The organism is Serratia sp. KG1D (genome assembly GCF_037150675.1).
In the GTDB taxonomy this organism is placed as follows: Bacteria; Pseudomonadota; Gammaproteobacteria; order Enterobacterales; family Enterobacteriaceae; genus Serratia; species Serratia nematodiphila.
Map to the genome: position 1 here is coordinate 1,872,819 of NZ_JBAGIH010000001.1, position 57,111 is coordinate 1,929,929.

A 57,111-nucleotide genomic window follows, 5' to 3' on the forward strand; every position below is an offset into this window, starting at 1 on the left:
CCGCGTGCGCGCCTTCACCAACTACCTGCCGGGCTTCAACATCCCGATGCTGCCGCGCGATCTGTCGGACAACCTGTGCTCGCTGCGCCCTAACGAGCGCCGCCAGGTGCTGGCCTGCCGCGTAACCATCGCCGCCGACGGCGCGCTGGGCGACGATATTCAGTTCTTCGCCGCCGAGATCGAATCCAAAGCCAAACTGGTGTACGACGAAGTTTCCGACTGGCTGGAAGGCATTGCCGGCTGGCAGCCGCCGAGCGACGCCATCGCGCAACAGATCACCCTGCTGAAACGCGTTTGCGACGCGCGTAACGCCTGGCGCCACCAGCATGCGCTGGTATTCAAAGATCGCCCGGACTACCGCTTCGTGCTGGGTGAAAAAGGCGACGTGCTGGAGATCGTCACCGAGCAGCGCCGCAGCGCCAACCGCATCGTTGAAGAGTGCATGATCGCCGCCAACGTCTGCGCCGCCATCGTGCTGCGCGATCGCCTGGGCTTCGGCGTGTACAACGTGCACACCGGTTTCGATCCCGCGCTGGTTGAACAAGCGGTCACCGTATTGCAGGCTAACGGCGTGGAAGCCGAAGCCGAAAAACTGCTGACCCTTGAGGGCTTCTGCGAACTGCGCCGCCATCTGGATGCGCAGCCGACTCAGTTCCTTGACAGTCGTATCCGTCGCTTCCAAACCTTCGCGGAGATCAGCACCACGCCGGGGCCGCACTTCGGTCTGGGGCTGGAGGCTTACGCCACCTGGACATCGCCGATCCGTAAATACGGCGACATGGTCAACCATCGCCTGCTGAAGGCAATCATCAACCAGCAATCGGCCGAAAAACCGCAGGATGACGTAACGGTGCAGCTGGCGGAACGCCGCCGCCTGAACCGCATGGCGGAACGCGACGTCGGCGACTGGCTGTACGCCCGCTTCCTGCAGGACAAGGCCGGTACCGATACCCGCTTCAACGCCGAGATTATCGACGTGACACGCGGCGGCCTGCGTGTGCGCCTGCTGGACAACGGCGCGGTTGCCTTCATCCCGGCGCCGTTCATTCATGCGGTGCGTGACGAGATGCAATGCAGCCAGGAAACCGGCACCGTGCAGATCAAAGGTGAAGTGGTTTACCGCCAGAGCGACACCTTGCAGGTCACCATCGCTGAAGTGCGCATGGAAACCCGCAGCGTAATCGCCCGCCCTGCGGCCTGAACGCCAACCTGAAGCGGCCGCAACGCAAAACGCCGACGGTGAGAACCGCCGGCGTTTTTATCGCCCCGCGTCTGCTAGCGCAGCGGATCGCCGCCGGTTTCACGCAACAGCGGCAGCGCGGCCAGCGAGATCAGCGTCGCCAACATCAGATAGCCGGCGGGCGCCAGCAGCGAACCGCTGAGCGCGATCGACTGTGAAGCGATGTATTGGGCAAAGCCGCCGAAAATTGCGACGCCAAGGCTATAAACCAACGCAAACCCCAACGCGCGAACCCGCTGCGGAAACAGCTCGGAAATCACCAACAGCGTGGGAACAGACCCCAACGTCGTTAGCCCAACCATCAGCGTAACCACGCTCAGCAACACCGCCGGATGCGGCGCCACCGTCAGCAGCCAGAAAACTGGCAACGCCAGCAGCAAAATGGCGATCCGCGCCCAGCGGATCAGCGGCAGACGGCCATAGCGATCGCACCAGCCCCCTACCAGCAAACTGCCGCCGAAAGTGATGATCCCGGCCAGCAGCATCGCGGCATAACCGTAAGTCTGCGCCATGCCCAGATACTTCACCGCAAAGGTACCGAGATAATACATAGAAATGTACGTGGCAACCGTGGCGCCGATGGTCAACATCACGCCGAGCACCACCGCACGCGAGTGCCGGCGCAGCTGCACAGGCGGCTCCTGAGTGCGCGGCATCGGCGGACGGTCGCTTTCCAGCCCGAGGCGCAGCCAGCAACCGAGCGGAGCAAGCGCCACGCCGATAAAGAAAGGAATGCGCCAGCCCCATTCAGCCATCGCGTTCGGTTCGCCCGAAAGCAGCGGCAGCGCGGCGCTCAACCCCAGCGCTGTCACACCGCCAATCACGCTGGCGATGCCCTGCGTCGCCAGTGACCAGCTGGAATAGAAGCCGCGCCGATTGGGCGGCGCCGACTCCACCAGCAACGACATCGACGCCCCCACCTCTCCGCCCGCCGCCACCCCCTGGATAAGGCGCGCCACCACCAGCGTGATGGTTCCCCAATAGCCGGCGCTGGCGTAGGTCGGCGCAAAGCCGATCATCGCCGTACCCAGGCTCATCAGTGAAATCGTCAGGATCATCGCCGGTTTGCGGCCGCGGCGATCGGCATAGGCGCCGATCAAAATACCGCCCAGAGGCCGCATAATAAAACTGACGCCGAACGTGGCGAACGCCAGCAGCAACGCCAGATTAGGATCGCTCGACGGCGGAAAGAACAGCACACTGATATAAATGACGAAGAAGTTATAAATGCCGAAGTCGAAAAATTCCAGCGCATTACCGAAGGAGGCGGCAAATATCACTTTCTTGCCGCCCGTCTTCGACGGCGCGTTTATTTCTGATTGCATCACCGCCGTATTTTCACTCATTATTATCTTCCCTGTTATTATTTTTCTGACTTATTTTAAATACGCTTCCGCCAGCGCGCCCCAATAATGGCTGCCCGCCGCCAGGCATTCATCGTTAAAGTCGTATCCCGGGTTATGCACCATACAGCTTCCTTCACCGTCGCCATTGCCGATAAGCAGATAGCAGCCTCGCGGCTGCGCCTCAAGCATGAAGGTGAAATCTTCGCTGCCCATCAGCGGCTTAGCGCCGTAGTGCGCGCGCGCGGCGCCAAACTGCTGCTGCGCCACCTGATGCGCGAAGCGCGTCATAGCCTCATCGTTAACCAATACCGGAGCGCCGTTGATGTGGTTCACGATTGCCGTGGCGCCGAAGCTTTGCGCCTGCGCCTGAATCAGCGCAGGAATGCGCGTTAACAGCGTTGTTCGCCATTCGCGCCCCAGCGATCGCACGCTGAGCTTCATTTCCGCACTATCAGGGATCACATTGGCCGCCTCACCGGCTTTAATGCTGCCGACGGTGATCACCGCCGCTTCAAGCGGATTGGTATTGCGCGATACGATGCTCTGCAGCGCAATGACAATGTGCGAAGCCACCAGCACCGGATCGACGGTCAAATGCGGCATGGCGCCGTGGCCGCCACGCCCCTGTATCGTGACCACAATCTGATCCGAAGAAGCCATAAAGGGACCGTGCTGGAAAAAGAACTCGCCGGCGGGCAACCCAGGCATATTATGCATGGCGAAAATGGCGTCGCAGGGGAAGCGTTCGAACAGCCCCTGTTCCACCATGCGCGCACCGCCATCCAGCGTCTCTTCCGCCGGCTGGAAAATCACATGCAATGTGCCGTTGAAATTGCGCGTTTGCGCCAGGTAACGCGCAGCGCCAAGCAACATGGTGGTATGCCCGTCGTGGCCGCAGCCATGCATGCGGTTGGCTACGCTGCTGCTCCAGGGTTTGCCGTTGTTTTCCTCTAGCGGCAAGGCGTCCATATCGGCGCGCAGCCCGAGGCTTTTCACGCCGTCACCCACCCGCAACGTCCCCACCACACCAGTGCCCGCCAATCCGCGGTGCACCTCATACCCCCACGAACTCAAATAGTCCGCCACCAAATCGCTGGTACGAAACTCCTCGAAGCCAAGCTCCGGGTGCTGGTGAATATCATGACGAATCGCCGTGAGCTGCGGTAAATACCCTTCAATAACTTTATTTATCATAATTAAATCCCTTTTCTTTCCCTATTATTTATTTAATGAATGAATAAACATGCGGATGAAAATAAAGGTATAACACGATGCGCGCCATTTTATTTCGGCACACCTCTACAGATGAAATAATAAGCCGACAAACGCCGCACCCAGATAAAAAACGGCGATGATTCGCTGCATGCGCAGTAAAAGTGCAGAATGAAAATCTGTTCGGAAATGCGTGGGCGGCAGCCTGCGCCAACGGCGTTTCATCGCCTTGTTTTTACACCAAAACCCCACCTGCTTCACATTTCTCATCCGACCTGCCGCGGTTCAGCGGCAAAACTTCTACTGTTAAAACGTCATTCCTAATAACAACGTCAATTTCTACCTCTGTACGCCAAGGAGTTGTTTCATGAAAAACATCAGGTCCGGACTTATCTGGCTGCTGGTGGCGTTGGTCGGCGCTTTCGCCTTCGCCATGCTGGCGCTCAGCCGCGGCGAACACGTCAACGCCGTCTGGCTGGTGGTCGCCGCCGTCGCCTGCTACAGCATCGCCTACCGCTTCTACAGCCGGTTCATCGCCGACAAGGTCTTTGAACTGGATGACCGCCGTCTAACCCCGGCCGAACGCCATAATGACGGCCTGGACTACGTGCCCACCAACAAATGGGTGCTGTTCGGCCACCACTTCGCCGCCATCGCCGGCGCCGGGCCGCTGGTGGGGCCGATCCTGGCCGCACAAATGGGATTCCTGCCGGGGACCATCTGGATCCTGGTCGGCGTCATGCTGGCCGGCGCGGTGCAGGACTTCCTGGTGTTGTTCATCTCCACCCGCCGCGACGGGCGTTCACTGGGGGAAATGGCTAAACAGGAACTGGGGGCGTTCGCCGGGGTGATTACCATGCTCGGCGCGCTGGGGGTGATGATCATCATCCTGTCGGCGCTGGCGCTGGTGGTGGTGAAGGCGCTGGCCGACAGCCCGTGGGGGCTGTTCACCATCGCCGCCACCATCCCGATCGCGCTGTTCATGGGCGTCTACATGCGTTTTATTCGTCCAGGTAAGATCGCTGAAATCTCGGTAATCGGCTTCGTGCTGATGCTGCTGGCGATCGTTTACGGCGGCAACGTGGCGCAAGATCCCTACTGGGGGCCGTTCTTCACGCTGCATGGCACCACCCTGACCTGGGTGCTGGTGATCTATGGCTTCGTCGCCTCGGTGCTGCCGGTGTGGCTACTGCTGGCGCCGCGCGACTACCTTTCGACCTTTATGAAGATCGGCGTCATCATCGGTCTGGCCATCGGCATCGTCTTCGCCATGCCGGAGATGAAAATGCCGGCGGTTTCGCGCTTTATCGACGGCAGCGGCCCGGTGTTCGCCGGCGCCCTGTTCCCATTCCTGTTCATCACCATCGCCTGCGGCGCCATTTCCGGCTTCCACGCGCTGGTTTCCAGCGGCACCACGCCCAAACTGGTGGAGCGCGAAAGCCACATTCGCTTTATCGGTTACGGCGCCATGCTGATGGAGTCTTTCGTCGCCATCATGGCGCTGATCTGCGCCTCGGTGCTGGATCCGGGCGTTTACTTCGCCATGAACTCGCCGGCGGCGCTGATCGGCACCACGGTGGAAAATGCTTCGCAGGTGATTAACAGCTGGGGCTTTATCGTCACACCGGAAACGCTGGCGCTGATCGCCAAAGAGGTAGGTGAGAACTCCATTCTGTCGCGCGCCGGCGGCGCCCCGACCTTCGCCGTGGGTATGGCGCACATCATCAGCGAGGTGTTCAACAGCCGGGCGATGATGGCGTTCTGGTATCACTTCGCCATTCTGTTCGAAGCGCTGTTCATCCTGACCGCCGTCGACGCCGGTACCCGCGCCTGCCGCTTTATGGTGCAGGATCTGGTGGGCGTGGCGGTGCCGCAGCTGGCCAACAACCGCTCCTGGTTCGGAAACCTGGCGGGCACCACGGTGGCGGTGGCCGGCTGGGGCTTCTTCGTGTATCAGGGGGTGGTCGATCCGCTCGGCGGCATCAATACCCTGTGGCCACTGTTCGGCATCGGCAACCAGATGCTGGCGTCGATGGCGCTGATCCTCGGCACCGTGGTGCTGTTCAAGATGAAAAAGCAGCGCTACGCCTGGGTCACCATTCTGCCGACCGCCTGGCTGTTCGTGACCTCCATGACCGCCGGCTGGCAGAAGATCTTCCATGAGAAACCGAGCATCGGTTTCCTGGCGCAGGCGAAGAAATTCTCTACCGGCATCGAGCAAGGCACGATCATTGCGCCGGCCAAGTCGCTGAAGGACATGGAGACCATCGTGTTCAGCAACCAGATCAACGCCGCGCTGTGCGGGTTCTTTATGCTGGTGGCGGTGACCATGCTGATCGCCGCCTTCTTCGCGATCCGCCGGGCGCTGCGTTCCGAACAACCGACGGCGCACGAGGTCAGCGCCGCGCTTAGGGAAGAGGCCAGCCGCAGCTAAACGAACCGAGCATCAAGCAAGGGCGCCGCGGCGCCCTTTTTACTGGCTTTAGCCTAACAGCGTCGAGCCGAACGCCCCCTGCCAATCCTGTTCGAATTTCTCGACCGCGGCCTGCACCGCCGGCGCGTTCAGGAACTGCTCCGCGACGTCCACCGGTAGCGTGATGGCCTGACAGCCCGCGAGCAAGCACTCCAGCGCCTGGCGCGGCGTTTTGAAGCTGGCGGCCAGCACCTGCGCCGACGGCGCATGCAGGCTCAACAGCTGCTGCAGCTCGTGCACCATTTCGATGCCGTCGCCGCCCTGCGCGTCCACGCGGTTGACATAAGGCGCCACATATTCCGCCCCGGCCAATGCCGCCAACAGCCCTTGCCCGGCGCCGTACACTGCGGTGCCCAGCGTCGGAATGGACATCGTTTTAAGCTTCTTGATCGCCGCCAACCCTTCGGCGGTCGCCGGGATCTTCACTACCAGCCCCGGTACCCGCTGGCTGAGCAGCGCCGCCTCCGCCACCATACGTTCCGCATCGGCCGCCATCACCTGCGCAAACAGCTTGCCGGTGCCGCCGAGGGCGTCGCGCAGCGCGGGCAGCACTTCCCAGATCGGCTTGCCTTCCTTCGCCACGATGCTCGGGTTGGTGGTGACGCCGTGCAGCGGCAGAATGCGCGCCAGGCGTTTTACCGCGGTCACATCGGCGGTATCGAGATAAAGCTCCATCACGGACTCCTGTGTCATGTTCTGTGGGCGGATTCAAACTCTGATCATCATAGGGCAAAAAAACCGCCAACCTTTGATCAAAATCAATTCGACTTTCATTCGAAACACCTTTAATGGCGAAAGATTCAGCAACGCCAAACGGGTGACTCATGTTCTTTAATCTGCAGCGCTACTCGACCCATGACGGCCCCGGCATCCGCAGCGTGGTCTTTTTAAAAGGCTGCCCGCTGAGCTGCCGCTGGTGTCAGAACCCGGAAAGCCGTTCGCGCCACGCAGACCTGCTGTTTGACGAGCGCCTGTGCCTGAGCGGCTGCACGCTGTGCGCCGCGCGCTGCCCACAAGGCCTGCAACGTGACGAGGAGGCATTGACGCTGCGGCGTGAAGTCATCAGCGCAGACGACTACGCAGCCCTGGCCGCCACCTGCCCGACCGGCGCGCTCAGCCTGTGCGGCAGCTCGGTCAACCCCGACGATATCATGGCCGAGGTGATGCGGGATAAGCCTTTCTACCTGCGCAGCGGCGGCGGTTTAACGCTGTCCGGCGGCGAGCCCTTTATGCAGCCGGAGATCGCGGCGGAACTGCTGCGGCGCGGCCGCGAGGCCGGCATCCACACCGCCGTCGAGTCCTGTCTGCACGTGCCGTGGCGTTACATCGCGCCTTCATTGCCGTGGCTGGATCTGCTGCTGGCCGATCTCAAACACACCGACGAAGCGCGCTTCAGAGCCTGGACCGGCGGCTCCGCCCGCCGGGTGATGAACAATTTCCGCCGGCTGGCGGCGCACGGCGTGCCAATGACCGTGCGCGTGCCGCTGATCCCCGATTTCAACGCCGATCGCCGCTCTGTCCGCGCGATCGTCGACTTCACCGCCGACGAGATCGGCGTGTCGGAGATCCACTTTCTGCCGTACCACACGCTGGGCATCAACAAGTACCACCTGCTCGGCGAGCCCTACCGTGCCGCCCGCACGCCGCTGGACGCGCCCGCTCTGCTGGCCTTCGCCGAAGACTATGCCGGCGCCAAAGGCCTGACCGCCATTTTGCGAGGATAACGCCATGACCACGTTGGATTTGACCACCCTCAGCGCCCGCATTCAGGCGCACAAGAACGCGCTGATTCACATCGTCAAACCGCCGGTGTGCACCGAACGCGCGCAGCACTATACCGAAGCCTATCAACAGCATCAGGACAGGCCGCTGCCGGTGCGCCGCGCGCTGGCGCTGGCCAACCACCTGGCGAAACGCAGCATCTGGATCGCCAACGACGAGTTGATCGTCGGCAACCAGGCCAGCGAACTGCGCGCCGCGCCGATCTTCCCGGAATACACCGTCGGCTGGATAGAAAACGAAATAGACCAGTTGGCCGACCGGCCGGGCGCCGGTTTTTCGGTCAGCGAAGAGAACAAGGCGATTTTGCATCGTCTGTGCCCCTGGTGGCGCGGCCAAACGGTGCAGGATCGCTGCTACGGCATGTTCACCGACGAGCAAAAGGCACTGCTGGCCACCGGCATCATCAAGGCCGAGGGCAACATGACCTCCGGCGATGCTCACCTGGCGGTCAACTTCCCGCTGTTGCTGGAGCTAGGTCTCGACGGCCTGCGTGAAAAAGTGAACGCGCGCCGCAGCCGCCTGCGCCTGACCGAGTGGGAAGATCTGCACAAAGCGCAGTTTCTCAACGCTATCGACATCGTGCTGGCGGCGCTGAGCGAACACATCCTGCGCTTCGCCCGCCTGGCGCGCGACATGGCGCAAAACGAACCGCGCACTGGCCGGCGCACCGAGCTGCTGGCCATCGCGGATAACTGTGAACAGATCGCCCATCGCCCGCCGCACACCTTCTGGCAGGCGCTGCAGCTGTGCTATTTCATCCAGCTGACGTTGCAGATCGAATCCAACGGCCATTCGGTTTCCTTCGGCCGCCTCGATCAATACCTCTATCCCTGGTATCGGCGTGACGTGGAGCTGGAGCAAAAGCTGGCGCGGGAAGACGCCATCGAGCTGTTGCACAGCTGCTGGCTGAAGCTGCTGGAGGTCAACAAGATCCGCTCCGGCTCGCATTCCAAGGCTTCCGCCGGCAGCCCGCTGTACCAGAACGTCACCATCGGCGGACAGAAGCTGATCGACGGCCGGCCGTGCGACGCGGTCAATCCGCTGTCCTACGCCATTCTCGAGTCCTGCGGCCGCCTGCGTTCCACCCAGCCCAACCTCAGCGTGCGTTACCACGCCGGGATGAGCGCCGATTTCCTCGACGCATGCGTACAGGTGATCCGCTGCGGCTTCGGCATGCCGGCATTCAATAATGACGAAATCGTCATTCCCGAGTTCATCAAGTTGGGGGTCGAACCGCAAGACGCTTACGACTACGCCGCCATCGGCTGTATCGAGACCGCCGTCGGCGGAAAATGGGGCTATCGCTGCACCGGCATGAGCTTCATCAACTTCGCCCGCGTGCTGTTGGCGGCGCTGGAACAGGGCCGCGACGCGACCTCCGGGCAGATCTTCCTGCCGCAGGAACAGGCGCTATCCAAAGGAAACTTCGCCGATTTCGAGCAGGTCTTAGCCGCCTGGGATCGGCAAATCCGCTACTACACGCGCAAGTCGATCGAGATCGAATGCGTGGTGGACAGCGTGCTGGAAGAGAATGCCCACGATATCCTCTGTTCCGCGCTGGTGGATGACTGCATCGAACGCGGTAAAAGCATCAAGCAAGGCGGCGCCAAATACGATTGGGTTTCCGGCCTGCAGGTCGGCATCGCCAACCTGGGCAACAGCCTCGCGGCGGTGCGCAAACTGGTGTTTGACCAGGGGGCGATCGGCCAGCAGCAGTTGGCGACGGCGCTGGCCGAAGACTTCGCCGGGCTGGATGGCGAGCAGCTGCGCCAGCGGCTGCTCAACGCCGCGCCCAAATACGGCAACGACGTGGACGAGGTCGATCGGCTGCTGGTGCGCGCCTACCAAACCTATATCGAAGAACTGAAGCAGTATCGCAACACCCGCTTCGGCCGCGGGCCGATCGGCGGCGGTTACTACGCCGGCACGTCGTCGATCTCGGCCAACGTGCCCTTCGGCGCCGCCACTCTGGCCACGCCCGATGGGCGTAAGGCGCACACGCCACTGGCGGAAGGCGCCAGTCCGGCGTCCGGTACCGATCACCTGGGGCCGACGGCGGTGTTCAATTCGCTCGCCAAGTTGCCGACCGAGGCGATCCTCGGCGGCGTGCTGCTCAACCAAAAGCTGAACCCAGCGACGCTGGACAACCCGCGCGATCGGGAAAAGCTGATGCTGATGTTGCGCACCTTCTTCGAGAGCTACCGCGGCTGGCATGTGCAGTACAACATCGTGTCGCGCGAAACGCTGCTGGCGGCGAAGCAACACCCTGACCAATATCGTGATTTAGTGGTTCGCGTAGCTGGCTATTCCGCCTTCTTTACCGCATTATCCCCTGAGGCGCAGGATGATATTATTGCGCGCACAGAACATACTCTTTAAACCTTTGACTCTTAGCGGCCGCGCCTTGGCGGCCGCATCATCAGGCCGATATGAATTTACGACAACAGACCATATTGCAGTTGGTTAACGATCGCCGGCGGATCAGCGTCAATGAGCTGGCGCGCGCCTCGGGCGTCTCGGAAGTCACCATCCGGCAGGATCTCAACCTGCTGGAAAAGCGCAGTTATCTGAAGCGGGTGCACGGTTCCGCCGTGGCGTTGGAGAGCGACGACGTCGACGCCCGCATGATGTCCAATTTCACCCTCAAGCAGCGGCTGGCGCAATACGCCGCCGCGCAGGTCAACGACGGCGAGACGATCTTTATCGAGAGCGGCAGCGCCAACGCCCTGCTGGCGCGCTACATTGCCGAACGCAAGCGCATTACGCTGATCACCGTCAGCCACTACATCGCCAACCTGCTGAAAGAAACCGACTGCGACGTGATTGTGCTGGGCGGCATGTACCAGAAGAAAAGCGAGACCGTGGTCGGCCCGCTGACGCGGCTGTGCATTCAGCAGGTGCATTTCAATAAGGCGTTTATCGGCATTGACGGCTTTCAGGCCGAAACCGGCTTTACCGGCCGCGACATGATGCGCGCCGATGTGGTCAGCGCGGTACTGGCCAAGGGCGTGGAGAATATCGTGCTGACGGACTCCAGCAAATTCGGCCAGATCCAGCCCAATCCGCTGGCGCAGCCGGGGCAGATCAGCCGGGTGATCACCGATTCGCGTTTGGCGCTGGAGTATCAGCATCAGCTGAAACGCCAGGGCGTACAGGTGGAATTGGTCAACGAATAACGCAGATCTCCGCCGCACCGCGCGGGCCACGCCGCGCGTCTTTCCCCTTGCACCGCAGGATTTTAAGACTATTTACCTGTTTATCCTTCCCGAGAAACCTATACTCAGTTTCGGCGACTTTTGGGCCGTAACCTGCTAATTATTCGGCCGTTAACAAAAAATGCCATTTTTTATATCGATACCGCATGGGAATCAACAGCAGGCCTGATTTATGGTTAACGCCTATACTTATAGGGCACTTCCATATAGCCAATGCTAAGGAGAAGTCATTATGATGATTATCAATAAACGTTTCGCCACCGCCGCTCTGGCTCTGACTCTGGCGTTTTCACTGAGCGCCTGTTCCAACATGTCCAAACGCGATCGCAACACCGCTATCGGCGCCGGCGCCGGTGCAGTCGGCGGCGCAGTGCTGACCAACGGCAGCGCGTTGGGCACGCTGGGTGGGGCTGCGGTGGGCGGCATTATCGGTCACCAGGTAGGTAAATAACCTGACCGAGAGCCCTACGCTGACAGGCGGGCAAAAGCGCCTTGGCGCTTTGACGTATTAACCAATAACGATGATTTCAGGTCTGTTTTACGTTAAGTCTATAGTTCTTTCGCCGTTAACGGGTTAACCCCCGGCAGCAACAACCTCTAGCCATGCCGCAGCATTGCACCGCGGCATGGCGATTCACCTCAACCGCCCGCCAGTTTGACCTTCATGCCTTTGGCTTCCAGCAACTGTTTGAGCAGCTCGCGTTTATCGCCCTGGATCTCGATGACTCCCTCTTTCACCGAGCCGCCGCAGCCGCATTTCTTTTTCAGCTCGGCCGCCAGTTTGTCGAGCGCGGCATCATCCAGATCGACGCCGGTAATCAGGCACACGCCCTTCCCCTTGCGGCCGCTGGTCTGGCGCTGGATGCGCACGATGCCATCGCCCTTGGCGCGTTGCGGTTTAACCTCTTCCTGCCTGATGCGGCCGGTGTCCGTGGAATACACCAGACGGCTGTTATCGTCATTCATCATCGCTTCCTCAGGCCAAAGAGGCGCGGATCGCGCGCAGCGTCGCGGCCGGATCGGCAGATTGGGTGATCGGACGCCCAATCACCATATAGTCCACGCCGGCGGCCTGCGCCTGCACCGGCGTCATGATACGGCGCTGATCGCCCGCCGCGCTGCCTTCAGGGCGGATCCCCGGCGTAACCAGTTGGAAAGCCTGCCCGCAGGCCGCCTTAAGCCGCTGCGCTTCGTGTGCCGAACACACCACGCCGTCCAGCCCGCAGTCGCGGGTCAGGCGCGCCAGGCGCTCGGCGTGCTCCGCCGGGCTGGCCTCGATGCCGATGCCGCGCAGGTCTTCCGCTTCCATGCTGGTCAGCACGGTTACGGCGATCAACAGCGGCGCATCCGTCCCGAATGACGCCAGCGCTTCTTTAGCGGCAGTCATCATGCGCGCGCCGCCGCTGGCGTGGACGTTAACCATCCAAACGCCCAGTTCGGCCGCCGCCGCTACCGCATGCGCAGTGGTATTGGGAATATCGTGGAATTTCAGGTCGAGAAACACGTCGAAACCGCGCCCATGCAGATCGCGCACCAGCTGCGGCCCAAACAGCGTGAACATTTCTTTGCCCACTTTCAGCCGGCAGTCTTGCGGATCGATACGGTCGGCGAACGCCAGCGCAGCGTTCTTATCGGCGTAATCTAACGCCACAACGATTGGAGATGATTTTAAGTCATTGTTATTAGCGTTATTTTCAGACTTCATTTCTTCTACCTTTTGTAAAATGGAGATAATCAGGGACTCACCCGCGAAACTGACCGCCGCATTCTACATGTCGGGGGCCCGAAATCCCAGCCGCAGCGCGCACCTACGCTCTGTCATGTTACCTCCCGCCTTTGTCATGGCGCGTCAATGAACGCCCGTCAGCAATAAACCACGCAGCGTAAAACGCCGTAAAGATGCGTAAATTGTTAATCAGATATTTTGAATGACTTGCTCAGCATTATCAGATTTTCAATCGGCACGGATGCTTTATTATTCACCACATCGGAAGCGAACGGCTTCCTTCCTAAATAAACAGACTGGAGTCACCCATGAAAACCATCAAATATTTTGCAGCCGCAGCCGCTATCGCACTGACCTCTTTCGCCACCTTCGCCGCTGAACCGATCAGCAGCCAGCAGGCCGATAACCTGACCGCCACCGGCATCGTTTCCGCAGGCCACGCGACCACCCTCAGCAGCCTGGAGAAAAAGCTGGCCGCTAAAGCGGATGCCCAGGGCGCCAGCAGCTACCGCATCATCTCCGCCGGCGGTAACAACATGCTGAGCGGCACCGCGATCATCTACAAATAATGTTTCCGGTACAGGGCCCGCATGCTCGGGCCCTGCCTCTGTTTCCCGCCTAAAAAACCCGCATTTGTCCCGCCTCCGTTTGTTACATAAATATTAAATTTTTATTACACACTAGACACCCGATCGCCAGTGGCTTAGCTTGAAGGCATCTTCCTGCAGAAAGGCTTTCAAAATGAGCGAGATATCGACACTTACCATTAAAATTCCTCTGGAACTGAAGGAAAAAATCCGCGCCGCCGCCGCTGAAAACGAATTTTCGTTGAGCGTGGAAGTGTGCCAGCGCCTGGAAAACAGTTTCAGCGCGCCCGCCGCCAAGGCTGAAAAACCCACCAAGAAAGCGGATGAGCTGCACCACGGCGAAATCGACAATCAAAGCACCGAAGAAGAGATTGAACAGCCGCTGAGCCAGAAAGAGCTGAAGAAACTGCGTCAGCTGTTGAAAACCGGCGCCAAAGGCGGCAAGAAAAAGTAAGTGATGAACATAAAAAAACGGGGCGATTTATCGCCCCGTTTTGTTTTGTCGCGCCGCCGCATTATTGCCCGTCCAGACCGCGGATCGGTTTGACCGATGACCAGGCGCGGCACGACGGGCAATGCCAATAGAGCGAGTGCGCGGTGAAGCCACATTTGTGGCAGCGGTATCGCGGCTTGGTGCGAATTTGCTCGCCGACCATATCGCGCAACAGCAGCAGACTCTCTTTCGCCCGGCCGTCTTCAGCATCTGCCAGGTGATAATCCATCAGCCGATAAAACACCCGCATGGTGGGATGACGCTGCAGCTGACGGTTGATATAGACCTGCACCACGTCGCGCCCTTCGTGCTGCTCGATGATCTCGGCCAGCATCAGATCGGCGGTGGCGCCGGTGTTCTCTTCCACGCAGCGCTTAAGAAAATCGGCCCAGTTGTGCTGTTGTTCCGGCAGATGCGTGTAGCATTCCTGCAGCATCGGCAGCGTTTCGCTGACCAACTCTTTATCCTGGCTCAGTACGCGTTGCAGCGACTCTGCCGCTTTGGCGTAGTCGTTTTGCGCCATGTAGATGCGCCCGAACATGATGGACACGCGCGCACATTGTTTATCTGCGGCGTCCGCCCGCTTGAGCAGGCTCATTGCCCGATCGAGATCGTCGCTGCCCATTGCCTGCAGCGCCAACTCACAGTAAAAGTGCGCGATCTCGACGCGTTGCTTCTCTTTGCCCAGCTTGACCAGCTTTTCCGCCACGTCGATCGCTTTCTGCCAGTCGCTGGTCGCCTGATGGATCACCAGCAGCTGCTGCAGCGCCGAGACGCGAAAATCCGCTTCGTCAGTCAACTGGCTGAACATGTCTTCCGCGCGGTCGTACAGCCCGGCCGCCATATAGTCGCGGCCCAGCTGCTGCACCGCCAGCAGGCGCTGTTCGAAGGTCAGGGAGGCGCTTTCCATCAAGGCCTGATGGATGCGGATGGCGCGGTCTACTTCACCGCGCGAACGGAACAGGTTACCCAGCGTCAGGTGGGCTTCAACGGTGTTGCTGTCCTCTTTCAACATGTCGAGGAACAGATCGACCGCCTTGTCCTGCTGGTTGGAGAGCAGAAAGTTCACCCCTGCCACGTATTCGCGCGACAGGCGGTTGGCTTCTTGCTGTTTATCCTGCTGAGCGCTTCTGCGCCCCATGTACCAACCGTACGCGGCAGCCACGGGCAGCAACAGAAACAGCAGTTCTAACATAGAGGATTATTCCTTGCTGACAACAGGCTGAGCCGCCGGTTCAGCGGGCTGCTCAAGCTGCAGCTCCAGCCTTTTGATCTTGCGCTCGGCGCGACCCAGCGCAATACGCGTGCGCAGGTAGAACAGGCCGCAAATGATCCAGCCGAGAACGAAACCGGCGCCAAACAGCGTGGCCAACAGGGTCGATACGCGATAGTCGCCCTGCGCAACCAGATAGTTAAAATTGACCACCTGATCGTTATGCGCACCCAAGGTGACGGAAATCACGAAGATCACCAGAACCAACAAAAAAATCAGCAAATATTTCACATTCTTTCCCGCGATGCCGAGTGAATCGGATGAACGATGCCAAAATGTGGCGTCCCTAACCCTTAAGTTAGCATTTCCCGCTGCGGCAGGGAAACCCTGCCGCACGATAAAACCACATATCTGCTGGCATATTCGGCAGTAAACGGTCTTAGCGAACAAATTGATGAGAAAGCTTCTCAAAACGTCGAATTTATAAGGATATGGGGGCAACCGGGCGAATTGCAATGGCGGGAAAATGTAAGCGGTTAATGCGGCACCGATCCGATGCCGCCTATTTTGTGACGTGGTCACGTCAGGACATGATTAACCCACCATCCACATTGATGGTTTGGCCGGTGATATAGTCGGCATCGTCTGAGGCAAGGAAGGTCACCAGACCCGCCACATCTTCGGGTTGACCGGCACGCTTGAGCGGAATGCCCGCCACCCACTCGGCCATCAACTCCCCTTTGCCGTAAGTTTTTTCCGGGCCGCTGAGAATTTCTCCCCAAACGCGGTCGTTATATTCCCACATCTCGCTTTCAATGATGCCGGGGCAGAATGCATTGACGGTGATGCCATGTGGCGCCAGCTCAAGCGCTAAACTCTGCGTAATGCCGATCACCCCCATTTTGCTGGCGGCGTAATGCGGTGTGTAAATGAACCCGTTACGTCCTTGGCCAGAAGACGTGTTGATCAACCGCCCACGGCGTTGGCCGACCATATATTTGGCCGCCTCCCGGCAGCAGAGCCAGACCGCCGTGGTATTTACCGCCAACACTTTCTCAAAATCGCTTTTGGGCATCTGGTCAAAACGATCGATAGTGATCACCCCGGCGTTCTGAATGGAAACGTCGATCGCGCCAAATCGCTCCCAGACCTGACGATAAAAATCAACCACCTGTGTTTCATCGGTGACGTCGAGGATAACCGACAGCACCTCCGCCCGATAACGCTGGCGCAGCGTTTCCGCCGTGGTCAGGATGCGATCCGCATTCGACGCGATCGCCAAATTGGCGCCCAAACTGGCGAAACGTTCGGCGATACCGGCCCCAATGCCGCGGCATGCGCCGGTAATCACCACGGTTTTCCCCGTGAAGTCACGATTCATGATTGTTCTCCTGTCATCAATGAGGCCGTCTGCGGCCGCCACAAGGTGCGCTGTACCGCCTGCCGCCACGCGCTGTAGTTTTCCTGCAACTGCCGGTGGCGCTGCATATCGGGTTTAAACTCATCATGTTGAGGCAACAGTGCCGCCAGTTGCCGATCGGTAGCTCCCCACAGGCTGCGCATCGCCATCAAAGCCGCCCCCAGGGCCGACAGTTCCGCCGTGTTGCTGCGCCACACCGGGCAACCCAGCAGATCGGCCTGAAACTGCATCAGCCAGTCATTGCGGCTGGGGCCGCCGTCAGCCATCAGCCCCTGCAGCGCAAAACCCGGTTGTTGCCGCAGTACGCCGATCACATCGGCGATTTGATAAGCCACCGATTCAAAAGCGGCCCGCACCAAATGTTCTCGCCGCGTGCCGCGGCTGAGCCCGCAAATCACGCCGCGCGCCTGCTCATCCCACCAGGGTGCGCCGACACCGGTCAGCGCCGGTACAAAATAGACGCCACCGCTGTCGGGCACGCGAACGGGCAGTTCACTCAACGGCGCTTCACCCTCCGACGGCATGGCGGCGATATCCAGCATCCAGGCAATAGCGTCGCCGGTGTGGGGAATATTGCCCTCCAGTGCGTACTGCATGCGTCCACCGTCATGCCAGGCGATGGTCGTTGCCAGAGCGCTCGTGTCGCATTGCGCTTTGACGATTGGCGCCATTACCGATGAGCCGGTGCCATAGGTGGCTTTAACCTGCCCAGCCTGACCCAGCGCATGACCATAAAGCGCCGCATGTGAATCCCCCACCATCGCAGCAATTGGAATGCCGTCGGCAATGCCTTCCAATCCCAGCGTCACGCCGAACAGATGGCTGGAAGGATGGATCGTCGGCAGCGCCTGACGGGGAATATTGAACAGCGCCAGCATCTGCTCGTCCCACTCCCCGGATGCGAGATTCAGCAGTTGAGTTCGGGCGGCATTGGAAACATCACAGCCGAATGCCTGCCCCCCGCTCAACTGCCACAGCAGCCAGGCATCGATGGTGCCCAGGCACAGCTCGCCGTTCTCCGCCAACCGTTGTCCCTCTTCGCAGTGATCGAGCAACCAGCGCATTTTCGACGCCGAGAACAACGGTGAAAGCGGCAAGCCGGTAGCGCGGCGCACCGCTTCCTCCTGCCGATCGAGCCGCAGCCGTTCGCAGAAATCGGCGGAACGCGCGCATTGCCAAGTTAAGGCTGGCCCGATAGGCTGGCCGTTGGAACGCCGCCAGCCGATGGCGGTTTCACGCTGGTTGCTGATGGCGATACCGGCAATGCGGGATGCTCCGGCCAACGCAATAGCCTCCCGCAATACCGCCAGAGAGGCCGCCAGCAAGGCCTCGCCCCGTTGCTCCACCCAACCGGGCTGCGGCGTCTGCAGCGTCAGTGGCCTGCTGGCTTTGGCGACGATCGTACCCCGCGCATCCACCACCACGGCCTTGGCGTTGCTGGTGCCCTCGTCCAACGCGACAATGCAATCCGCTTTAACCATGGCTCACCTCAGCCAGCGGCTGCACCGCTTTTTTTTCCAGGCGCTGCATCAGAATGACCTTGCTCTGCAAACGCTGCTGAAACTGGTCAATCACCACGGCGGTGACGATCACCAGCCCTTTAATCACCATTTGCCAGAACTCGCTGACGCCCAACATCACCAAGCCGTCCGCCAGAAAAACGATCACAAAGGCGCCGATGATCGAACCGAATACCCTGCCGCGGCCACCGCTGAGCGCCGTACCGCCCAGCACCGTCGCGCCGATGGCGTCCATCTCGAACATATTGCCGGTCATCGGGTGCGCAGTTTGCAATTGAGAAGCGATGACCAGCCCCACCAGCGCCGCACACAGCCCGGAAAACGCATAGACGAACATTTTTACGCTGGCAATCGGCACCCCCGACAGCCGCGCCGCCGGCTCATTGCCGCCAATCGCATAGATATAACGACCCAGCGGCGTTTTCTTGGTGAGATAGATCCCTAACAACACGATGGCCAACATCAGCCAAATCGGGTTGTAAATCCCCAGAAAGGTGCCGGATCCCAGGGCCGCGAAACCGGTGTTGCCCAGCGCTTCCAGGCCCACCAGATTGGGATAGGTTTTGCCGTCCGCCGTCAGCAATGCCGCCCCACGCGCCACGTACATTGCACCCAGGGTGCAAATGAACGGCGCAACGCCGAGCCGTGTAATCAGCGTGCCGTTGATCAAACCCAACAGCACGCCCAACAACGCCACCGCGCCGATCACTTCAAAGACGTTGAGAAACAGCCGATTGCCATCCCACAGCGGGATACCGACGGTCAACAGCGCACCGGCAACCATCCCGCACAACCCCGCCACCGCGCCGACCGACAAGTCGATGCCGCCGGTAAGGATCACCAGCGTCATGCCAACCGCCAGCAGCCCGGTGATCGCTACGTGCTGCGTCATGATCAGCAAATTGGAGACGGTCAGAAAATTCGGCACCATGCTGCTGAAGAACAGCACCACCAGCAACAGGGCGATAAAGGTACGCGCCTGCAGCAAATACATATACAACCGATACTTGGTTTGCATTGCCTTATCCTTATGCGTGAGGGGTGGAGGCGCGGATCAGCGTTTCGCGATCGGCCCGCTCGCGTGGCAGATCGGCCGTCAACTGCCCGTCCGCCATCACCATCACCCGGTCGGCCAGTGAGACCACCTCATCCAGCTCCGACGAAGAGAACATCACCGCCAACCCCTGACGCGCCATCGCGCCAATCAGGTGGTAAACGTCCGTTTTGGCACCGACGTCGATTCCGCGCGTCGGCTCATCGAGAAACACCACCTGCGGCCCGGTCAGAAGCGCCTTGCCCAACACCACTTTCTGCTGATTGCCGCCGCTCAGGCTGGTGATTGGCAGCTCCCGGTCACTCACCTTGATCGCCAGTTTTTCGATCATGCCATCGACCAACGCGCACTCCCCGGCCGACGCCAACGGCCGTAGCGCATTACGCCCCAGGCTGGCCAGGGTCATGTTGGCCTTAATCGACATCATCTGCACCAGCCCCTCCGCTTGCCTGTCTTCCGGCACCAGCGCCATGCCCAACGCCATGCGTTGACGAAACCCCAACCGTTCCACGCTTTTGCCATTGAGCAAAATGCGGCCTGCAGTCTGGCGCATCACGCCGTTGAGCACTTTGAACAGTTCGGTACGGCCGGCACCCAACAGGCCATAAATGCCGATCACTTCCCCTTTGCGCAGTGAAAAACTGACGTCGTTAAGGCAATAGCCGCCGTTTTCACGCGGCAGCGTCAGCTGTTCGACCTTCAGCACTTCATCCCCTTGCTCTGCCGCGCAATAATCAAAGTGCTTGCTCTTTTCCCCCACCATCTTTTCGATGATCCACGGAATGCTGACGTTACTGACCGGCTCGGCGGCGACAAAACGCCCGTCGCGAAACACCGTGATGCGATCGCCAATCTCCATCAGCTCTTCCAGTCGGTGAGAAATGTAGATGAGGGTGACACCGCGTTTCTTCAGATCGGCGATCACCCGAAACAGCGTGCGCACTTCAGCCTGACTCAGCGCCGACGTCGGCTCATCCATGATCAGCACTCGGGTGTCCTTCGCCAGGGCACGGGCAATTTCAACCAGTTGCTGATGGCCGATACCGAGGCTGCCCAATGGCGTATGTGGGTCGATATCCAATTCCAGCCGCTGCAGCAAGGATTTGGCCAGCTGATACTGATAGTCCACATTGATACGGCCACGCTGGAAGAACTCATTGGCCATAAAAATGTTGTCCATGACCGACATGTTGGGGAACAGGTTCAGCTCCTGAAAAATAATGCTGATCCCGAGCCGCTCCGCCTGCTGCGTGGAGGTTAACGTCACCGCTTGCCCCTCCAGCTCGATGGTGCCGGAGGACGGGGTTTCCACCCCCGCCAGCAGCTTCATCATGGTCGACTTGCCGGCGCCGTTTTCGCCGATCAGCACGTTGACCTGATTGCGAAACACTTGATAACTCACGCTATCCAACGCGGTGACGCCCGGATAGAGACGCGAAACGTTGCGCGTTTGAATAATGATCGGATCGCTCATCACGCCCCCTTAAGGTTGAATGCGCACCGGCGTGATCAACAGCGGCTCGGCAGGCGCCTGCCAGCTGCTGAATACGCCATACACGGTAATGTGGTCACCCACCTTGGGTTGGAAGCCGGTCAGTTCGTCGATCGAAGCCTGGTTAATTGCCCTGGCAAAATCGCCGAACAGCGCCTGGTCATTGAAATCGCTGTAACTCAGGCCGCGATAGCTGTCGCGCAACGCCGTGCCGCGATAAACCGGCCCGATCTGCACCTCTACGCTGCTGAGCGGCGCATCGGTCAGTTTGAGCGTTACTTTTCCGCTGCGTGAACGGGTGTTGACCGCCGCAATTTCACCGCTGACCTTAACGTTGAAATAACAAGGAAACTCCGGTTGAGCGCGGTACCCCAGCTGGCCGCAGACGCTGTCAAAATCCTTGGCCTGGGCGATCCGGGCGATCAGCTCGCCCAGCGGCTGCGCCGTTTTGACCACTTGCGGGGCGATTTGGCTGCGGTAAATCTCCGCCGCCTGCGCCACATGGGGATTCACCGGGGAGCGAAGCTCCGCCAGCTTTTTCTCCGAGACGATACGACAACCGCTCAACGCCACGACGACGATGACGGTCAACGCAATGCGCATCGACATAACAACACCTCCGAACGCACCCCGCCGCCAGGACGGGGTGGTGAAAGACGCCGCTCAGCGCGGGTTACGGTTTGAAGTTGAAGTCACTGACTCGTTGTGCATTGTCTTTGCCGATCAGGATGCCGCGGAACATCACGCGCTCCTTGCCGGTATAGCTGCCGGATTGGAAATAGCCGTCCAGGATCTCAACACCCTGCGCGGCGATCGCCTGCGCCTGCAGCATCACACTGGCGTAGAGGTTGCCGTTGAGAATGGCGTCGCGTTCATCGTTGCTGCCGTCGATGCCCACCACGGTGACATCCTGCCGGCCGGCGGCCTTCAGCGCCGCCACTGCGCCCAGCGCCACCGGGCCGTTGCCGCAAATCACGCCTTTGATGTCCGGATGCGCCTGCAAGATGCTGTCCATAATGCGTTTCCCCTCCAGCAGATTGCCCTTGGCATCCTGACGCGCCACGCTGACCATCTCGGGATATTGGTCGATCACGTTGTGGAACGACTGCGAACGCGTAACGCAGTTATTGTCCGCCAGATTGCAGGTCAGCTCGGCGTATTTGCCGGTTTCCCCCATTTTTTCCACAAACTGGTTGGCGACGTCCGAGCCGGCCTGGAAATTGTTATGGGTGATCTGCGCCAGCGCCACGCCATCGACCGGGATCTCGCGGTTGATCAGCACCACCGGAATACCGGCGTTTTTCGCCTGCTGCACGGCGGCGACGCTGGCCTGGGAATCGGCGTTATCCAAAATGATGCCCTGAACCTTGCGGCCGATAACCAGGCTGATGAGCTCCCCCTGGCGCTTGACGTCTTCGCCGTGCGACAGCACCAGCGTCTGGTAGCCGAGAAACTTGGCTTTGGCCTCGGCCCCCTTGGCTTCCGCGGAGTAATAAGGATTGTCCAACGAGTTGACGAGGATGGCGATCGTGCCCTTTTCCGCCGCCATGGCAGAGGTGCAGGCAAAACCGGTGAGCAGGGTAAGGTAAGTGGCTATTTTTCTCATGATGGTGTTCTCTTATCGTTGTGTTGAACATCGTCTGGTGTTGGCGATCGCTGCGGTTGCCGCTTACCAAATGGTAAAACCGCCGTCGATCATCAGATCCGCGCCGGTGATCATGTCGCTGCCGTTGCTGGCAAAAAACAGGATCGCCGCTGCGATTTCATCGGTATAGGCAAAGCGCCCCAGCGGGATCAGCTTTTTCATCGCCTCGCCCTTCTCGCCGCGCCAGGCTTTCTCTCCCATAGGCGTCAGCACTACGGTGGGCGATAAGGTGTTGACGGTGATGCCGTGTGGCGCCCACTCTTTGGCCATCACCTTGGTCATGCCCAGCAGCCCCGCCTTGGCAGAGGTATAGGCACAGTGATCGTCAATGGCGATAGAGGCCGCCTGCGACGCGATGTTGATGATTTTCCCGCCGTGGCCGGCGGTTATCGCGCGGCGCGCCAATTCTTGCGAGCACAGGAAAGGCCCGGTGAGATTGACCGCCAAATGGCGCTGCCACTCCTTGAGCGTGACCTCCGTCGCTGGCTGCAAATTAACGTAGCCGGCGCAGTTGACCAGGATATCGAGCCGGCCAAAGCGCCGCTCAGCCGCGTTGAAGGCGGCAACTACCGAGTCGGGGTCGGTCACGTCACACTCCTGACAGAACACCTGTTCTTCGCCCAACTCTCGTAGCGCCGCCGCGGCCTTGTCCTGTTCAAAGAGCGGGTACATCAACACCAGGCGCGCGCCCTTTTCCAACAGCAGGCGATTGGCGGCCATCGCGATGCCGCCCAAACCGCCGGTGATGACCGCAACCTTCCCTGCCAGCGACATCCGGCTATCGACACCGTAGCGTAAATTAACGTCGTATTCGTTCCGCTCCATCGCATTCCCCCTATTGCGTTAACTGAGCGTGCAATCCTGCCGCATCGATGGTGTATTGCCGCCGCAGCGCCGCCCGGCTGCTGCTGTGGGTAAACTCGTAAGCCGGCATGCCCAGTGCAGTAAACGGCTGCGGCAGCTGGTGCCGCAGCAACAATTCACCGATGATGGTGCCTAAACCACCGCTGAGCGCATGTTCCTCCATGGTCAACACCCGGCGGTGCGAGCGTATCAACGCCACTACCGCCGCCTCATTGAGTGGCCAGAGCGAAGGGAGAGAAACGATGGTCGGGTTGTCGCCCAATGCCAGTACCTTCATCGCCTCATGCGCCACCGTCCCCAGACAAAACACCAGGCTATCGCCCCCCTGATGCAACACCTCCGGTTCTCCGGGACGGAAGTGATAGTCCGCGTTCAATACCGGCAACTTGTCGCTGTCCATGCGGATATAGGCTGGGCCGGGTTGTGCGATAACATAACGGACAATCTCTGCCGCTTGCCGCGCATCCGCCGGCGCATAGATGCAGAGATTGCCCAGCGTGCGGGCGATGGCGATATCGTTCATGCAGTGGTGCGTCGCCCCCAGCGGCCCATAGCCGAATCCGGCATTCAGGCCGAGCATTTTCACGTTGGTCCCCGTGTAGCAAACATCATTTTTCATCTGTTCGTTAGAGCGAGCGAACAGGAAGGGTGCCGCGTTGGCGGTAAAGACCGTGCGGCCGCTGAGCGCCATGCCGGCGGCCATGCCCACCATGTTTTGTTCGGCAATACCGACGTTCACCACCCGCTCCGGATAAGCCTGTTCAAAAGGCGCGATTTTCGACGTGGACGTGGAATCCGCCACCATCACGCTCAGATCTGCACCCGCTCGTTGCTGTTCGATCAACGCCGTCACCACGGCATCGCGTAAATCCTGCATATTTACCCCTCCAGTTCCGCCAGCGCCTGCGCCAACTGTTGCTCGTCCGGTACCGCGTGATGCCAGGCGGCAACGTTAGCCATAAACGACACACCGTGCCCCTTTTCCGTATTGGCCAAGATCACTCGCGGCTTGTCCTGGCTTGGACGTTGGATCGCCGCCACCAGCGCCGCCGGATCGTGGCCGTCGCACTCCAGAGTTTCAAAACCGAAAGCGCGCCATTTTTCCGCCAGCGGTTCCAGCGGCATGATGGCCTCCGTCTTACCAGCCAGCTGCAGCCGGTTGCGATCGACGATGGCGATCAGGTTGTCCAGTTTGAATTTACTGGCCGCCATCGCCGCCTCCCAATTGGACCCCTCCGCCAGTTCGCCGTCGCCCAGCAACACAAAAGCGCGGCGATGCGCACGCCCCGCCAGCTTGTTGCCCAGCGCCAGCCCCACGGCGATCGGCAGCCCATGCCCCAAACCGCCGGAGTTAATCTCCACCAGCTCCGGCAGCTTTTGCCGCACCGGATGCCCGGCCAACAGGGTGTCGTCGCCCATGAACTGATCGAGCACCGCTGGATCGAGCAAGCCCATTGCCGCACAACTGCAGTAAAAACCGCCGGCGCCATGCCCTTTAGACAAAATGAACCGATCCTGATCGGGCCGGGCATTGCTGCGATCCATCACCGCCATATACAAGGTGCAGATGATGTCGATTTCCGACAGATCGGCGCCGGTATGGCCCTTGCCTGCCTTATGGTTCATGGTCACCACATATCGGCGCGCCTGGCGCGCCGTGTTTTTAATCGCCTGAAAGTCCATCGTCACCTCTGCATAAACGCCTTGATTATCGTTATCGCATCGAAAGCGATCCGTTAACTCGCCATTGATTTTCGAATGGAAATCATATGCAGCAAAAACGATAATTAATGTGGGCAAGATCAAATTTCAAACAAAAGCACTTAACAGACAACGCCAAAACTCATATAAATTCATATATAACAATAAAATAAAAACCACAAAGCTGCTTTTCCTTAGTTTTTATCGTTGAAAATCGCCGACGCAAAAGACTTTCGAATAAAAATCAATAGGGATTAGCCGGGTTTATCCATAGCTTTATCAATAATCGCAAGCTAAAATTCAGCGCATCAATAAGGAGTTGCCGTGGCAAGCCGCGCGGCGGAAACTGACAGGTGAAGGAGTCTTTCGATTGAAAAGCAAAAGCGAACAGCTGGCGGAAATGCAGCAACGGCGCGAAAAGATCCTCGACATGATCCGCGAAGACGGCTCAGCGACGGTCAAAATGCTTACCGATACCTTCAAGCTAACCGAGGCGACCATTCGTACCGACCTGCGGATCCTGCAGCAACAAGGCTATGTGCAGCGTTTCCACGGTGGCGCCACCCTGGTTGATGGCAAGCAAAATACCCACGCCATGCTGCTGGAACGCCAGGTTAACCTGACCGCCAAAGATCGCATCGGCAAGCTCGCCGCCGGTTTTATCGAACCGGGCGACACCATCATTCTTGATTCGGGCACCACCACCACGGCTATCGCCAATCACCTGAATCACATAAAGAAATTGTCCGTTATCACCACCGGCGTCAATATTGCGCTGCAGCTGGGTGGCGAGCCGGGCGTGAATATTTTGCTGACCGGGGGCTCATTCAAATTTCCCACGCTCTCCACTTCCGGGGACAAGGCCGCCAGCTTCTTCGAAAACGTGCTGGCGCAGAAACTGTTCCTCGCGACGGCCTGCATCTCGCCCCGTCACGGCCTCAGTTTCCCAAGCGAAACCGACATCAAACTGAAAATGGCGATGATCAATGCGGCCAACACGGTGTATGTGGTGGCCGACTCCAGCAAGATCGATAAGGTTTCAATGTTTGCGCTGCCTTGTGACTGGCAACATATCGACTATTTGATTACCGATAACGGAATTGGCGATGCCGCCAGGCAGGCATTTGAACAGGTAGGCGTTAAGGTATTGGTGGCAGACGCCTGACTGGCGCCTGCGTGAAGAATGCTTATTCCGGCTTGCGCGCCGCGATTTCCTGCTGCTCTTGTGGCGGCGGCGTCAGCGGGCCGAACCAGCGCTGCGCCAGCCAGCAGGTGACCACCACCAGCAGCCAACTGATCAGCGTAGCCATCGCCAGATCGCGCGACCAGTGCATGCCCAGCAGCAGACGGCTGCCCATCACCCCCGTTGCCCACACCATCAGCAGCGCAACGGTTTTATAATGACGGCGCGGCCACAGCAGCCCTACGCCCAACAGCGCCCAGGTGGCGGCGAACATCGTATGCCCCGACGGGAAAGCGAAGCCGGTTTCAAACTGCCAGTGCTTGCGCAGCCAGTTCGGCACCAGCGTCTGGTCTTGCAGTTGCTCGCGCACCAGCGCGCTGCGCTCTTTGCGATGCAGCGAATAGAAATATTTTCCGTCCACGCCGTGGGTTTGCTCGAGCCATACCACAAACGGCCGCGGTTCTTGCACCCGATCCTTGATCAACGACTTAACCCCCTGCCCAATCACCAACGCGGCGGAAAGCAGGAGCGCCAGACCGATGGCCGCCTTCAGCCGAAAGCGCAGGCACCACAAAAACCAACCGCAAAGGACAGCGCTGGTCAGAATGCCCCACGGCGAGGTTACGGTTTCGGTCACCCAGAACAGCGCTTTGAGCAGCCGATCATTGCCCCCGGGCTGCCAATGCCAGCCGGATGCCCATACGGCCAGCGGCATCAACAGCAGCAGCAGCGCGCCGCCCGCCGTACGTTTTGCTATCTCATACATTCCCGTTTTCCTCTGCGTGAATCAGGCTGCAGTGTAACAAGAGTGCAATATTGATAACACGCGAAAAATTAAACAGATACAAAGCCTATCGCAATAATAGGTGGCCAGAAAACGCCATCTGCTGGTTTGCTGAGCACCGCCCGGCAAGAAGTTGTGGCAAAATAGCCGATAATTAACGAAATAGAGATCGGCGTAGCACGTTTTAGTCTTGGTCAATTTACTGAACCGGACTTAGGATGCGCGACAATGATTGAATCGTAGGTTTTTGTGGAGAGTGACATGCAGCTGAAACGGGTGGCAGAGGCTAAACTGCCGACACCTTGGGGCGATTTCCTGATGGTAGGATTCGAAGAACTGGCGACCGGACATGACCATCTGGCACTGGTATTCGGTGATATTTCCGGCGAAGCGCCGGTGCTCGCACGCGTGCATTCCGAATGCCTGACCGGCGACGCGTTGTTCAGCCTGCGCTGCGACTGTGGTTTTCAATTGGAAGCCGCACTGGAGCAGATTGCGGAAGAAGGCCGCGGCATCCTGCTGTACCATCGCCAGGAGGGCCGCAATATCGGCCTGTTGAACAAGATCCGCGCCTACGCCCTGCAGGATAAGGGTGCAGACACCGTGGAAGCCAATCACCAGCTCGGCTTCGCCGCCGACGAGCGCGACTTCACCCTGTGTGCCGACATGTTCAAACTGCTGGGCGTCGACGCGGTGCGTTTGCTGACCAACAACCCGAAAAAGGTCGAGATCCTGACCGAAGCCGGTATCAACATCAGCGAACGCGTGCCGTTGATCGTCGGCCGCAACCCGAAGAACGAACGCTATCTGGCCACCAAGGCCGCCAAAATGGGCCATTTGCTCGACCAGAAGTGATCGCCACCGCCGCGGAAACAATCAGGGCGCCTTACGGCGCCCTTTTTATTGATTAATTACAGCATTTTCCTGATCACATAGTGCAGGATGCCGTCGTTTTCGTAGTAAGTCAGCTCATTGCCGGTATCGATGCGGCACCGGGTGTCGACCACTTCCTTGCGCCCGTCGGCATAGGTGATGTGCACCGGCACCGTCTGGCCCGGCTGCAGCTGTTGCAGGCCGCCAACGCTGATCTGCTCATCCCCGGTCAGCCCCAGCGTTTTACGCGTCACCCCTTGCGGGAACTCCAGCGGCAAAATCCCCATGCCGATCAGGTTAGAGCGGTGAATACGCTCGAAGGATTCGGCAATCACCACCCGCACGCCCAGCAGGCGCGGCCCCTTCGCCGCCCAGTCGCGGCTGGAGCCGGAACCGTACTCTTTACCGGCGATCACCGCCAGCGGCACCTTCTCCTGCTGATACTGCATGGCGGCGTCGTAGATAGACAGCTGCTGTTGCGAAGGAATATGGCGGGTATAGCCGCCTTCCGCGCCCGGCACCATTTCGTTGCGGATGCGAATGTTGGCGAAGGTGCCGCGCATCATCACTTCGTGGTTGCCACGGCGTGAACCGTAGGAGTTGAAATCCTGCGGCGCTACGCCATGCTCGCTCAGGTAACGCCCCGCCGGGCTGTCGCGCTTGATGTTACCCGCCGGCGAGATGTGGTCGGTGGTCACCGAGTCGGCCAGAATCGCCAGAATGCGCGCATCTTTGATGTCCTGCACCGGATCCGGCTTCACCTTCATGGTGCTGAAGAATGGCGGATGGCGGATATAGGTAGAATCCTCCTGCCACTGATAGGTCGCCGAACCGGTCACCTGGATCGCCTGCCAGTTGGCATCGCCGTCGAACACCTCGCCGTACTCCTTGTGGAACATCTCGGTGCGCACTTCTTCCACCGCCTGAGCGATGTCCCGGCTGCTCGGCCAGATGTCCTTCAGGTAGACCGGCTGGCCATCGTTACCCTCGCCCAGCGGCTCTTTGGTCAGATCGATCTTCATGCTGCCCGCCAGCGCATAAGCCACCACCAGCGGCGGCGAGGCCAGCCAGTTGGTTTTCACCAGCGGGTGGATGCGCCCTTCGAAGTTACGGTTGCCCGACAGCACTGCGCCCACGGTCAGATCGCCCTCTTTGATCGCTTGCTCGATCGGATCCGGCAGCGGGCCGGAGTTACCGATGCAGGTGGTACAGCCATACCCCACCAGGTTGAACCCCAACTCTTCCAGATAAGCGGTGAGTTTGGCGCTGTCGAAGTAGTCGGTCACCACTTTGGAGCCCGGCGCCAGCGAGGTTTTTACCCAGGGTTTGCTGCGCAGCCCTTTCTTGACGGCGTTTTTCGCCAACAGGCCGGCCGCCATCATCACGCTCGGGTTGGAGGTGTTGGTGCAGGAGGTGATCGCCGCGATCACCACTGCGCCGTCGCGCAGTTCGTGCTGCTGCCCGTCCAGCGTAAAGGTTTTGCTGTCTGTCTTGGCCTTGTGGCCGCCGATATCCAGCTCGGTAGCAGCCTTGAACGCCTGCGGCACATTCGGCAGCGCCACGCGATCCTGCGGGCGTTTCGGCCCGGCGAGGCTCGCCTCCACCGTCGACATATCCAGCGCCAGCGAGCTGGTGAATACCGGCTCATCTCCCGGATTGCGCCACATGCCCTGCGCCTTGGCGTAGGCTTCCACCAACGCGATTTGTTCGGCGCTGCGGCCGCTGAGCTTCATATAGCCGAGCGTAACGTCATCCACCGGGAAGAAGCCGCAGGTGGCGCCGAACTCCGGCGACATGTTGGCGATGGTCGCCCGATCGGCCAGCGGCAGATCGGCCAGGCCGTCGCCGTAAAACTCGACGAACTTGCCGACAACGCCGTGTTTGCGCAGCATTTGGGTGACGGTCAGCACCAGATCGGTGGCGGTAATGCCCTCGCGGAGCTTGCCGGTCAGCTTGAAGCCGACCACGTCCGGGATCAGCATCGACACCGGCTGGCCCAGCATCGCGGCTTCCGCTTCGATGCCGCCCACGCCCCAGCCCAGGATGCCCAGGCCGTTAATCATGGTGGTGTGGGAATCGGTGCCCACCAGCGTATCCGGATAGGCCACGCGGCGGCCGCTTTCGTCGCTGTGCCACACCGTTTGGCCAAGGTATTCGAGGTTAACCTGGTGACAAATGCCGGTGCCCGGCGGCACCACGCGGAAGCGGTTGAAGGCCTTCTGCCCCCAGCGCAGAAAGGTGTAGCGCTCGTGGTTGCGCTGCATTTCGATGCGCACGTTGTCTTCAAAGGCATTATCGTCGCCAAATTCATCGACGGTGACCGAGTGGTCAATCACCAGATCCACCGGCGACAGCGGGTTCACCTGGTCGACATTGCCGCCCAGCCGCCGTACCGCTTCGCGCATCGCCGCCAGATCCACCACCGCCGGCACGCCGGTAAAATCCTGCATCAGCACGCGCGCCGGACGGTAGGCGATCTCACGGTCAGCATGGCCGGTTTGCAACCAGGCGACGATGGCCTTGAGGTCGTCAACCTGCACGGTATCGCCATCCACATGGCGCAGCAGGTTCTCCAACAGCACTTTCATTGATTTCGGCAACCGGTCGATATCACCCAGCTGCTTCGCCGCCAGCGGCAGACTGTAGTAGTAATATTCGCTATTCAGCGCAACCAGCTTATCCAGACTTGTTTCACGAAGATCGGACGACATAGCTCCTCCATTTCTTATTGTGATTAAAACAGGGTAATCAGTGAGGTCTTGTTTAAAGATACCACAAAGATAAGTTAACGTTTTGATAACAACACGATTTGATCACAACGATAGGCGGGAACAATCACAGAAGTTAATGTGAAGAGTGTCAGCGAGTTACCTTAACCGCCGCTCCGTGCCTGAAACGCCAACGCCGCATGAAACGGTTTCATCGAGCATGCGCGATAATTTCAATCGGCATTTCCCGATACATCAGCGATATTGAACATTCTGACAATAAAGCACGCGCATGGAGCACATTTTGAATATCACCATCGATCCAACTTTCCAAAATCTAATGGTAGCGGCAACATCACTCATACCGTTGATTTTATTTATCATTATTATCTATCGCACGCGTTCGGGGTATATTCTGCTCAAATTTTTGTGGGATAAAGTACTGCGCGGTAAGGGCAGCCAATATGAGAGCATCAAAACATTCGACAGTGAACAGTATGAGGTGCATCGCTTTATTTACCATTACGGCATCAAGGTAAGAAACCTCACGGAAATTGAGGCAACGCTGCATTGGATGAAGAACAAAGACGTCGCAATGTATGAGTTGCGGCGCATAAAGGACAGATTTACCCCTAAAGATCAGAAAATTAGGCTGGCAAGCGCCATGGAGTTTGCCTACCTTGCCGTATCTATCGTGCTTTTGTACTTCATTACCATTGCCGCAACGAAACTGACAATCACCAATGAAGCCTGGTATGAGTTCAAACAGACCACGCACAGTTTTCTGTTGGGCAAAGATTATGCGAAAAACTCAGATCTGTTTATTCCGTTCACATCAGACAAAAAATGGGAACTGACACGAGAGCAATGCGGCGTCCGCGATGCTTTTCACCGCGCCGCCGAGGTGGGTCTATTGGAAAGTGAGGTACAATCAATCTGTTATCGACTCACCACCGGTGATGACAGTGAACGGCGCGCCGATGTCAAAGTACAAAAGAGAATAGGATGGACTCTTTTGGCATCAAGCCTTTATCTGCTTTACCTGGCTGTTATAACGATCGTCGCCGCCAAACGGGCCAAAGCGTTGGATAAGCGCATCAACCAACACGTTAACGCTTTACCTCAGTCTCAACCCCCGACGAATAACCAAGATGTGTCGTAAGCGGCAGCAAACAAAACAGGAGGGACACCCCCTCCTGTTTTGACGGACGCTCTGCCAACCTGAACCTATTTAATCGGCAGCTTGATGTCCTTGAACATCGCCTCGATCTCTTCGTTGGAGCGCAGCGCCACCGCGCTGTCGACCACGTCGCGCGTCAGGTGCGGCGCGAAGCGCTGAATGAAATCGTACATGTAGCTGCGCAGGAAGGTGCTGCGGCGGAAGCCGATTTTGGTGGTGCTGTAGGTGAAGATGTCGCGCGCATCCACCGTCACCAGATCCGGATCCTGCACCGGATCCACCGCCATGCTGGCGATCACCCCCACCCCCAATCCCAGACGCACATAGGTTTTGATGACGTCAGCGTCAGTGGCGGTGAAGACGATGCGCGGCGTCAGGCCGGCGCGGTTGAAGGCGGTGTCCAGCTCCGAGCGGCCGGTAAAGCCGAAGGTGTAAGTGACGATGGGGTAAGCCGCCAGCTCTTCAATGCTGATGCTGCTTTTGCCCGCCAAAGGATGATCGGGCTTCACCACCACCGCACGGTTCCAGTGGTAGCACGGCAACATGATGAGATCGTCGTACAGGTGCAGCGCCTCGGTGGCGATGGCAAAATCGGCGGTGCCCTTGGAGACCGCTTCGGCGATCTGCGTCGGCGAGCCCTGATGCATGTGCAGCGAGACGCGCGGGTAACGCTCGATAAAGCCCTTGATCACGTTGGGCAAGGCGTAGCGAGCCTGCGTATGCGTGGTGGCGACGTACAGCGAGCCTTTGTCCGGGTAGGTGTGTTCACCGGCAACGGCTTTGATGGCGTCGACTTTGGACAACACTTCACGCGCGATGCGAATGATTTCCTGGCCGGCGGGGGTGACCTGGGTCAGGTGCTTGCCGCTGCGGGCGAAAATCTGGATGCCCAGCTCATCTTCGAGCATGCGCACCTGTTTGCTGATGCCGGGTTGAGAAGTATAGAGCCCTTCTGCCGTCGAGGAGACATTCAGGTTGTGGTTAACCACTTCCACAATGTAACGAAGCTGCTGCAATTTCATATCTTATACCATCCTAGGTTAAACACTGCGGCTTACCCGCAGCCAGGTATATCGGTGTCGCCCCGGTATGCTGAAACTCACAAGCCATAAACCCCGTGTTCTACCCTGATGGTGAAGAAAACGCCGTTGTTAATAAGCTTTAATAATAAAAAAAATTTTTATATAACCACTATACCACGATGCAGCTTCAAGTATAGATCCGCGTCACACTATGATAACGATTATTTTGCATGGGTATCAACGTGAAACGGCGATGTCGGAGGGATAAAAACAGCAAAGGATAGATCCGTTTGCCCCTTTTCACCAATAAAAAACCAGCCGCCGGGGCTGGTTTTTCATCTTGCAGGCAGGGCATCGCCCCTACTTCTTGCCTTCGACCCACTTGCCGTCCACGTAGAACGCAGACCAACCGGTCGCCTTGCCGTCTTTTTCAGAGGAGACGTACTGCTGCTTGGTTTTACGGCTGAAACGCACCAGCGTTTTGTTGCCTTCGGCATCCGCCACCGGCGCATCGGCCAGATAGCGCAGTTTCTCCGGCAGACGATCCTTGAAGCGAGCCAGCTCTTCCACCAGCGGCGCGCGGGTCTCGCGCGATTTAGGGAAGGTGTTGGCCGCCAGGAACACGCCGGCAGCGCCGTCACGCAGCACGAAATAGGCGTCGGACTTCTCGCACGGCAGCTCCGGCAACGGCACCGGATCTTCCTTCGGCGGCGCCACATCGCCGTTACGCAGGATCTTGCGGGTGTTTTTGCAGTTCTCGTTGGTGCAGCCCATGTACTTGCCGAAACGCCCCATTTTCAGGTGCATTTCCGAGCCGCACTTGTCGCACTCCACCACCGGGCCGTCATAGCCTTTCAGACGGAACTCGCCCTCTTCGATCTCATAGCCGTCACACGCCGGGTTGTTACCGCAGACGTGCAGCTTGCGCTGGTTATCGATCAGATAGCTGTCCATCGCCGTACCGCATTTCTGGCAGCGGCGGCGGGCGCGCAACGCGTTGGTTTCCGCGTCGTCGCCTTCGAGGATGTTGAGCACTTCCGCTTCCGGCACCAGGTTGATGGTGGTTTTGCAACGTTCCTTCGGCGGCAGCGCGTAGCCGGAACAGCCGAGGAACACGCCGGTGCTGGCGGTACGGATGCCCATCTTGCGGCCGCAGGTCGGGCAATCGATGCTGGTCATCACCATCTGGTTAGGCCGCATGCCGCCTTCTTCCGGATCCTTCTCCGCCGTTTCCAGCTGCTCGCTGAAATCGACAAAGAACTCGTCCAGCACCGCTTTCCACTCGGCCTGGTTGTTGGCGACCTCATCGAGGCCGTCTTCCATGCGTGCGGTGAAGTCATAGTTCATCAGCTCGCGGAAATTTTCTTCCAGACGATCGGTGACGATCTCGCCCATTTTCTCGGCATAGAAGCGGCGGCTTTCCACCCGCACGTAACCGCGATCCTGAATGGTCGAGATGATGGAGGCGTAGGTGGACGGGCGGCCGATGCCGCGTTTTTCCAGCTCTTTCACCAGCGAGGCTTCGCTGTAGCGCGCCGGCGGCTTGGTGAAGTGCTGGCTCGGGATCAGTTTCTGCAGATCCAGCTCGCTGCCGATTTCGACGTATGGCAGGGTGCGATCTTCATCGCCCTTGCGCAGCGCCGGCATCACCTTGGTCCAACCGTCAAAGCGCAGCGTACGGCCCTTGGCGCGCAGCTGATAATCGCCGGCTTTCACCGTCAGCGTGGTGGAATCGTATTGCGCCGGCGTCATCTGGCAGGCGACGAACTGGCGCCAGATCAGCTGATACAGCTTCTGCGCGTCCGCTTCCATGTCTTTGAGCTGCTCGGCGAGCACGTTCACGTCCGAAGGACGGATCGCTTCGTGCGCTTCCTGCGAATTCTCTTTGCTGCTGTACTGATTCGGCGCCTTCGGCAGGTATTTATCGCCGAAGTTGTCGCCGATGTAGCCACGCACCATGTTGAGCGCATCCTGGCTCAGGTTGGTGGAATCGGTACGCATATAGGTGATGTGGCCGGCTTCATACAGCCGTTGCGCCATCATCATGGTTTTCTTCACGCCGAAGCTCAGGCGTGTACTGGCGGCCTGTTGCAGCGTGGAGGTAATGAAAGGCGCGCCCGGCTTGCTGCTGGTCGGTTTGTCTTCGCGATCCAGCACCGTGTAGCGGGCTTTTTCCAGCAACTTGACCGCGGCGTGCGTCTGCTCGCGGTTGACCGGCTTGAACGGTTTATCGTGCGCATGGGTCACTTCCATCTGCAGCGCGGTTTCACCCTTCGCCAGCAGATCGGCATGCAGTTCCCAGTACTCTTCCGGCACGAACGCCTTGATGTCGCGTTCGCGCTCAACCACCAGACGCACCGCCACCGACTGCACACGGCCGGCGGACAGGCCGCGGGCGATTTTCTTCCACAGCAGCGGCGAGACCATATAGCCCACCACGCGGTCCATAAACCGGCGCGCCTGCTGCGCGTTGACGCGATCAATGTTCAGCTCGCCCGGCTGTTTGAACGCCTGTTGGATCGCGTTTTTGGTGATTTCGTTAAACACCACGCGGCTAAAGCGTTTGTCATCGCCACCGATCACTTCCCGCAGGTGCCAGGCGATGGCTTCCCCTTCGCGGTCAAGGTCGGTTGCGAGATAAATGTGGTCGGCGTTTTCCGCCAACGATTTTAACTCGGCGACCACTTTTTCTTTACCCGGCAGGATTTCATAATGCGCTTTCCAGCCGTGGTAAGGGTCGACGCCCATGCGATTTACCAGCGCCGCCTTCTCATCTTTTTTAACTTTTTTCTTGGCTTTGTCTTCGGTTGAGTCAGCGCTCTTTTTGCTGGCTGAGCCACTGGTCGGCAAATCACGGATGTGACCGACGCTGGACTTCACCACGTAGTCACTTCCTAAATATTTATTAATAGTTTTGGCTTTTGCCGGGGACTCAACTATTACGAGAGCTTTACCCATATTTACCTTTACCTAATTTATTTCTTCTAAAAAGAAGTCTTTTATCTCGCCGTGCCGCGGCAATTCGTGTCTCTTTTTTTATATTGCGGCAGTCTGGCAAGAGATCAACAGATTTTTTTCTTTTGGTTGCCCAACTGCTCAACCTGAACGCAAGTTGTTGATCCTGCCTGCTATTCACCCATGCCCCAGAAGTATGGCTGTGTGAGTTTTATTCATGGCGTAAACAAAACCTTCCACCCGACGCCGCAAAATCCCACACTGTACCTGATAAAAAGCGTCACGCAACCTAATTAGCATGGAAAGTCCGATTTCGCCAACCGGCGGCCGCCCATGGCCATCCAGACGGCAAATAAACCTTAGTCGGTTTGCGGATAAAAGCGAACCGGCGTTAGAATATGCGCAGAGTTTTTAGTTTGGAGTCTAATAAATGCGCACGAATACTGCACCTATCGGCCGCGAGGCCCTGCTGGCGGAAGCAAATAACATCATCCGCCAACACGAAGATTATCTGCACGGCATGATCGCCACCGACATTGAACAAAAAAGCGGCGTTTTAGTTTTTCGCGGAGAATACTTTTTGGATGCCGATGGATTGCCCACCGCCAAAACCACCGCGGTATTTAATATGTTTAAACATTTGGCTCACCTGCTTTCGGAAAAATACCACCTGGTCGATTAAGACAAGAAAACGGGGGCGCCTGGCCCCCGTTGATTCCCGCTCTCGTTGCCGTTACAACAACGGCTTTTCCCCACGCTGCCACCAGCGCAGCAGCAAACGATCGACGCTTTCCGCCGCGCTGCCGGTGAAGCGATCCATCAGGCGTTTGCGGCGCGTATAGCGCACGGCGATCACTTCATGGTTATCCAGCTCGGCGATCAGCAAATCATCGCTGGTGCCGATGGCGTCGATCAGGCCCTTCTCTTTCGCCTGTGAACCGAACCAGTGCTCACCGGTGGCGACGCTGTCGATGTCGAGCGACGGGCGCTGCTCATGCACAAAGCGCTTGAACAGCTCGTGCGTTTCGTTCAGATCTTCTCGGAACTTCTCGCGCCCTTGTTCGGTGTTTTCGCCAAACAGCGTCAGCGTGCGTTTAAATTGCCCAGCGGTGTGCAACTCCACGTCGATATCGTTCTTTTTCAACAGGCGGTGGAAGTTCGGGATCTGCGCCACCACGCCGATGGAACCGATGATAGCGAACGGCGCCGCCACGATGCGATCCGCAACGCAAGCCATCATGTAGCCGCCGCTGGCCGCCACTTTATCCACCGCGACCGTCAGACGAATGCCGCCTTTGCGCAGGCGCTCCAACTGCGAAGCCGCCAGGCCGTAGCCGTGCACCACCCCGCCAGGGCTTTCCAGGCGCAACAGAACTTCATCCTGCGCCGACGCCACCGCCAGCACCGCCGAGATCTCTTCGCGCAGCGAGGTAACCTCGTGCGCGTCCATGCTGCCCTTGAAGTCCAGCACATACAGGCACGGCTTGGCCACTTCCACCGCGCCGGACTTGGCGCGCTGTTTCTTCAATTTGTCATCAGATTTAGTCTGCTTTTTGAACTGTTTCAGCCAAACCTTCTGCTCGGCGGCATCCATGCGCGCCAGGCGCATATCGCGCTGCATCTCGCGATACTGTTCGCCGAGATCGGTCAGCTGCAGCTCCCCTTTCTGGCGGCTCTTGCGTTGCCCCAAACTGACCGCCAGGATGGCCAACGCGGCGATGGCGAGCACCACCGTGGCGACCTTGGCCAGAAACAGGCCATAAACAGATATAAACTCCACAGATTCCGCCTTTATTTACAGGTTGTTAGTATGCTTATTTCCATTTTAGCCAACCGCAGCGGCTGCTGTCGCGGCTAAATGAAAATTCATTGCGCACAGAGCATCACTATGGGGACGATTTACGGCCGAACCAAGCCGCCACCGCCGCGCTTTTGTTACAAAAGAATGCCATTTCAGCCTGCTACGCATTGAAAATGCCCGCGGATTAAGGCATATAACACCCATTATTCATCAATATGATGAGACGGATTCGCTGCGCGGCCCGCAGACGGTCGAGCCTTCGCTCCCGCCCCGGCCGCGCGTTTCACCCTTGCTCCCCGATATCTGCGGGAGAACAGCCACCCAGGCGAGGATTTATCGTGCATTACCAACCCAAACAAGATCTGCTCGAACAACGTATCATTTTGGTCACCGGCGCCGGCGACGGCATCGGCCGTGAAGCGGCGCTGACCTACGCGCGCTTCGGCGCCCAGTTGGTGCTGCTGGGGCGCACCGAGAGCAAACTGCTGGCGGTACAACAAGAGATCGCAGCCCAGGGCGGTGCCCCGGCCCTGGTGGTGACGCTGGACTTGCTGCACGCCACTCAGGAGCAATGCCGGCAGATAGCCGACGATCTGGCGCGCCAGATCCCCCGCCTTGACGGCGTGCTGCACAACGCCGGCCTGCTCGGCGACATCGCGCCGATGGCCGACCTGTCGATGACCATGTGGCAAGAAGTGATGCAGGTTAACGTCAACGCCACCTTTATGCTGACTCAGGCGCTGCTGCCGCTGCTGCTGAAATCCCACGCCGGTTCACTGGTGTTCACCAGCTCCAGCGTCGGGCGTACCGGCCGCGCAAACTGGGGTGCCTATGCGGTGTCGAAGTTCGCCACCGAGGGCATGATGCAGGTATTGGCCGACGAGTACAAAAACCGCAATCTGCGGGTGAACTGCATCAATCCGGGCGGCACTCGCACCAAAATGCGCGCATCTGCCTTCCCGCACGAAGACAAGAACAAGCTGAAAACCCCGACCGATATCATGCCGCTGTATCTGTATTTGATGGGCGAAGACAGCCGCCGCAAAACCGGCATGAGCTTCGACGCGCAGCCGAACCGCAAACCCGGCGCAGCCGAATAAGCAGGAGCGTTTCATGGCGGAAGATCGTCATCAACAGCGCCAGCAGCGCCTGAAAGAACAGGTCGATGCGCGCATCGCCGCGGCGCAGGACACCCGCGGCCTGCTGCTGGTGTTTACCGGCAACGGCAAAGGCAAAACCACCGCCGCCTTCGGCACCGTCACCCGCGCGGTCGGCCACGGCATGCGCGCCGGGGTGATCCAGTTCATCAAGGGCGAATGGCCCAATGGCGAAAAGAATCTGCTGCAGCAACACGGCGTTGAATTTCAGGTGATGGCCACCGGTTTCACCTGGGAAACGCAGAACAAGGCCGGCGACACCGCCGCCTGCCAGGCGGTGTGGCAGCACGGCAAACGCATGCTGGCCGACAGCAGCCTGGATCTGGTGCTGCTGGACGAAGTGACCTACATGCTGACCTACGGCTATCTGGAACTGGAAGAGCTGAAGGAAGCGCTCCTGCAACGCCCTGCGCATCAAACGGTGATCCTGACCGGGCGCGGCTGCCATCGCGATCTGCTGGAACTGGCGGATACGGTCACGGAGATGCGGCCGGTGAAACACGCGTTCGACGCGGGCGTGAAGGCGCAACAAGGGATCGATTGGTAACAAAACGTTCTGGCCCCGAACGGGGCCAGAACGGCGGGATTAGCTGCGTTTGCTTGGCTTGCCTGGTTTGCTGCCTGGCGCACTGCGGCGGCCGCTGCCGGCCACCTGCGAGTGGCGCTTGACCGCGCGGCGGATCTGGTTGGCCTTCACGCGGCGGCGCTCACGCTCCACCGGCATTTTGCTGACCGTTTCCGGTTTCAACTCCACCAGCTCGCGCAGGTAGTTGATCGCCGGCAGATCCAGTTCGGCCCAGCCGCCGCGCGGCAGGCCTTTCGGCAGATCGATGTCGCCGTAACGCACGCGGATCAGGCGGCTCACCTGCACGCCCACCGCTTCCCACAGGCGACGCACTTCACGGTTGCGGCCTTCGGTCAGGGTCACGTTGTACCACTGATTGAGGCCTTCACCGCCCTGGAAGCTGATGGTGCGGAAGGCGGCCGGGCCGTCTTCCAATTGCACGCCTTTGCTCAGCTGCTTCACTTTCGCATCGTCGACCTGGCCGAACACGCGCACCGCGTATTCGCGCTCCACTTCACGGCTCGGGTGCATCAGACGGTTGGCCAGTTCACCATCGGTAGTGAACAGCAGCAGACCGGAGGTGTTGACGTCCAGGCGCCCTACCGCCACCCAGCGCGAACCGCGCAGCTTCGGCAGGCGATCGAACACCGTCGGGCGGCCTTCAGGATCGCTGCGGGTACACAGCTCGCCTTCCGGTTTGTAGTAAGCCAGCACCCGGCAAACCACCTCTTCGGACTCTTTGATCGACAGGACATGACCGTCCAGACGAATTTTCATCGCCGGGGTCACTTCAACGCGATCGCCCAGCTTGGCGACCTTGCCGTCGACGCTGACGCGCCCGGCTTCAATCATGGTTTCGATTTCACGACGCGAGCCATGCCCGGCGCGCGCTAAAACTTTCTGTAACTTTTCGCTCATTGAGCAACCTCTAATGTCGCCTTCACAGGCGTCGGGGGGATAACCGCCGCGGCCAATCGCCACCACGGTAATAATACGTTTATCAGGATCGAACCGCGTATTATACAGGCTTTCTAAGGTGTTGAAACCCACTTTATCGGCGGTGGCCCCCACAGGCGGCGTTCACGGCGCCAAAAAATCCTCCACTGCCCACAGCACCGCGTCAGGCCGTTCCAGAATACCGAGGTGAGTGCGGGCCTCCCCTAGACGCACCACGGAGAAAAACGGCTGCTCGGCGGCAAATGCCTGCTGTTGCCGCAGGTAGTCGTCGCGGCGATCCAACGAGTAGATGTGCCGGCACGGCGGCGGCGCGCTCATGCCCGCCAGGCGTTGCAGCGGCGAGCCGAATTGCCGGTAGGCATGTTCGATGGCCACCCCGGCGGCACGCCAAAGCCGGTAATCCTCCTGCGCCATCTCGACCTCCAGATGGCGTTTGACCCGATCGTGGCGGATACCGCCCTGCCAAAAGTCGAACAAGGCGTCGCGTGCCGCCAGCCACTGCTGCGGTTGCTGCATGCGGCTCACCGCCGTAAAGAACGCCGGCTCCGGCCGCGTCATGATCCAGTCGAGAAACACCATGCCCCGTACCCGTTGCGGCAACGCTTCGGCCAACGCTACCGCCAGCCAGCTGGCGTGCGCCACCGACAGAGTGACCGCGTTATCCAAACGCAGCGCCGTCAGAAGTTGGCGCACATCCTCCAGCAAGTCGTCCGCCGTCAGCGACATCTCCGTGGCTTTTGACGACAGGCCATGGCCGCGCCAGTCGATGCTGATCACCCGATAGCGTTCGGCCGCCAGAGCGATGAACGGCTCAAACACGGTTTTCGGTTCGCACCAGCCGGGCAGCAACACCAACGTGAGCGGCCCTGAGCCGACATCCTGATAGTCGAGTATCATGTTGGCACTGTGAAATGCGGTCATATTACCTCCTGCGCGTCTCTCCCCGACCCGTTCGGGGAATACCGACGGGGATAAGGTGACAGCGCAGCAGGTATTGATCTATTGAAGTTCGTGCGGAAAGCCCCCTGGGCGCACCTTATGAAAAAATGCGCACTAATTGGAATGGGAACTTAATGACGCACGCAGGGATAGGCGGCACTTAACGCCAGCATGATCACCGACGGTGCGGAATAATGCAGTTGCTCAGGATGCTCGTTCAAATACTGCATCACCGCGTCGGCGGCTACGCCGATGCTCATCCCGGCTTCCGGGCAGATATTGCGATTGCCCTGCATGGAATAAGTATCGAATACGCCGGCGACGTATCCCATGAACATGCCGCCATTCAGCGCTTCGGCCACGGTGGCTTCACCGCTTTTATTTTTTACGTAACCGCTGGATTCCGCCAGCAGACCACTGCCCGAATAAAACCCCGCATTTGCCATTGAGGAAAATAATAAGGCCGCTAAAAAAGAAACCTGTTTAATCATTGCTGCGCATCCTGCCCATTATCAATTCTGAAGTCTTCAAGAATAGCGGCTTTCACGCGAAATAGCGTCGCTTCAGCCGATTTTCAGACAATGGGCAAGGTGGCAACAATTGACATCAACGGAAAGGCGCCGCGTCGCCCGCCCCCTCACGCACCACTTCCGGCGAGGATTCGGTCAGATCGATCACCGTGGTCGGCTGTTGGCCGAGGAAGCCGCCGTGGATCACCAGATCGACCACCTTGCCCAAATGATCGTTGATCTCTTCCGGATCGGACTCGGCAAAATCATTGCCCGGCAGCATCAGGGTGGTGGACATCATCGGTTCGTTCAGCGCCTCCAGCAGCGCCAATGCGATCGGGTTCGACGGCACACGCAGGCCGATGGTTTTGCGCTTTTCATTCATCAGGCGGCGCGGCACTTCTTTGGTCGCTTTCAGAATGAAGGTGTAGTTGCCCGGCGTATTGTTTTTAATCAGGCGGAACGCCGTATTATCGACGTGCGCATAAGTCGACAACTCGGACAGATCGCGGCACATCAGGGTGAAATTGTGGTTGCCGTCCAACTGACGGATGCGGCAAATGCGTTCCATCGCCGCCTTTTCTTCCAGCATACAGCCCAGCGCGTAGCCGGAATCGGTGGGATAAACGATCACCCCGCCCTTGCGCAGCACCTCAACCGCCTGGTTAATCAAACGCGGCTGTGGGTTGTCCGGGTGAATATAAAAAAGCTGACTCATGACTTGCTCCTAAAATGATGCCCGCGCGCGTTGCCACGCGCGAAAAATCAGACCGCCTCGCCAGGCTGCGGCCAATCGCGCCACACCGGCTCGACCCCGCCCGGCAGCCACAGTTTGCGGCCCAGTTCGATCCACGAACAAGGCTGATGAAAATCAGATCCTTGCGAGGCCAACAGGCGGTAGTCCTGGGCGTATTTCGCCAACTGCGAGCGCTCATGCGGCGCCTGCTGACACTGCGCCACTTCCATGGCGTCGCCGCCGTGTTCGGCGAAATGCGCCAGCAAACGTTTCAACCACTTCGCGGTCAGATCGTAACGGCCGGGATGCGCTATCACCGCCTGGCCGCCCGATTGATGAATCGCATCAATGGCTTGTTCTATTGTACACCACTGCGGCGGCACGTAGCCGGTTTTGCCTTTGGCCAGATATTTCTTGAACACCTGCGCCATGTTGTCCGCCACGCCAATCTCCACCAGGTAACGGGCGAAATGGCCGCGGGTCACCGCACCGGCCCCCGCCAACCGCTGGGCGCCGGCATAGGCGTCGGGAATGCGCGCTTTACCCAGACGCGCGCCGATCTCCTGTGCCCGCCGGTTGCGACGTTCGGTTTGTTCCGCCAATAGCGCCACCAGCGCCGGGTGCGCGACGTCCATGCCCAACCCAACGATATGAATTTCATGGTTTTCCCACAGCGTCGAGATTTCCACCCCGTTGACCAGCCGCAGCGGCAACGCCTGCTCCGCAATAGCGGCGGCGGCCTCAGCCAAGCCTGCGGTGGTGTCGTGATCGGTGATCGCCAGCACACCCACGCGCATCTCTACCGCCCGCAGCACCAGCTGCGTTGGCGTCAGGTAGCCATCAGAGGCGGTCGTGTGGCTGTGGAGATCGTACAGAGTAAAAGCGGTGGATGGGGGGTTACTGTCTGTCAAAACGGCTATCCGGCAATGGCTTGGCTTTCTATCATACCCGCGATCGGCGGCCGGACGGAAATCTATTCTGCGCCAGGCAGACGATGAATAGAATTCACGCTGGCCGCTAAAACATTGTGCAAAAAGAGGGTTGACTTTGCCTTCGCGAACCAGTTAACTAGTACACAAGTTCACGGCAACGGCCGTGTCGGATGAGAGTTAAAAAAGAGAGTCTGCAAATGAACACATACATTTCTCTTCACGGTTGGTGGCGTACCTCCCTCTTGCGGGCGGTGTAATCGCGCATAGCTGTCATCTGACAATGCAGATTTCCTGAGCCCGCACCTGATGCGGGCTTTTTTATGGACAGAATTCACTGGAACCACCGATGATGAACACCAAACCACAACTGACATTGCTGAAGGCGCAAGCCAGCTACCGGGGCGATCCCACCACCCTTTTCCACCAGCTGTGCGGCGCCCGTCCGGCCACCCTGCTGCTGGAGTCGGCGGAAATCAACAGCAAACAGAATCTGCAGAGCCTGCTGGTGATCGACAGCGCGCTGCGCATTACCGCACTGGGCCACACCGTCAGCGTGCAGGCGCTCACCGCCAACGGCGCGGCGCTGCTGCCGCTGCTGGACGAAGCGCTGCCGCCCGAGGTGCGCAATCAGGCACGCCCTAACGGCCGCGAGCTGACCTTCCCGGCGATCGACGAGGTGCAGGACGAAGACGCGCGCCTGCGCTCCCTGTCGGTGTTCGACGCACTGCGCACACTGCTGACGCTGGTGGACTCCCCGGCGGACGAGCGCGAAGCCGTGATGCTGGGCGGCCTGTTCGCCTATGATTTGGTCGCCGGTTTTGAAAACCTGCCGGCGCTGCGCCAGGATCAACGCTGCCCGGACTTCTGCTTCTATCTGGCGGAAACCCTGCTGGTGCTGGATCATCAACGCGGCTCGGCCCGTCTGCAGGCCAGCGTCTTCAGTGAGCAGGCGAGTGAAGCGCAGCGTTTGCAGCACCGCCTGGAACAGCTGCAGGCTGAGTTGCAACAACCCCCGCAGCCAATCCCGCACCAAACGCTGGAAAACATGCAGCTGAGCTGTAACCAGAGCGACGAAGAGTACGGCGCGGTGGTCAGCGAGCTGCAGGAAGCGATCCGCCAGGGCGAGATTTTCCAGGTGGTGCCGTCGCGCCGCTTCACCCTGCCGTGCCCGGCGCCGCTGGCGGCCTACCAAACGTTGAAAGACAACAACCCCAGCCCGTACATGTTCTTCATGCAGGATGATGACTTCACCCTGTTCGGCGCTTCGCCGGAGAGCGCGCTGAAATATGACGCGGGCAATCGCCAAATCGAAATCTACCCGATCGCCGGCACTCGCCCACGCGGCCGCCGCGCCGATGGGTCGCTGGATTTGGATCTCGACAGCCGCATCGAGCTGGAAATGCGCACCGACCACAAAGAGCTGGCCGAGCACTTGATGCTGGTCGATCTGGCGCGCAACGATCTGGCGCGCATCTGCCAGGCCGGCAGCCGCTACGTGGCCGACCTGACCAAAGTGGATCGCTATTCATTCGTCATGCACCTGGTTTCCCGCGTGGTGGGCACCCTGCGCGCCGATCTCGACGTGCTGCACGCCTACCAGGCCTGCATGAACATGGGCACCCTCAGCGGCGCGCCGAAAGTGCGGGCGATGCAGCTGATCGCCGCCTCCGAAGGCACGCGCCGCGGCAGCTACGGCGGCGCAGTGGGCTACTTCACCGCCACCGGCGATCTGGATACCTGCATCGTCATTCGCTCCGCCTACGTTGAAGATGGCATCGCCACCGTGCAAGCCGGTGCCGGCGTGGTGCTGGATTCCGTCCCGCAGGCGGAAGCCGACGAAACCCGTAATAAAGCCCGTGCCGTGCTGCGCGCCATCGCCACTGCGCACCATGCCAAGGAGGTGTTCTGATGGCCGATATCCTGCTGCTCGACAACGTCGACTCCTTTACCTACAACCTGGTCGATCAGCTGCGCGCCAGCGGCCACCAGGTGGTGATTTACCGTAATCAGATCGCCGCCGAGGTGATCATCGAGCGTCTGCAACAGATGGAACAGCCGGTGCTGATGCTGTCGCCCGGCCCTGGCGCCCCTTCCGAAGCGGGCTGTATGCCGGAACTGCTGCAACGCCTGCGCGGCCAACTGCCGATCATCGGCATCTGCCTCGGCCACCAGGCGATCGTCGAAGCCTATGGCGGCCAGGTCGGCCAGGCGGGCGAGATCCTGCACGGCAAAGCCTCGGCGATCGCTCACGATGGCGAAGGCATGTTCGCCGGCATGGCCAATCCGCTGCCGGTGGCGCGCTACCATTCGCTGGTCGGCAGCAATATCCCGGCCGATCTCACCGTCAACGCCCGTTTCGGCGAAATGGTGATGGCGGTGCGCGACGACCGCCGCCGCGTGTGCGGCTTCCAGTTCCACCCGGAATCGATTCTGACCACCCACGGCGCGCGCCTGCTTGAGCAGACCCTGGCCTGGGCGCTGGCGAAGTAATATAAGGAACACGACGATGCAACCTATTCTTGAGAAACTGTACCGCGCCGAGTCGATGAGCCAGCAGGAAAGCCAACAGCTGTTCAGCGCCATCGTGCGCGGCGAGCTGGAGCCGAGCCAACTGGCGGCGGCGTTGATCAGCATGAAAGTCCGCGGCGAGCGCCCGGAAGAGATCGCCGGCGCCGCCAAAGCGCTGCTTGACGACGCTCAGCCGTTCCCGCGCCCTGACTATCTGTTCGCCGATATCGTCGGCACCGGCGGCGACGGCACCAACAGCATCAATATTTCCACCGCCAGCGCCTTCGTGGCGGCGGCGTGCGGCGCGAAGATCGCCAAACACGGCAACCGCAGCGTCTCCAGCCGTTCCGGCTCTTCGGATCTGCTGGCGGCGTTCGGCATCCGCCTGGATCTGCCGGCGGAAGAAGCGCGCAAGGCGCTGGACGATCTCGGCGTGTGCTTCCTGTTCGCGCCGCAGTACCACACCGGTTTTCGTCACGCCATGCCGGTGCGCCAGCAGCTGAAAACCCGCACGCTGTTCAACGTGCTGGGCCCGCTGATCAACCCGGCGCTCCCGCCGCTGGCGCTGATCGGCGTTTACAGCCCGGAACTGGTGCTGCCGATCGCCGAAACCCTGCGCGTGCTGGGTTATCAGCGTGCGGCGGTGGTTCACGGCGGCGGCATGGACGAGGTGGCGATCCACGCCCCGACGCACGTGGCGGAATTGAACAACGGCGAAATCAGCAGCTACCAGCTCACGCCGCAGTCCTTCGGATTGGAAACCTATCCGCTGGAAGCCTTGCTGGGCGGCACGCCGGAAGAAAACCGTGACATTTTGGCGCGGCTGTTACAAGGTAAAGGCGAGCCGGCGCACGCCGCGGCGGTCGCGGCCAACGTCGCGTTGCTTCTGAAGTTATTCGGACATGAAGACCTGCGCCAAAATGCGCGGCAGGCACTGGATATGATCAACAGCGGGCAGGCTTATGAGCGTGTCATCGCACTGGCGGCAAGAGGATAAATGATGCAGGAAACCGTGCTACACAAGATTGTCCGCGACAAAGCGCAATGGATCGCGGCGCGACAACAGCAACAGCCCCTGGCCGGCTTTCAGAACGACATCGTGCCGAGTGAACGCAGTTTCTATCACGCGCTGCAGGGCACCCGGACGGCTTTCATTCTCGAATGCAAGAAGGCTTCGCCTTCCAAAGGGCTGATTCGCGAGAACTTTGATCCGGTAGAGATCGCCACGGTGTATAAAGATTTCGCCTCGGCGATCTCGGTGCTGACCGACGAGAAATACTTCCAGGGCAGCTTCGATTTCCTGCCGCTGGTCAGTAAAACCGTCAGCCAACCGGTGTTGTGCAAAGACTTTATCATCGATCCGTATCAGATTTACCTGGCGCGCTACTATCAGGCCGATGCCGTCCTGCTGATGCTGTCGGTGTTGACCGACGACCAGTATCGCCAGTTGGCGGCGGTAGCCCACAGCCTGAATATGGGCGTGCTGACCGAAGTGATCAGTGAAGAAGAACTGCAGCGCGCGATCGCGCTGGAAGCGCGCGTGGTCGGCATCAACAACCGCGATCTGCGCGATCTGAGCATCGATCTGAACCGCACCCGCCAGCTGGCGCCGCGCGTGCCGCATGGCGTGACGGTGATCAGCGAGTCAGGCATCAACAGCTATGGGCAGATCCGCGAACTGAGCCATTACGCCAACGGCTTCCTGATCGGCAGCGCGCTGATGTCGGAACCCGATCTGCGCGCCGCCGTGCGCCGCGTGATCCTGGGCGACAACAAAGTGTGCGGCCTGACCCGTCCGCAGGACGCCGCCGCCGCCTATCAGGCCGGCGCCATCTACGGCGGGCTGATTTTCGTTGGCCGTTCGCCGCGCTATGTGGACATCACCCGCGCCCGCGAAGTGATCTCCGGCGCGCCGCTGAAGTATGTCGGCGTGTTCTGCGACGCCCAGCTCGATACCGTGGCGTTGACCGTTGAGCGCCTCGGGCTGCATGCGGTGCAACTGCACGGCGCGGAAGACCAGGCCTATATCAGCGCCCTGCGCGCCCGTTTGCCGGCCGATTGCCGCATCTGGAAAGCGCTGAGCGTGAAAGATCGGGTGCCGGCGCGCGATCTGCAGCATGTCGATCGCTACCTGCTCGACAACGGCGCCGGCGGCACCGGCCAACGCTTCGACTGGTCGGTATTGCAAGGCGAAGATCTGACTAACGTGATGCTGGCGGGCGGCCTGCGCGCCGACAACTGCGTCGAAGCGGCCAAGCTCGGCTGCGCCGGGCTGGACTTCAACACCGGCGTGGAAAGCGAACCGGGCATCAAAGATCCCGCGCGCCTGGCCTCGGTCTTCCAGACCCTGCGCGCCTACTGAATACGGCTCTATATTAATAACGGATAATAACGGGAACTCTCATGACGCTGCTTAACCCCTACTTCGGCGAATTTGGTGGCCAATACGTGCCGCAAATTCTGATGCCGGCCCTGAAACAACTGGAAGAAGCCTTTGTCAGCGCCCAGCGCGATCCGGCGTTTCAGGCGGAATTTATCGATCTGTTGAAGAACTACGCGGGTCGCCCGACAGCGCTGACGCTGTGCAAAAACCTCACCGCCGGCAGCAACACCAAGCTTTATCTGAAGCGTGAAGACCTGCTGCACGGCGGCGCACACAAGACCAACCAGGTGCTGGGTCAGGCCTTGCTGGCCAAGCGCATGGGCAAAACCGAGATCATCGCGGAAACCGGCGCCGGCCAGCACGGCGTCGCGTCGGCGCTGGCCTGCGCGCTGCTCGGCCTGAAATGCCGCATCTATATGGGCGCCAAAGACGTTGAGCGCCAGTCGCCGAACGTCTTCCGCATGCGGCTGATGGGCGCGGAAGTGATCCCGGTGCACAGCGGCTCCGCTACGCTGAAAGACGCCTGCAACGAAGCGCTGCGCGACTGGTCCGGCAGCTATGAAACCGCCCACTATATGCTCGGCACCGCCGCCGGCCCGCACCCGTACCCCACCATCGTGCGTGAATTCCAGCGCATGATCGGCGAAGAAACCAAAGCGCAGGTGCTGGAGCGCGAAGGCCGCCTGCCGGATGCCGTCATCGCCTGCGTCGGCGGCGGCTCCAACGCCATCGGCATGTTCGCCGACTTTATCGATGATGCCGACGTTGGGCTTATAGGCGTGGAACCCGCCGGCCTAGGCATCGAGACCGGCCAGCACGGCGCGCCGCTCAAGCATGGCCACGTCGGCATCTACTTCGGTATGAAAGCGCCGATGATGCAGACCGCCGAAGGCCAGATTGAAGAATCCTATTCAATCTCCGCCGGGTTGGACTTCCCGTCCGTCGGGCCGCAGCACGCCTTCCTGAACAGCATCGGCCGAGCCGAATACGTGTCGATCACCGACGACGAAGCGCTGGAAGCATTCAAGGCGCTGTCGCGCCATGAAGGCATCATCCCGGCGCTGGAATCCTCGCACGCCCTGGCGCACGCGCTGAAAATGATCCGTGAAACGCCGCAGAAAGAACAGATCCTGGTGGTCAACCTGTCCGGCCGCGGCGACAAAGACATATTTACCGTTCACGACATTTTGAAAGCACGGGGAGAAATCTGATGGAACGTTATCAGCAACTGTTTAAACGCCTGGAAAGCAACAAGGAAGGCGCCTTCGTCCCGTTCGTGACGCTGGGCGATCCTAATCCGACGCTGTCGCTGCAGATTATCGACACCCTGATCGAAGCCGGCGCGGACGCGCTGGAGCTGGGCATCCCCTTCTCCGATCCGCTGGCGGATGGCCCAACCATCCAGAGCGCGACGCTGCGCGCTTTCGCCGCCGGCGTCACGCCGACCCAGTGCTTCGAGATGCTGGCGGTCATCCGCCAGAAGCACCCGACCATTCCCATCGGCCTGCTGATGTACGCTAATCTGGTGTTCCATAAAGGCATCGATAGGTTTTACCAACGCTGCGCCGAAGTGGGCGTGGATTCGGTGCTGGTCGCCGACGTGCCGTTTGAAGAGTCTGCGCCGTTCCGCGCCGCCGCCGCTCGTCACGGTATCGCACCAATCTTCATCTGCCCGCCGAACGCCGATGACGATCTGCTGCGCGAAATCGCTTCGCACGGCCGCGGCTATACCTACCTGCTGTCGCGCGCCGGCGTCACCGGCACCGAAAGCCGGGCGCAGCTGCCGCTGCATCACCTGGTGAACAAGCTACGCGAGTATCACGCCGCGCCGCCGCTGCAGGGCTTCGGCATCTCCGAGCCCGAGCAGGTGAAGGCCGCGCTGCAGGCCGGGGCCGCCGGCGCGATCTCCGGCTCGGCCATCGTCAAAATCATCGAACAGCACCATGCCAACCCGGCGGAGATGCTGACCAGGCTGGCGGCCTTCGTCAGCAATATGAAGCGCGCCACCCGGGCGTGATCCTCTCCAGCGAGCGCCCCGCCGGCGCTCGCTTTAACAGCTTGTTTCCCCTCAAAGTTTGTTCCATTTATTTACAGCAAAAATTTGAACAAACGCAGGTCTTGTCTCACAATGAACTTTGTTCGCTATGCATTTCTTCGTTTGATTTGGGGAATGCGCTCGCTGCGGCGAAAAACCGTACGAGTTTCAACCATAACATTGCATGGAGAGTAATTTATGAAGCTTTTTAAAACCCTTTCGGCCTTGTGCATGGCAGCCGTTGTGGCGGTCGCGGTGAGCGCTTGCGCGCCGACGGCGAAATCTGAGGGAACGGGCGGTTATATCGATGACACGGTGATCACCACCAAAGTGAAATCGGCACTGCTGGCGGATAAAAACATCAAGTCACGTGAGATCAGCGTGGAAACCTTTAAAGGGCGCGTTCAGCTGAGCGGTTTCGTGACGTCCAGCGATGACGCCAATCGTGCGGTGCAGGTCACTCGCGGCGTTGCCGGCGTGAAATCCGTTGAAAACGTGATGCAACTTAAATAATACCGACACAGGGAGGCACAACGCCTCCCTGTTTGTGGCCTTCATCAGAAGCGGTAACCCGCCCCGAACATGAACACCCACGGATCCAGACGCGTATCGAAGCTGTGGTGCCCACCGTTCGCATCGTTGAAGCGAGTTTTGGTTTCGATGTTCATCCACCACACCGACATGTTCAGCATCCAGTGCTCATCCAGGTTGTAATCCAGGCCGGCCTGCGCCGCCACGCCCCAGGAATCTTTCAGATCGAGGTCGCTCAACCCGGCGCTTTTGCCGTAGTCGTTGAACTTCTCGTCAAAGAAAGTGGTGTAGTTAACGCCGACGCCCAGGTAAGGACGCAGCTTATCCTGCTTGTCGCCGAAATAGTATTGCGCCATCAGCGTAGGCGGCAGTTGGTGAACGGTCGCCAAATCAGTGCCGCCCAGCGTAACCTTGTGGCGGAATGGCGTTGCGGCCAACAACTCAACGCCGATGTTGTCCGTCACCATGTAACCGAAGGTCAGACCGAGCTGGGTGTTGTTTTTCGCATCCAGCGAACCCAACCCCAGCACGTTGTCCGAACCTGCATTTGGACGCACCGTCGCGGTGCCCGCGCGGAACAGGAAATCACCGGCCTGATGCGCACTTGCCAACATAGGCGCCATCATCGTCGCCAATACCATCAGAGTTGTCTTTTTCATTATCCATTCCATTTGTGTGGTTAATCGCTCGAGGGGGAATATACCTACTTTCGGGTATTTGTGATCCCATCGAGATCACATCTTATGTGTAAAAATTTAAAATCCTACTAAAAACAAGGTTACCTAACCGTCTAATAAATCAAGGATTGATCTGCATCAAAAAATCGATTTTGTTGCAAATTATCTACATGTTCAAATTTCTGTTGCGGAGAAAAATGCGGCTGAGGTAATTTCATTTTCCGTGTTGGTTTTGGTTGGTGCCGTGAGGAGTCGGTGGGCAATCAAGATGAGCGAAATCCTTAATCCCTGTGTCAGCTGCGGCGCATGCTGCGGTTATTTTCGAGTGTCATTCTATTGGGCCGAAGCCGAAGACGGCGGCGGCACCGTTCCCCTTTCCTTAACAGAGCCTTTGACCCCGTTCCTGCGCTGCATGCAGGGGACCAACAGCAAGTCCCCCCGCTGCAGCGCGCTGGACGGTGAAATAGGTAAAGCCGTTTCCTGCTCGATCTACCTTAATCGGCCCAGCCCGTGCAGGGAGTTCGATCAGTCCGGTGAAAACGGCCTGCGCAACGAAGCCTGCGATCGCGCCCGGGAACGCTACGGCCTGCCGCCGTTGCCGGTGCCCTTGCCGCTTTCGCTGCCTGAGACGACGATCGTTGAAGAAATAGGCGTAGTGCAATTCGCGGGGTGCCACAGCGGCGTGGAACAGGGTACAATCACCCACTGATTTATCTCTGTTTTCCCGACGCCAAGGAGTCTGCATGCCTATCACGGCCAACGCTTTGTACCGTGACAGTTTTAACTTTTTACGCAACCAACTGGCCAGCATCCTGATGCTGGCGTTGTTGACGGCGTTTATCTCCGTGCTGCTGAATCAGGCCTTCAGCCCTGATGCCGAACAGTTGGCGACGCTCGCTGCCACCACCAGCGATTTCGCCTCGTCTACCGGCATGGGCATTCAGGAAGTGATCCAGCAGATGACGCCGGAACAGCAGATGGTGTTGCTGAAAGTGTCGGCGGCCGCCACCTTCTCTGCGCTGGTCGGCAACGTGCTGCTGGTCGGCGGGATGCTGACGCTGATCCGTCTGGTGTCGCAAGGGCAACGCACCAGCGCCCTGCGCGCGCTCGGCGCCTCGGCGCCCGACTTGCCGCGCCTGCTGCTGCTGCTGTTTATCTGCACCCTGCTGATCCAGCTCGGCCTGACGCTGTTTGTGGTGCCGGGCGTGCTGATGGCTATCGCCTTCGCGCTGGCGCCGGTGATCGCCTCCGTCGATAAAAAAGGCGTGTTCGCTTCGCTCAAACTGAGCAGCAAATTGGCTTTCGCCAATGCGCGCGTGATTGTGCCGGCGATGATGCTGTGGCTGGCGGCCAAGCTGCTGGTGCTGTTCCTGGTGAGCCATCTGTCGGTGCTGACGCCGAACGTCGCCAGCGTGGTGCTGACCGCGTTGAGCAACCTGGTCTCCGCCCTGCTGCTGATCTACCTGTTCCGGCTGTATATGCTGCTGCGCGGCTAACGCCGGCGTAAGCAAAAACCAAGGGGCGCGCTTCGGCGCGCCCCTTTTTTGTTTACCCCACCACGGCGGCTTCCGCCTGCTCCTTACTCTGAATCAGCTTCAGCGCCAGGTACAGATCCGGCACCAGAATCAACTCTTTATCGCGTCCTAAGCGGTTGATGCGAAACCAACGCGTCAGTTCGGTGCGACGCCCCGCCAGCACCAGCCTTACGTTACGCTGTAACAGATCGCGTTTCAGTTCATCGATAGCCGCCAGCACGCTGATATCGGCATGGGTAAAACTGGCCACCGCATCCACCACCACCCAACGCGGCTGGAACGGCGTGCCGTCGACCAAATTGAGGATACGGCGTTTGAAATACGCCACGTTGAAATAGGTCAGCGGCGAATTGAAGCGATACATCATGACGCCAGGTACCGCCTTCACCCCATTGTTATTGCCCATGGAATGGATCATACCTTCATCATTGACGCCCAGCAGTTGTTCCGTCGGCCGGAAGACGGTGCGCAGAAACTGCATCAGCCCCAGCAACACCGCCAGCCCGATGCCGCTGATCACGCCCACCAACAGCACGCTGAGGAAGGTAAACAGCGCCAGGCGGAACGCCTGCGCGTTGCGACGGCGCAAGATCCAGATGCCGCGGATGTCCAGCAGCGACCAGGCCGCATACATCAGCACCACACCCAATCCCGCCACAGGAATAAACTGCAACGGCGCCATCAGGAACAGCAAGACAAAGGCGATGACAGCGGCGGCGATGATCGACACCAACTGGCTCTTGCCGCCGTTGGCGTCATTCACCGCGGTGCGAGAATCTGCGCCGCTGATGGCGAAACCTTGCGACAGCGCAGAGACGATATTCACCAGTCCCAGCGCGCGAAACTCAGCGTCGGCGTTCACCTCATAACCGTTTTTGGCGGCGAAGCTGCGGGCGGTGAGCATCATGCTGACAAAACTCACGACCGCCAGGTTAAGCGCCGGGATCACCATATCGCGCAGCAAACCGGGCTGGAAGTCCGGCCACTGGACGATCGGCAGCACGCCGCTGAAACCGCCCACCGTCACCACGCCATGCTGCTGCAGGCCGCCCGCCCAGGTCACGAACGCCGCCAGCACGATAGCGAACAGCGGCGCCGGCCAATTAGGCCGCCATTTTTTAAATCCAAGCAGCGTCACCAGCGTCAGCGACGACACCGCCATCGTCAGCCAGTCGCTGTGCAGCAGGTTACCGGGCAGCGCGTAGATGCGCTCGATCAACTGTGCCGGGCGCATCGTAAACCCCAACACCTTGCCGATCTGATCGACGATAATGGTGATCGCCACCCCGTTCAGCAGCCCGCTGAGGATCGGCCGCGACAGCAGATCCGCCAGCGCCCCCAGCTTGAACCGGCTGGCCAGCAGGCACCAACCGCCCATCATGGCGGTCATCATAATGGTCAATTGCCAATGGCGTTCCATATTGCCCGCCGCCAGCGGCGTCACCACCGCGGCGATCACCGCACAGGTGGCGGCATCGGGCCCGACGATCAGCTGGCGTGACGAGCCGAACAGCGCATAGGCCACCATCGGCAAGACGCAGGAATAGAGCCCCACCACCGGGCTGACCCCGGCCAACTCTGCGTAGGCGATAGCCACCGGCAAGGCCACGGCGGCGACGGAAAGACCGGCGCGAATATCCGGCTTGAGCCAGCGGCGTTGATAGCCCAATAAATGCGTCAAACCAGGCGTCAGGGCCTGGAGAGATTTCCACTGCATGCTGTTTTCCGCGGTAAATTATCTGGTTATTATGACGCTTACTATGCGGCCTGCGGCCCGCGCTGGCAATGCGCCCGCGCTTTCTTGCGTAAGTTTATGCAAATTCCTGCTTTCGCGGCAGAAATCCGCCGGCCAAACGCCGATAATCGGCAACGCCCGGCGGTACACAGAGCTCGCCGAATCCGGTATAGTCGGCCGATGAACAGATGATGGATTGATTTATGAAGCAGTTTCTTGATTTCCTCCCGCTAATTGTCTTTTTCGCTTTTTACAAGCTGTACGACATTTACGTCGCTTCCGGCGCGTTGATTGTCGCCACCGCGCTGGCGCTGGTGTTCACCTGGGTGAAATACCGCAAGGTCGAGAAGATGACGCTGATCACCTTCCTGATGGTGCTGGTGTTCGGCACCCTGACGCTGGTGTTCCACAACGATTTGTTCATCAAATGGAAGGTCACGGTGATTTACGCGCTGTTCGCGCTGGCGCTGCTGATCAGCCAATGGGTGCTCAAAAAACCACTGGTTCAGCGCATGCTGGGTAAAGAGCTGACGCTGCCGGACAAAGTGTGGAGCAACCTCAACCTGGCCTGGGCGGTGTTCTTCCTGGCCTGCGGCCTGGCGAATATCTATGTCGCCTTCTGGCTGCCGCAAAGCGTCTGGGTCAATTTCAAAGTCTTTGGCCTGACGGTGCTGACATTGGTCTTCACCCTCCTCAGCGGTATCTATATTTACCGGCACATGCCGGAAGAACAGAAAAAATAGTTACAAAATTGTTAATGCCTGCGGCGCTTGCCGCGGGCAGTATGATGTTATTCCCTCCTTTTAAAAGCAGACTGCTATGACACAACAACGACCTTTACCCAGCGGCGAGCTGGTGCTGCGCACGCTGGCGATGCCGGCCGATACCAATGCCAACGGTGATATCTTCGGCGGCTGGCTGATGTCGCAAATGGACATCGGCGGCGCCATCCAGGCAAAAGAGATCGCCGAAGGGCGCGTAGTGACGGTACGCGTAGACGGCATGACCTTCCTGAAACCGGTGGCGGTAGGCGACGTGGTTTGCTGCTATGCGCACTGCATCCGCACCGGACGCAGCTCGATCACCATCAATATCGAAGTGTGGGTCAAAAAAGTCTCTTCCGCCCCGATCGGCCAGCGCTACCGGGCGACCGAAGCGGTGTTCACCTATGTGGCGGTCGATGCGGAAGGCAACTCGCGCGCGCTGCCTGAGGGCAAAATGAATTTCCGCGTCGGCTTCGAAGAATAAACTGACGCTACACTGCAAATGCAAAAAGGGTCGCCGAGGCGACCCTTTCTTTTTGGTATGACCAAACTCAGTTCAATTCGGTCGTGCCGTTCAACTTGAAGCGGATAGTGACGGTGCGATCTTTCGCTTCTTTGGCTTCATAGCGCCATTTGCGCATCGCCTGCTTCACTTCACGCTCAAACATGTTGCGCGGTTCGGCCGACAAGATACGCACGTTGCTGACGCGCCCGTCGCTGTCGATATCAAACTGCACCCGCACGCTGCCTTCGATCTGTAAAGCCTGGGCCCGCGGCGGATAGAGCGGATTGGCGCGGCTGATCGGCCTTGGGCCGAGCTCGCGCGAGTTGCCCTGCACCGGCGCGGCAGGCGCCTGTTTCACCGGCGCTTTGTCGATCGGCTTGGCCGGCGAGTCGTTGTTGAACGGCGACGGTTCGCGCGGCTCGACTTTTTTCGGCTCCGGTTTCACCTGTTTTTCGACCTTCGGCTTCGGCTTGGGTTTCGGTTTCGGCTTGACCGGCTCCGGCTTCACAATCGCCTTCGGCGGCGGCTCCACAATAGGTTCCGGTTCTGGCTCCGGCTCAGGTTCGACCTGCGGCGGCTCCGGTTCGGCCGGTGCCGGCGGTGGCGGTTCGGCCATCGCGGCGGTATTGACCATCATGACGCTGATCGGCGCGTCCTCTGGCTTCGGCAGCTCCACCACTTCTTTTACCGAAGCGTAAAGCAATCCCGCCACCAGGGCGCTGTGCAGGCCTACGGATAAGACGAAAGGCACGGATATACGGCGATTAAGGAACATCTTTTTTAGCGGCATAATGATTCTGTTTCCTCTGGTTCGCCAAGTTTAAATGCAAATAGCAATCATATTCAATAACGAAAGGCAAACTATCGCTTTAATCGTCAGTATGCGCGGCGAAAACCAGCAAACTCATAAGGATATTAACCTGGCCGTTGCTTTTTTACCGCCGGGGGGACACGCTTCATTAACGTTTGGCCAGGCGTCAAAAAGTAAAAAACCCGCCGGAGCGGGTTAATTTCGGTGAGTCAGCGTTATTCTTCATCGCCATAGTAAAGCACGCCCAGCTTGATCAGCGGCCGCCCTTGCGCCTTACGGTGCAGGTTGGTGTCGCGCAGCGAATAGACGCAGCCGCAGTATTCCTGCTGATAGAAGCGTTCGC

Annotated in this window: 53 protein-coding genes, 1 pseudogene and 1 other annotated feature (2 of these 55 running past the window's edge); of the genes and pseudogenes, 24 read left to right on the forward strand and 30 right to left on the reverse strand. The window is 59.3% G+C overall.

Annotated elements, in window-relative coordinates; genetic code table 11:
* Positions 1-1,201, forward strand: partial view of an exoribonuclease II gene (locus WFM45_RS09105; protein ID WP_060559725.1) — the 3' portion only. It extends 734 nt beyond the left edge of the window; the window shows 1,201 of its 1,935 coding nt (coding positions 735-1,935); the start codon falls outside the window, past its left edge; it ends in the stop codon at positions 1,199-1,201.
* A gap of 74 nt (positions 1,202-1,275) precedes the next feature.
* Here WFM45_RS09105 and WFM45_RS09110 read toward each other — a convergent pair whose 3' ends face one another.
* Together WFM45_RS09110 and WFM45_RS09115 are read right to left on the reverse strand one after the other, a co-directional pair.
* Positions 1,276-2,565: an MFS transporter gene (locus WFM45_RS09110; protein ID WP_373365532.1), complete on the reverse strand. Its 1,290-nt coding sequence runs from the start codon at positions 2,563-2,565 to the stop codon at positions 1,276-1,278.
* 51 nt (positions 2,566-2,616) lie between these two features.
* The gene (locus WFM45_RS09115; protein ID WP_082996740.1) at positions 2,617-3,780 is read right to left on the reverse strand and encodes a M20 aminoacylase family protein; all 1,164 of its coding nucleotides are present in this window, start codon (positions 3,778-3,780) and stop codon (positions 2,617-2,619) included.
* Positions 3,781-4,165: 385 nt separating this feature from the next.
* Here WFM45_RS09115 and WFM45_RS09120 point away from each other — a divergent pair, with 385 nt between their 5' ends.
* Positions 4,166-6,232, forward strand: coding sequence for a carbon starvation CstA family protein (locus WFM45_RS09120; protein ID WP_085336628.1), 2,067 nt, complete (start codon positions 4,166-4,168; stop codon positions 6,230-6,232).
* A gap of 48 nt (positions 6,233-6,280) precedes the next feature.
* On the opposite strand, the gene fsa is transcribed toward WFM45_RS09120, so the two are convergent.
* Complete coding sequence (gene fsa / locus WFM45_RS09125) at positions 6,281-6,946, reverse strand: fructose-6-phosphate aldolase (protein ID WP_015378028.1); 666 nt, start codon at positions 6,944-6,946, stop codon at positions 6,281-6,283.
* A 149-nt stretch (positions 6,947-7,095) separates the two neighbouring features.
* Here fsa and WFM45_RS09130 point away from each other — a divergent pair, with 149 nt between their 5' ends.
* The 4 genes from WFM45_RS09130 (at position 7,096) to osmB (ending at position 11,719) form a co-directional block, all read left to right on the forward strand.
* On the forward strand, positions 7,096-7,995 hold the full coding sequence (locus tag WFM45_RS09130) for a glycyl-radical enzyme activating protein (RefSeq protein ID WP_015378029.1): 900 nt from the start codon (positions 7,096-7,098) through the stop codon (positions 7,993-7,995).
* A 4-nt stretch (positions 7,996-7,999) separates the two neighbouring features.
* Entirely contained in the window at positions 8,000-10,432 is a 2,433-nt protein-coding gene (locus tag WFM45_RS09135) for a formate C-acetyltransferase/glycerol dehydratase family glycyl radical enzyme (RefSeq protein ID WP_336955263.1), read from the forward strand.
* A 50-nt stretch (positions 10,433-10,482) separates the two neighbouring features.
* On the forward strand, positions 10,483-11,229 hold the full coding sequence (locus WFM45_RS09140; RefSeq protein ID WP_004930631.1) for a DeoR/GlpR family DNA-binding transcription regulator: 747 nt from the start codon (positions 10,483-10,485) through the stop codon (positions 11,227-11,229).
* Positions 11,230-11,500: 271 nt separating this feature from the next.
* Positions 11,501-11,719 carry an osmotically-inducible lipoprotein OsmB gene (gene osmB / locus WFM45_RS09145; RefSeq protein ID WP_004930634.1) on the forward strand — a complete coding sequence of 73 codons (219 nt, stop codon included), beginning with the start codon at positions 11,501-11,503 and terminating at the stop codon, positions 11,717-11,719.
* Between the two features lie 188 nt (positions 11,720-11,907).
* On the opposite strand, the gene yciH is transcribed toward osmB, so the two are convergent.
* Both yciH and pyrF read right to left on the reverse strand, forming a co-directional pair.
* On the reverse strand, positions 11,908-12,234 hold the full coding sequence (yciH, locus tag WFM45_RS09150; RefSeq protein WP_033632911.1) for a stress response translation initiation inhibitor YciH: 327 nt from the start codon (positions 12,232-12,234) through the stop codon (positions 11,908-11,910).
* Positions 12,235-12,244: 10 nt separating this feature from the next.
* Positions 12,245-12,973, reverse strand: coding sequence for an orotidine-5'-phosphate decarboxylase (gene pyrF, locus WFM45_RS09155; RefSeq protein WP_004930640.1), 729 nt, complete (start codon positions 12,971-12,973; stop codon positions 12,245-12,247).
* Positions 12,974-13,302: 329 nt separating this feature from the next.
* On the opposite strand from pyrF, the gene bhsA reads away from it, so the two are divergent.
* Positions 13,303-13,563, forward strand: a complete 261-nt coding sequence (bhsA, locus tag WFM45_RS09160; RefSeq protein WP_015378032.1) for a multiple stress resistance protein BhsA — start codon at positions 13,303-13,305, stop codon at positions 13,561-13,563.
* Between the two features lie 172 nt (positions 13,564-13,735).
* Positions 13,736-14,035 (forward strand): Arc family DNA-binding protein, encoded by a 300-nt coding sequence (locus tag WFM45_RS09165; RefSeq protein ID WP_033632910.1) that lies wholly within the window; start codon positions 13,736-13,738, stop codon positions 14,033-14,035.
* A gap of 61 nt (positions 14,036-14,096) precedes the next feature.
* Here the strand turns inward: WFM45_RS09165 and lapB are convergent, their stop codons facing one another.
* The 11 genes from lapB to WFM45_RS09220 all read right to left on the reverse strand — a co-directional run bounded on the left by lapB (position 14,097) and on the right by WFM45_RS09220 (position 24,965).
* On the reverse strand, positions 14,097-15,269 hold the full coding sequence (gene lapB / locus WFM45_RS09170; protein ID WP_015378034.1) for a lipopolysaccharide assembly protein LapB: 1,173 nt from the start codon (positions 15,267-15,269) through the stop codon (positions 14,097-14,099).
* Positions 15,270-15,275: 6 nt separating this feature from the next.
* On the reverse strand, positions 15,276-15,578 hold the full coding sequence (locus tag WFM45_RS09175; protein WP_004930650.1) for a LapA family protein: 303 nt from the start codon (positions 15,576-15,578) through the stop codon (positions 15,276-15,278).
* A gap of 292 nt (positions 15,579-15,870) precedes the next feature.
* Positions 15,871-16,668 (reverse strand): SDR family oxidoreductase, encoded by a 798-nt coding sequence (locus tag WFM45_RS09180; protein ID WP_004930652.1) that lies wholly within the window; start codon positions 16,666-16,668, stop codon positions 15,871-15,873.
* Positions 16,665-18,188 carry an FGGY family carbohydrate kinase gene (locus WFM45_RS09185; RefSeq protein WP_336955271.1) on the reverse strand — a complete coding sequence of 508 codons (1,524 nt, stop codon included), beginning with the start codon at positions 18,186-18,188 and terminating at the stop codon, positions 16,665-16,667. Before WFM45_RS09185 ends, WFM45_RS09180 begins: the two co-directional genes overlap by 4 nt.
* Positions 18,181-19,245, reverse strand: coding sequence for an ABC transporter permease (locus WFM45_RS09190; RefSeq protein ID WP_004930657.1), 1,065 nt, complete (start codon positions 19,243-19,245; stop codon positions 18,181-18,183). The genes WFM45_RS09185 and WFM45_RS09190 overlap by 8 nt, the downstream gene beginning before the upstream one ends.
* Before the next feature lie 10 nt (positions 19,246-19,255).
* A complete protein-coding gene (locus tag WFM45_RS09195; RefSeq protein WP_033632907.1) occupies positions 19,256-20,755 on the reverse strand; it encodes a sugar ABC transporter ATP-binding protein in 1,500 nt (499 codons plus the stop codon).
* Positions 20,756-20,764: 9 nt separating this feature from the next.
* Entirely contained in the window at positions 20,765-21,382 is a 618-nt protein-coding gene (locus WFM45_RS09200; RefSeq protein ID WP_099982301.1) for a DUF2291 family protein, read from the reverse strand.
* A 64-nt stretch (positions 21,383-21,446) separates the two neighbouring features.
* On the reverse strand, positions 21,447-22,379 hold the full coding sequence (locus WFM45_RS09205; protein ID WP_166730055.1) for a D-ribose ABC transporter substrate-binding protein: 933 nt from the start codon (positions 22,377-22,379) through the stop codon (positions 21,447-21,449).
* A gap of 63 nt (positions 22,380-22,442) precedes the next feature.
* A complete protein-coding gene (locus WFM45_RS09210; RefSeq protein WP_156865950.1) occupies positions 22,443-23,243 on the reverse strand; it encodes a GolD/DthD family dehydrogenase in 801 nt (266 codons plus the stop codon).
* A gap of 10 nt (positions 23,244-23,253) precedes the next feature.
* Positions 23,254-24,159 (reverse strand): transketolase family protein, encoded by a 906-nt coding sequence (locus WFM45_RS09215; protein ID WP_336955277.1) that lies wholly within the window; start codon positions 24,157-24,159, stop codon positions 23,254-23,256.
* Between the two features lie 2 nt (positions 24,160-24,161).
* On the reverse strand, positions 24,162-24,965 hold the full coding sequence (locus WFM45_RS09220; RefSeq protein ID WP_004930671.1) for a transketolase: 804 nt from the start codon (positions 24,963-24,965) through the stop codon (positions 24,162-24,164).
* A 388-nt stretch (positions 24,966-25,353) separates the two neighbouring features.
* Here WFM45_RS09220 and WFM45_RS09225 point away from each other — a divergent pair, with 388 nt between their 5' ends.
* Positions 25,354-26,148, forward strand: coding sequence for a DeoR/GlpR family DNA-binding transcription regulator (locus WFM45_RS09225; protein WP_004930674.1), 795 nt, complete (start codon positions 25,354-25,356; stop codon positions 26,146-26,148).
* Between the two features lie 22 nt (positions 26,149-26,170).
* Here the strand turns inward: WFM45_RS09225 and pgpB are convergent, their stop codons facing one another.
* On the reverse strand, positions 26,171-26,932 hold the full coding sequence (gene pgpB / locus WFM45_RS09230; RefSeq protein WP_336955280.1) for a phosphatidylglycerophosphatase B: 762 nt from the start codon (positions 26,930-26,932) through the stop codon (positions 26,171-26,173).
* 279 nt (positions 26,933-27,211) lie between these two features.
* On the opposite strand from pgpB, the gene ribA reads away from it, so the two are divergent.
* Positions 27,212-27,805 (forward strand): GTP cyclohydrolase II, encoded by a 594-nt coding sequence (ribA, locus tag WFM45_RS09235; protein ID WP_004930678.1) that lies wholly within the window; start codon positions 27,212-27,214, stop codon positions 27,803-27,805.
* Positions 27,806-27,861: 56 nt separating this feature from the next.
* Here the strand turns inward: ribA and acnA are convergent, their stop codons facing one another.
* Positions 27,862-30,534 carry an aconitate hydratase AcnA gene (gene acnA / locus WFM45_RS09240; RefSeq protein WP_336955282.1) on the reverse strand — a complete coding sequence of 891 codons (2,673 nt, stop codon included), beginning with the start codon at positions 30,532-30,534 and terminating at the stop codon, positions 27,862-27,864.
* 301 nt (positions 30,535-30,835) lie between these two features.
* Between acnA and WFM45_RS09245 the strand changes: the two genes are divergently transcribed.
* Positions 30,836-31,693: a DUF6216 family protein gene (locus WFM45_RS09245; protein WP_166730057.1), complete on the forward strand. Its 858-nt coding sequence runs from the start codon at positions 30,836-30,838 to the stop codon at positions 31,691-31,693.
* 65 nt (positions 31,694-31,758) lie between these two features.
* On the opposite strand, the gene cysB is transcribed toward WFM45_RS09245, so the two are convergent.
* Together cysB and topA are read right to left on the reverse strand one after the other, a co-directional pair.
* A complete protein-coding gene (cysB, locus tag WFM45_RS09250) occupies positions 31,759-32,733 on the reverse strand; it encodes an HTH-type transcriptional regulator CysB (protein ID WP_004930690.1) in 975 nt (324 codons plus the stop codon).
* Between the two features lie 360 nt (positions 32,734-33,093).
* Positions 33,094-35,691 (reverse strand): type I DNA topoisomerase, encoded by a 2,598-nt coding sequence (topA, locus tag WFM45_RS09255; RefSeq protein ID WP_004930691.1) that lies wholly within the window; start codon positions 35,689-35,691, stop codon positions 33,094-33,096.
* Between the two features lie 427 nt (positions 35,692-36,118).
* Here topA and WFM45_RS09260 point away from each other — a divergent pair, with 427 nt between their 5' ends.
* Positions 36,119-36,370 carry a YciN family protein gene (locus WFM45_RS09260; RefSeq protein WP_336955286.1) on the forward strand — a complete coding sequence of 84 codons (252 nt, stop codon included), beginning with the start codon at positions 36,119-36,121 and terminating at the stop codon, positions 36,368-36,370.
* Between the two features lie 51 nt (positions 36,371-36,421).
* Here the strand turns inward: WFM45_RS09260 and sohB are convergent, their stop codons facing one another.
* Positions 36,422-37,468 (reverse strand): protease SohB, encoded by a 1,047-nt coding sequence (gene sohB / locus WFM45_RS09265; RefSeq protein WP_004930703.1) that lies wholly within the window; start codon positions 37,466-37,468, stop codon positions 36,422-36,424.
* 359 nt (positions 37,469-37,827) lie between these two features.
* On the opposite strand from sohB, the gene WFM45_RS09270 reads away from it, so the two are divergent.
* Both WFM45_RS09270 and cobO read left to right on the forward strand, forming a co-directional pair.
* Positions 37,828-38,589 carry a YciK family oxidoreductase gene (locus WFM45_RS09270; protein ID WP_082996732.1) on the forward strand — a complete coding sequence of 254 codons (762 nt, stop codon included), beginning with the start codon at positions 37,828-37,830 and terminating at the stop codon, positions 38,587-38,589.
* Between the two features lie 13 nt (positions 38,590-38,602).
* Entirely contained in the window at positions 38,603-39,193 is a 591-nt protein-coding gene (gene cobO / locus WFM45_RS09275; protein WP_004930707.1) for a cob(I)yrinic acid a,c-diamide adenosyltransferase, read from the forward strand.
* A 39-nt stretch (positions 39,194-39,232) separates the two neighbouring features.
* On the opposite strand, the gene rluB is transcribed toward cobO, so the two are convergent.
* From rluB to rnm, 5 genes are all read right to left on the reverse strand, one after another.
* Positions 39,233-40,129, reverse strand: coding sequence for a 23S rRNA pseudouridine(2605) synthase RluB (gene rluB, locus WFM45_RS09280; protein WP_015378049.1), 897 nt, complete (start codon positions 40,127-40,129; stop codon positions 39,233-39,235).
* 162 nt (positions 40,130-40,291) lie between these two features.
* On the reverse strand, positions 40,292-41,089 hold the full coding sequence (locus tag WFM45_RS09285) for an alpha/beta fold hydrolase (RefSeq protein ID WP_156865947.1): 798 nt from the start codon (positions 41,087-41,089) through the stop codon (positions 40,292-40,294).
* Positions 41,090-41,238: 149 nt separating this feature from the next.
* Entirely contained in the window at positions 41,239-41,598 is a 360-nt protein-coding gene (locus WFM45_RS09290) for a Rap1a/Tai family immunity protein (protein WP_004932057.1), read from the reverse strand.
* Between the two features lie 115 nt (positions 41,599-41,713).
* Positions 41,714-42,334: an L-threonylcarbamoyladenylate synthase gene (locus WFM45_RS09295; protein WP_004932058.1), complete on the reverse strand. Its 621-nt coding sequence runs from the start codon at positions 42,332-42,334 to the stop codon at positions 41,714-41,716.
* A 47-nt stretch (positions 42,335-42,381) separates the two neighbouring features.
* The gene (gene rnm, locus WFM45_RS09300) at positions 42,382-43,263 is read right to left on the reverse strand and encodes an RNase RNM (RefSeq protein WP_015378064.1); all 882 of its coding nucleotides are present in this window, start codon (positions 43,261-43,263) and stop codon (positions 42,382-42,384) included.
* 239 nt (positions 43,264-43,502) lie between these two features.
* Positions 43,503-43,606, forward strand: a sequence feature (Trp leader region).
* Between the two features lie 24 nt (positions 43,607-43,630).
* On the opposite strand from rnm, the gene WFM45_RS09305 reads away from it, so the two are divergent.
* The 6 genes and pseudogenes from WFM45_RS09305 (at position 43,631) to WFM45_RS09330 (ending at position 50,723) form a co-directional block, all read left to right on the forward strand.
* Positions 43,631-45,193 (forward strand): anthranilate synthase component 1, encoded by a 1,563-nt coding sequence (locus WFM45_RS09305; protein ID WP_015378065.1) that lies wholly within the window; start codon positions 43,631-43,633, stop codon positions 45,191-45,193.
* Positions 45,193-46,789 (forward strand): annotated as a pseudogene (gene trpD, locus WFM45_RS09310) (bifunctional anthranilate synthase glutamate amidotransferase component TrpG/anthranilate phosphoribosyltransferase TrpD). The gene WFM45_RS09305 and the pseudogene trpD overlap by 1 nt, the downstream one beginning before the upstream one ends.
* A 3-nt stretch (positions 46,790-46,792) precedes the next feature.
* A complete protein-coding gene (gene trpCF, locus WFM45_RS09315; protein WP_336955711.1) occupies positions 46,793-48,154 on the forward strand; it encodes a bifunctional indole-3-glycerol-phosphate synthase TrpC/phosphoribosylanthranilate isomerase TrpF in 1,362 nt (453 codons plus the stop codon).
* A 41-nt stretch (positions 48,155-48,195) separates the two neighbouring features.
* A complete protein-coding gene (trpB, locus tag WFM45_RS09320) occupies positions 48,196-49,386 on the forward strand; it encodes a tryptophan synthase subunit beta (protein WP_016927517.1) in 1,191 nt (396 codons plus the stop codon).
* A complete protein-coding gene (trpA, locus tag WFM45_RS09325; RefSeq protein WP_336955295.1) occupies positions 49,386-50,192 on the forward strand; it encodes a tryptophan synthase subunit alpha in 807 nt (268 codons plus the stop codon). The genes trpB and trpA overlap by 1 nt, the downstream gene beginning before the upstream one ends.
* A 216-nt stretch (positions 50,193-50,408) precedes the next feature.
* Positions 50,409-50,723, forward strand: a complete 315-nt coding sequence (locus WFM45_RS09330; RefSeq protein ID WP_004932073.1) for a BON domain-containing protein — start codon at positions 50,409-50,411, stop codon at positions 50,721-50,723.
* 44 nt (positions 50,724-50,767) lie between these two features.
* Here WFM45_RS09330 and ompW read toward each other — a convergent pair whose 3' ends face one another.
* Positions 50,768-51,400, reverse strand: a complete 633-nt coding sequence (ompW, locus tag WFM45_RS09335; protein WP_016927514.1) for an outer membrane protein OmpW — start codon at positions 51,398-51,400, stop codon at positions 50,768-50,770.
* Between the two features lie 286 nt (positions 51,401-51,686).
* Between ompW and WFM45_RS09340 the strand changes: the two genes are divergently transcribed.
* Positions 51,687-52,127: a YkgJ family cysteine cluster protein gene (locus WFM45_RS09340; RefSeq protein ID WP_031299680.1), complete on the forward strand. Its 441-nt coding sequence runs from the start codon at positions 51,687-51,689 to the stop codon at positions 52,125-52,127.
* Positions 52,128-52,161: 34 nt separating this feature from the next.
* On the forward strand, positions 52,162-52,914 hold the full coding sequence (locus tag WFM45_RS09345; protein WP_004932079.1) for a YciC family protein: 753 nt from the start codon (positions 52,162-52,164) through the stop codon (positions 52,912-52,914).
* 52 nt (positions 52,915-52,966) lie between these two features.
* Here the strand turns inward: WFM45_RS09345 and WFM45_RS09350 are convergent, their stop codons facing one another.
* Positions 52,967-54,670 (reverse strand): SulP family inorganic anion transporter, encoded by a 1,704-nt coding sequence (locus WFM45_RS09350; protein WP_250601844.1) that lies wholly within the window; start codon positions 54,668-54,670, stop codon positions 52,967-52,969.
* A gap of 221 nt (positions 54,671-54,891) precedes the next feature.
* Between WFM45_RS09350 and WFM45_RS09355 the strand changes: the two genes are divergently transcribed.
* Positions 54,892-55,431, forward strand: a complete 540-nt coding sequence (locus WFM45_RS09355) for a septation protein A (protein ID WP_004932082.1) — start codon at positions 54,892-54,894, stop codon at positions 55,429-55,431.
* Between the two features lie 76 nt (positions 55,432-55,507).
* Positions 55,508-55,936 (forward strand): acyl-CoA thioester hydrolase YciA, encoded by a 429-nt coding sequence (gene yciA, locus WFM45_RS09360; protein ID WP_004932085.1) that lies wholly within the window; start codon positions 55,508-55,510, stop codon positions 55,934-55,936.
* Positions 55,937-56,003: 67 nt separating this feature from the next.
* On the opposite strand, the gene tonB is transcribed toward yciA, so the two are convergent.
* Positions 56,004-56,747: a TonB system transport protein TonB gene (gene tonB / locus WFM45_RS09365; RefSeq protein ID WP_033632889.1), complete on the reverse strand. Its 744-nt coding sequence runs from the start codon at positions 56,745-56,747 to the stop codon at positions 56,004-56,006.
* A 236-nt stretch (positions 56,748-56,983) separates the two neighbouring features.
* A protein-coding gene (locus WFM45_RS09370) for an epoxyqueuosine reductase QueH (RefSeq protein ID WP_015378073.1) crosses the window boundary here: on the reverse strand, positions 56,984-57,111 show its 3' end. Its footprint extends 526 nt past the window's final position; 128 of the gene's 654 nt are visible here — the last part of the coding sequence; its start codon lies off the right edge, out of view; its stop codon occupies positions 56,984-56,986.

What these genes read in the sequence shown, in the direction of transcription:
- WFM45_RS09330 (WP_004932073.1), top strand. Translation starts at nt 50,409, where the DNA reads ATGAAGCTTTTTAAAACCCTTTCGGCCTTGTGCATGGCAGCCGTTGTG.
- WFM45_RS09210 (WP_156865950.1), bottom strand. Translation starts at nt 23,243, where the DNA reads ATGGAGCGGAACGAATACGACGTTAATTTACGCTACGGTGTCGATAGC.
- pgpB (WP_336955280.1), bottom strand. Translation starts at nt 26,932, where the DNA reads ATGTATGAGATAGCAAAACGTACGGCGGGCGGCGCGCTGCTGCTGCTG.
- lapB (WP_015378034.1), bottom strand. Translation starts at nt 15,269, where the DNA reads ATGTTAGAACTGCTGTTTCTGTTGCTGCCCGTGGCTGCCGCGTACGGT.
- WFM45_RS09140 (WP_004930631.1), top strand. Translation starts at nt 10,483, where the DNA reads ATGAATTTACGACAACAGACCATATTGCAGTTGGTTAACGATCGCCGG.
- WFM45_RS09290 (WP_004932057.1), bottom strand. Translation starts at nt 41,598, where the DNA reads ATGATTAAACAGGTTTCTTTTTTAGCGGCCTTATTATTTTCCTCAATG.
- WFM45_RS09260 (WP_336955286.1), top strand. Translation starts at nt 36,119, where the DNA reads ATGCGCACGAATACTGCACCTATCGGCCGCGAGGCCCTGCTGGCGGAA.
- trpCF (WP_336955711.1), top strand. Translation starts at nt 46,793, where the DNA reads ATGCAGGAAACCGTGCTACACAAGATTGTCCGCGACAAAGCGCAATGG.
- WFM45_RS09305 (WP_015378065.1), top strand. Translation starts at nt 43,631, where the DNA reads ATGATGAACACCAAACCACAACTGACATTGCTGAAGGCGCAAGCCAGC.
- WFM45_RS09115 (WP_082996740.1), bottom strand. Translation starts at nt 3,780, where the DNA reads ATGATAAATAAAGTTATTGAAGGGTATTTACCGCAGCTCACGGCGATT.
- rluB (WP_015378049.1), bottom strand. Translation starts at nt 40,129, where the DNA reads ATGAGCGAAAAGTTACAGAAAGTTTTAGCGCGCGCCGGGCATGGCTCG.
- cysB (WP_004930690.1), bottom strand. Translation starts at nt 32,733, where the DNA reads ATGAAATTGCAGCAGCTTCGTTACATTGTGGAAGTGGTTAACCACAAC.
- ribA (WP_004930678.1), top strand. Translation starts at nt 27,212, where the DNA reads ATGCAGCTGAAACGGGTGGCAGAGGCTAAACTGCCGACACCTTGGGGC.
- trpA (WP_336955295.1), top strand. Translation starts at nt 49,386, where the DNA reads ATGGAACGTTATCAGCAACTGTTTAAACGCCTGGAAAGCAACAAGGAA.
- WFM45_RS09110 (WP_373365532.1), bottom strand. Translation starts at nt 2,565, where the DNA reads ATGCAATCAGAAATAAACGCGCCGTCGAAGACGGGCGGCAAGAAAGTG.
- ompW (WP_016927514.1), bottom strand. Translation starts at nt 51,400, where the DNA reads ATGAAAAAGACAACTCTGATGGTATTGGCGACGATGATGGCGCCTATG.
- bhsA (WP_015378032.1), top strand. Translation starts at nt 13,303, where the DNA reads ATGAAAACCATCAAATATTTTGCAGCCGCAGCCGCTATCGCACTGACC.
- WFM45_RS09135 (WP_336955263.1), top strand. Translation starts at nt 8,000, where the DNA reads ATGACCACGTTGGATTTGACCACCCTCAGCGCCCGCATTCAGGCGCAC.
- WFM45_RS09350 (WP_250601844.1), bottom strand. Translation starts at nt 54,670, where the DNA reads ATGCAGTGGAAATCTCTCCAGGCCCTGACGCCTGGTTTGACGCATTTA.
- WFM45_RS09345 (WP_004932079.1), top strand. Translation starts at nt 52,162, where the DNA reads ATGCCTATCACGGCCAACGCTTTGTACCGTGACAGTTTTAACTTTTTA.
- WFM45_RS09355 (WP_004932082.1), top strand. Translation starts at nt 54,892, where the DNA reads ATGAAGCAGTTTCTTGATTTCCTCCCGCTAATTGTCTTTTTCGCTTTT.
- tonB (WP_033632889.1), bottom strand. Translation starts at nt 56,747, where the DNA reads ATGCCGCTAAAAAAGATGTTCCTTAATCGCCGTATATCCGTGCCTTTC.
- WFM45_RS09190 (WP_004930657.1), bottom strand. Translation starts at nt 19,245, where the DNA reads ATGCAAACCAAGTATCGGTTGTATATGTATTTGCTGCAGGCGCGTACC.
- WFM45_RS09205 (WP_166730055.1), bottom strand. Translation starts at nt 22,379, where the DNA reads ATGAGAAAAATAGCCACTTACCTTACCCTGCTCACCGGTTTTGCCTGC.
- trpB (WP_016927517.1), top strand. Translation starts at nt 48,196, where the DNA reads ATGACGCTGCTTAACCCCTACTTCGGCGAATTTGGTGGCCAATACGTG.
- WFM45_RS09200 (WP_099982301.1), bottom strand. Translation starts at nt 21,382, where the DNA reads ATGTCGATGCGCATTGCGTTGACCGTCATCGTCGTCGTGGCGTTGAGC.
- WFM45_RS09185 (WP_336955271.1), bottom strand. Translation starts at nt 18,188, where the DNA reads ATGGTTAAAGCGGATTGCATTGTCGCGTTGGACGAGGGCACCAGCAAC.
- WFM45_RS09220 (WP_004930671.1), bottom strand. Translation starts at nt 24,965, where the DNA reads ATGGACTTTCAGGCGATTAAAAACACGGCGCGCCAGGCGCGCCGATAT.
- yciH (WP_033632911.1), bottom strand. Translation starts at nt 12,234, where the DNA reads ATGAATGACGATAACAGCCGTCTGGTGTATTCCACGGACACCGGCCGC.
- WFM45_RS09130 (WP_015378029.1), top strand. Translation starts at nt 7,096, where the DNA reads ATGTTCTTTAATCTGCAGCGCTACTCGACCCATGACGGCCCCGGCATC.
- WFM45_RS09195 (WP_033632907.1), bottom strand. Translation starts at nt 20,755, where the DNA reads ATGAGCGATCCGATCATTATTCAAACGCGCAACGTTTCGCGTCTCTAT.
- WFM45_RS09340 (WP_031299680.1), top strand. Translation starts at nt 51,687, where the DNA reads ATGAGCGAAATCCTTAATCCCTGTGTCAGCTGCGGCGCATGCTGCGGT.
- cobO (WP_004930707.1), top strand. Translation starts at nt 38,603, where the DNA reads ATGGCGGAAGATCGTCATCAACAGCGCCAGCAGCGCCTGAAAGAACAG.
- osmB (WP_004930634.1), top strand. Translation starts at nt 11,501, where the DNA reads ATGATGATTATCAATAAACGTTTCGCCACCGCCGCTCTGGCTCTGACT.
- WFM45_RS09120 (WP_085336628.1), top strand. Translation starts at nt 4,166, where the DNA reads ATGAAAAACATCAGGTCCGGACTTATCTGGCTGCTGGTGGCGTTGGTC.
- fsa (WP_015378028.1), bottom strand. Translation starts at nt 6,946, where the DNA reads ATGGAGCTTTATCTCGATACCGCCGATGTGACCGCGGTAAAACGCCTG.
- yciA (WP_004932085.1), top strand. Translation starts at nt 55,508, where the DNA reads ATGACACAACAACGACCTTTACCCAGCGGCGAGCTGGTGCTGCGCACG.
- WFM45_RS09285 (WP_156865947.1), bottom strand. Translation starts at nt 41,089, where the DNA reads ATGACCGCATTTCACAGTGCCAACATGATACTCGACTATCAGGATGTC.
- WFM45_RS09295 (WP_004932058.1), bottom strand. Translation starts at nt 42,334, where the DNA reads ATGAGTCAGCTTTTTTATATTCACCCGGACAACCCACAGCCGCGTTTG.
- topA (WP_004930691.1), bottom strand. Translation starts at nt 35,691, where the DNA reads ATGGGTAAAGCTCTCGTAATAGTTGAGTCCCCGGCAAAAGCCAAAACT.
- WFM45_RS09165 (WP_033632910.1), top strand. Translation starts at nt 13,736, where the DNA reads ATGAGCGAGATATCGACACTTACCATTAAAATTCCTCTGGAACTGAAG.
- pyrF (WP_004930640.1), bottom strand. Translation starts at nt 12,973, where the DNA reads ATGAAGTCTGAAAATAACGCTAATAACAATGACTTAAAATCATCTCCA.
- WFM45_RS09215 (WP_336955277.1), bottom strand. Translation starts at nt 24,159, where the DNA reads ATGCAGGATTTACGCGATGCCGTGGTGACGGCGTTGATCGAACAGCAA.
- WFM45_RS09180 (WP_004930652.1), bottom strand. Translation starts at nt 16,668, where the DNA reads ATGAATCGTGACTTCACGGGGAAAACCGTGGTGATTACCGGCGCATGC.
- acnA (WP_336955282.1), bottom strand. Translation starts at nt 30,534, where the DNA reads ATGTCGTCCGATCTTCGTGAAACAAGTCTGGATAAGCTGGTTGCGCTG.